Source organism: Kordia sp. (genome assembly GCF_050633145.1).
Lineage (GTDB): Bacteria > Bacteroidota > Bacteroidia > Flavobacteriales > Flavobacteriaceae > Kordia.
The window spans coordinates 1-57,671 of sequence record NZ_JBOEFY010000043.1; the positions used below are offsets into that span (position 1 = coordinate 1).

Here is a 57,671-nt window from a genome sequence, read left to right on the forward strand (position 1 = left end):
AGTACGATAACGACTTCTTTTGTTCTTTGTTTAATATAATTCCTTGTAATACAGAAAGTGCATTAAAAATAAAATGCGGTGTCATTTGTGATCGCAACAACTTTTGTTCTGTCAATATATTTTTATTCTTAGCTTTTACATGTCGTAATCGTAAGAAAAAGATAATTGCAGCCAAAACTAAAGTAACCAATAAAAAAGCAATAACTCCCAACAATAAATTTTGTTTTGAATTTTCTAAATCTTGGCTGGTTGTTTCTACTTCTTTCGTTAAGCGCAATTCTCGTTGGTTTGCAGATGCAATCTCTTGTTTGTATTTATATTCGTATTCTGATTTTATGATTTTCTTATTTACATCTTTACTCAACAAGCTGTCATTTAAAGTCTTAAAATCTTTNNAGATGTGTATAAGAGACAGAGATACCAGCAAGCAGTCCATGCACTTCTTTTTGGAACTTAAGTATCTCTAATTTATCTGCTATTTTTTTTGTTTTTAAAGTATACTCTAGTGATTTCTTGTATTCTTTTTGAAAATAAAATACTTGAGAAATGTTTAAATAACTGATTGCCATTTCTCTTTCATCAGGCATCTTTTCTGCAATCTTTAATGCGTCATCATAAAATTTTAATGCCTTTTTACTTTTAGATTGATTTTTATACACATTCCCAATATGATTTAAACAAGTAGCTATTCCTCGCTGATTATTTTGTTTTTCATATAATTTCAGTGCTTTGTTATAATACTCCAAAGTCTTATCAAATTGCTTCTGATCAGCATGAAGAAGGCCAATATTTAATAAAAGTACAGAAGCTTTTATAGTATCTTCTTCGCTATCATAAATAGAGAGTGCTTCATTAAGGTTTTCTAACGCTTTTGGGTAATCATTTAATTCACCATAAAGAGCGCCTATATTGGTGTAAGTTTTTGCAAGACCAAGTTGATAGTTAATTTTTTGTTTGATCTCTTTTGATTCATTATAATTTTTGATTGCTTCAAAATATTTACCTTGATCTGCATAAATGTTAGCGATATTGTTTAAAATAATTGAAGCGCCTCTCAAATTATTGGCTTCTTTGCACATTTCTGCCGATTTATTATAATATTCTAATGCCTTCGAAAAGTTTCCTTGATTGTAATAAGCAGTCCCCATTCTGTTCAAACAATTAGCAATAAGCATTTTACGATCTATTTTTTCATACAACTCAATTGCCTTTTTATAGGAAACAAGACTGCCTTCGTAATCAGATTTAATGGATTGCACTTCAGCTCTATAATAATTTGCATCGGCTTTTCCTTTTGTATAATTTAGTTCATTGGATAGTTTTTCAACTGCTTGTATTAATGAGTCTGCTTTAGAAGTATCTTTATAATAAATTTTCTGAACATACGTAGATAACATTTTGACTCTAGTCGTATCTTTTTGTGGATGGTTTATTAATAGAGAATCCAAAATTTTTGTAGGATCTTTTTTTTGAGCATACGAATGGATCGTAAAAAAGAAAAAGAAACATAGTAAAAAAAAGTGCTTATAATGCCTATTCATAAAGGATGGTTTTGTGCATATTATTTCTACCATAATCGGATATTTTACCAATACTAAATTACAACTTAGAAAAACAAAATAGTAACAGTCTATAAATGTATTAAAATTATAGAATCTTTCTTTTTCTTTAAAGTGTTTTTAATTAGTAACTGAGTTTTTTTTAGTTCAAAACAGTAGTTCATTTTGTATATCTGTCTTTGCTAAAAAATATGAATTGTACACAAAAGCATCACTCATTTCTAAGTGATGCTCTGCACAATTAAATTCAGGTTTATTTATTAGTCAGAATTATATACCTATCGTAAACATTTTTACTAAAATTCTATCAATACCTTTTTTGGTATATTTCAAAGATATAGGTTAGCATTCAATTTAAAAACAAGCAATTTATTTTTGAGTACTTTGAAGCCATAAGTGCTATATCTAATTAGATATCCGCAAAAGAAAAGATAAAAAAATCTGGCAGTTACTTTGGACACTATTTTATACGTTTATTTATATAAAACAGTGTTTTCAAAATCCTTTTTTTTAGTTAGTAATAATTTTCACAGCATTATTAAAACTAAAAAAACTCCTCGTTACGAGGAGTTTTTAAAAATATAAAAATCAAATTTAAACCAGCGACCTCAGCAACCACAACACAGAGAATTCGCCTTCATACACATTAGGTATCACCAACCTTCATTTGTTAAAAAGTTGAAAAAATTGATTTTTCATTCACTTACTATTTAATAAGTACCTTTTTCTCTACTAATACGTTGTTGTTTGTATCATATACTTTTAAGAAATGTATTCCCGCCTTTTGTATATTGCTTTTAGCTAATTCAATATTAATTTTGTGAGTACCAGATACTAACTTTCCATACTCTTTATTGAATACTTCCTTATTGTTCATATCAAATAAGCGAACCGTAAGATTACTTTCATTTTTTGTTAATTTGAATTGTATTGCAAATTTCCCATTGTTTGGATTTGGAAAAACAGTATTGCTATGAGTAGCTTCTACAGTTCTTAAAGCTCTATTTGGTTGAATAATTGCAGGACCATTTGTATAATTATACATCCAAACCTCATCACCAATAAGGTCGTACTTGTTTTGTCTGTTTCTCACTGCATCAAACCAAAATACAGTGTATACAGAACTTAATAAATTTGTTCCTTGCAGATAGAGTCCTGTAGTTCCATCTAAAGATTGGATTTGTGGTTGAAATGTGCCAGCTGCCTGACCTTGTTCAATGTATTTAACATATTGACTTGGAGTTAAGACTAATTTTCCAGTTTGTCCAGAAGTATTCACTCCCATTTTATAAGTTAAATTTGGCCATACTCCAGTTTGTTGATGTACTGCTTGCGCATGCTGTAGCGCTGCAGTTGTGCCATTTCGATCGCCTTTTAAAGCTGATGAACCTGTATCAAAGCTGAAGGATCCACCATTAGCAATCAATCTATTCCCAACATGAAAAGAACTTAAATTTGTTGCCCATAAATATGGTACTGCCGAATATGCTTGTTGTGGAAAAACTAATTTACTAGCCGTATTTATATTGGCGATTGGAGGAGTGCCATTTGGTCCAAAGGTTACATACGCTTTGTTAGCCGCATCGTCATAGTAAAAACTTACACAAACTTTACCTTGCGCATTTACGCGAACGACGTTATTATTTACTAATTCTTCTAATAGATTAGAAACCCCGTTTTCTGTCAATCTCGAATCAACAGGAACTGCAATTGCTCCATCCCAAAGAAATTCTTGAAATTGTGCTGTATTTGCAAATTGTGTAATCAATTTAGTATTTAATCGAGTTCCGCCACCAAACTGTAAAATATCGCTTCCCAAATTTGCTTTTGCTTGTCCCCATGGACCCCAATTGACTATTCTTTGAGTTGGATCTATAAAATTAAACGTGCTACTATTGTTTTGATTGAATTGGATGTGTCCATAATTCACACATGGATTCGTAGTACATTGCACAGAATTGACCCAAGTAAAGTTACCTCCTGTATCCACTGAAAATTTTAGTTTGGGAGTCATTCCTGGCATGGTTCCAAATGCAATATTACCTGTCCATTCAGCTGAACCATTATTTGTATATGGGTTTTTGTTCATTTCCAATACAACACTTCCGCTTTGTCTAGCAGCAAGCGTATTTGTTTCTCTAGAAGTACTCGTTTTTACAAAATTATTTTTATATGCTGCCACAGATGAATAATTATTTGCAATGTTTACAGCTTTTGCTTTGTATACCATCATCTCTAATTTTCGTCCATTTAGAAATCCTCCAATACCAAAGCAATATCTTTTGTTACGCGACATAAAACTTAGTGAAACAGATTGATAGTTAGAACTCGGACTTTGAGATGTATATCCTGTGACAGCTATGTTATTTCCGGAAGCGTCCGTATATGTTCCTTTTACTTCTCCAAAACTTCCCGATACTTGTGTTATTTTTAATCTGTCTCCTCTATTTGAATCTAACCAAGTTCCTAGTAATGCGTTAGCAACTCTTTTAACATTGGTGTTTTTTATTGGTTTGGTATGTTGTACAACTTCTCTAGCTGCCGTATTTGGAGTAAAAATTAAAGTTTCCGAATAACGTCCTTTGGTATCTATTTGAACAGCTGCCAACGGAGGTGAAGCATTTAACGAATGGAAAACTTGAATGCGTTTTTGTCCCTGAGCATCAGTCATTAAAGCTCCAGACATTGTAGATGTCCATTCTTGATCTGCAGAATTACTAGAAGTACTGTTTTTCCAATTTATGGTGAGAGAAATTGGAATACTTTGTACTGAAGATGTTGTATACGGACTATATCCAGAAACTAAATACGTTCCTGTAGCTCCTGTAGAAGAACTATAGGTTCCTGTAAAGAGTCCGGTTTGAGAAGAGTGATTTGTTATTTTTAATACGGAATTATACCCGTTTATCCATTCTCCTATGATTGGAGTTTGTGCTGAAAGTGTAATCACCAGAAAAAATGCTGTGATTGTAAATAGTAGAGTTGTCTTTTTTTTCATAATTTTATTTTTTAGCATACGTGTGTTTTATTTTGCGTACGAGCTTTGATTCATTCGAACACTATTGTATTTGACGTTATAGCCTACTGCGCGAGTTTCCATATTGACTAATCGCAAGTCATTGTTAGCAACATCTAAAAGCCCTGTAAACCCGATGATATATCTGTCTTGACCGCTTAGTAAGATTGGATTTTTAACGGTAAATGAAAGTGAGTATTTATTATCCGATGTTTGATGTGAAATTATTCCCGTAATAGCAATTGGAGTTTGTATTCCTCTAACTTTTACAGTTCCAGATAAGATGTCAAATCGTGTTCCACCAGAGGAATTTAATACAAGTCTAGTGTATAAACTTTGACTTCCATCGCTTAAGTTCCACGTTCCAGTAATAGGTGAAGGCGCTGCCCTATTTTCAGCTTGAGAATTAAGGTTGTTTTCAAATCTTAGGTTGCTACTTGTTCTTCGATTAAAGGTTAATGATTCAGGATAAATTCCGGGTTCATCAATTTGGACAGCTCCAAATGGTGTTGGTGCAGAAATACAGTTGATTAGTTCGATACTGTTTTGCCCACTATACAAAGTTCCATTCATAGCTGATGTCCAAAATTTAGACGGATCGGCGGTTGAACCATCAAGAGAATTCCAAGAAATCAATAAAGAAATTGCAACATTGTTATTGCTAGGATTTATCGAATACTGTCCTGTTACCTGATACGTTCCTGAAGAACCTGTTGTTGAAGAATAGATTCCAGCTAAGCTTCCGTCTGGATTTTGTTGGGTAATTTTTAATAACGAATTATAGGAGTTTACCCATTCTCCTACTAATTGATTTTGAGCTTGCATCAAATTTGTCCCACTGACAAATACGAGTACAAAAAAACTAATAATAAATACTTTTTTTTTCATGGCAAATAAAATATTAATGGTTAAAAATTAATACTTCAAAAATAAACTCAATACAGTGTTTACTTGCCAGTTCCTAAGCTTTTATAGGTATTTAGGAATTCCAAATTTGGAATTTGGAATTTGGAATTTGTGGATTTTAAAGAAGTTATGAAGGTGTGATTGTAACTTTAAGCGAATGTAAAATGGGGTAATTTTCAGGCGGTTTTTATTTTTGCATCACACACAAATGAGGGAACTGCAAAAGTAACTTGCAGAACCCCTCAATACATGTAACAAACACTCAGATTTTTTTGAACATAAATGATGAAAAGTGGAGGAAAGTTTAAACAGTAATTACTATCGCTTTACTATTTTTATATTCAAAATTCATATTCATAAAAGGCTAAAAATCTGTTTTTAAATCTCCACAAAGCTTAACTTTTAGTTTTACTGCTCCAGGAAGATATGCTAACGGTATCGATTCTTTAATTAATATGTGAATGCTATTTTCAGAAGCTCCATTTTTTAACAAGGCTTCTTTTGCTTTAGAAACAAGTAATTCTATTTCTTCTTTTTCATTTTTTTGTAACGTATTAATGACTAATTCTTCTTCGCGGCTTATTTGTGCTATACAAGCTCCAAAAGCATTGGCTACTTCCAAGTGCTCTGGAAATATAACATTGGAAGCTCCTTCTATTTCCTTAGGTAATAAAAATGCGCCTCCGCCACAAGCGATTACAGGAACTTCTTTATAATCCGTTTTTAATTTGTCTACTAATCTTTCAATAGCTAATTGAATTTGTTCTTTAACCAATTCTAAAGTATCAGGAAAGCTTTTTCCAGAAAGTGTTTGAATTTTATTTTTTAAATCTTCTATTGCCAATGCACCTTCTATTTTCAACTGATTAGTGGCTAATGAGAAATCGGAAAGTGTTAGTGTATCTCCGCCAAAAGCAATGGCTTTTTCTTTTAATCTGTATCCGACAGAATCGGGACCAAGTTTACATGTATTAGTATTAAATCGAACAATAGTTCCGCCACCAATACCTACAGCAACCACATCTGGCATTCTAAAGTTTGTAAGTACTCCACCTATTTGGGCTGCTTGTGTACTTTCTCTTGGAAAAAAATTGACCAAAGCACCACCATCTGAAGTAGTTCCGCCAACATCAATAACAATTCCATTACTCACTTTAGATAAGGCACCAGCACCACGAATACTATTGGTTGGTCCTGAAGAAATGGTTAGTACAGGAAAATCTTGTACTTGATCTAAAGACATTAGTGTTCCGTCATTTTGTCCAATAAATAGTTTAGATAACAACCCTAAGCGCTTTACAGTTTCTTTAAAGGCAGTCACCATTTTTAAGGCGACACCTTGTAATGCGGCATTTAAAATAGCTGCATTTTCTCGTTCTAATAATCCTAAACCTCCAACTTGATGCGAACAACTTATCCTTACATTTTCGCCTAATATTTCTTTTGCCCAAGTAGCTACTTGTAATTCTTGATCTGGTATGGTTTTGGAAAAAATTCCAGTAATAGCCAAAGATTCTATTTCTCCCTTCATTTTTAAAAGGCATACTTTTATTTCTTCTTCATTTAATGGACTTATTAATCTTCCATCAAATTCATAACCGCCATGCACCATATACAAGTGTTTTCCTAGAATTGCTTTTAGGTCTTCTGGAAAATCAGTCATTGTTGGTATGGCGCTACTTGCAGGTAATCCAATTCGAATGGCTCCAATTTTATTAAGTTCTTTTCGTTCTACCAATGCATTTGTACAGTGTGTAGTTCCCAGCATGATGTATTTGATTTCTTTTTTGGGAACATTAGCATCGGAAAGCACTTTTTTAATTGCATTTTCTATTCCGCTACTTACATCTAAAGTGGTCGTTTGTTTTGTTTTTGCAAGTATACTATTGTCATGAGAAACTAATACAGCATCCGTATTAGTACCACCTACATCTACTCCTATTTTGTAATACATTCTATTTTTTTTTATTTAATTCTTCTACTGGAACATATTCATATTCATACCCAAATTTTTGAGGTCCACCTAGTTCAATTCCTGCGGGCGTTCTCCATTGTTCATTCGCTTTCATTGCCAAAACCACTACTCGTGTACCATATTGAATGGTTTCTGCTGTAATTGGTTGTGCATTTTCCGCATCAATAAGTACAATAAGGTCAGGTGTAATAGCAACTGGAATTCCGTCTTTTTTTGCTATTAAGAATTCGTTCTGGAATTCTAATATCATTTCAGAATCTTGATTTTCATCTAAGCCCATAATTTCACAAACTCCTTTATTCCATCTGCCTTCTGTTTTTATAGTTATGTTACTTATTTTACCAGTAAACAGCTTTATGGCGTCTGCTTTTTGTATTAAAGAATCTAAAGGATTTACGTTTTTTTCTTTCGCATCAATAATAGCTTCTCCAAGCACTTGCGCATACGAAACAATGCCGTGTACCGCTGCTTTTTTTACTTGTGCGCCGCTCATAGGATAACATCCAATGGCACAACTACCGCCCATTTGAATAGCAGTTGCTCCTACTAAAGTTTCTCCCCAAGTATTATCTATCGTATGATATACATTTCTGTTCCCTTTTTCATCCGCTTGTGTAATAGGCGAAACGGTAATGCCATGTAAGGTGAACGTGACCATTTCAAGTCTTGGAAATGCTCTTCCCATACCATCTGCATCAACCAATGGAATTTGTTTTTGAGCTGCAACTGAAAAAGGTAGTACTCCATTGAGTCCTCCTGCTTCTGCTGGCATAACCGCGTCAATTTTTCTACCTAAATAGCTTTCCATCATTTCAAAAGCTTTGATAAATTCTTCTCCAGAAAAAAGTTTTTCTACTAAAATCATGGGAGCTCCAAATGCCGCTATTGGTAATATTAGCGCATCATCATTTAATTCTTCTGCTGCTACCAGTTTAACATCTCCATATTTATGTATTGCTTCCTTTGCCAGCAGCTTTCCAATATATGGATCGCCTCCACCGCCTGTTCCCAAAACGGTTGATCCCATAGCAATATATTCTATGTCATTTGTACTTATTATTCGCATTTTATTTGATTGTTTTTTTAAGAATAAAATAGACTAAGGCAGCTACAATTATTCCCAGTATGTTTTTAATTTGGGAAGTCATTACTAACATTACAGTAACTCCAGTAATCCAAGAAATTATTCCTTTCCAGTTAAAGTTCTCGGGGGTTTCTTGATAGGTTTTTGATATATAATAATCTGAAATCATCACACCAGCAATAGGCGTAATAGTGATTGTTAAGATGGTAATGAAATTCATGAATTGAGAGAGCACTCCAATTGCTGCTAATAGAATTCCAATAAGTCCAACAATTAAGGTGGTTGTAGAACGAGATGCATCTCCTAGTTGTAATAGATTGTTAAACGCTAGACCAGAAGAGTAACTATTGATGACATTGGATGTCCATGTTGCTAGGATAAGAATAGACATCGCTAAAAACGGAAATCCTAAGGTGGAGAATATTTCAACAATATCATAGGTTCCTTGTGTTATTGCTAAGATTGCTCCTATTGCTAATAAACAGAGTGCAGAAGGTATAATTCCGATGATTGAACCTAATACTGCATCTTTTTTGGTTGCAGCAAATCGGTTGTAATCGGGAGATATTACTCCTCCAACAGCTATAAATCCAATGGTAAAACCGATTGCCTGTAATAATGGCATTCCTTCTTTTGGTTGAAAATCTAGTATTTCTTGAAAACTATGTTCGTTAAATGTTATGACGAGTCCATACGTTAAGAGTACAACAATGGCTGGTACGGCTATATAGTTAAGCCATTTTAAGTATTTGAAACCAAAAACTGCCGTAAGCACCATTACAATTCCCCAAAAAACGGATGATAACCATATCGGAATTTCGATTCCATTTGTTTCTACTAAAATCTTTGAAAAGGAAGCGCCTGCAATATTACATTGAATTCCAAACCATCCTAAAGTTGATAAGCCAATGATAAGACTTACAATGAATTCTGCTCCTTTTTTTCCAAAACTACTAGATGCTAAAGCAACTGTTGGTTTTCTTTTTTCTACAGCAGCAATACTTAATAAAGACATAAATAATACGACAAAACCAAACCCTATTAATCCAGCCAAAAGAGAAAGATGAAAACTGAGTGAAGCTATTAATGTGCTTCCTACCAATAAAGCAGGAACACTTACAACTCCTCCAAACCATATTCCCGCAAGGCTAAACCATTTGGTTGTGTTTTTATTATTTTCCATGAATCTGTTATTTAATTAATACATAAATTATGTTTGTATCTTCTAAAACATTTCCTGCTTGGGCTTCAAAGGCTTTGATGTAAACTACATCTCCTTCTTTTAGGTATTCTTTGGTTGAGCCATCTTCATTTAGCATTTCAATTTTTCCTTTTTGAATGATAGAAATCTCATAACGATCATGCTTTGTAAATCCTTTTTCAGGAATTCGGGTTCCTCCTTTTAGAAACACTGTACCAAACTGAAAATCAACTTGTTTATTTTTAGTTTCAAACAGTAATTTATTGTAGTCTTCATCAGGTGAAGGGTATATTATCTTTTTTATCTCCATCTTCAAATTTTATAAAATTCTTTTGCTTCTTTTTCAGTAATGTATCCGTTTTTAACATCTGATAACACCTTTGTTTTTGGGCGTTTTTCAGGATTTCCATAACCGCCTCCAGTTGCTGTTACGCAACGAACAATGTCTCCTTTTTCCAAGGCGATGTTAGTGCCCAAACTATGACGAATTTTAGTGCCATCTTTCTTGATAATCATAAAGTAATTGTACGATCCATCATGACCTCCGTTCATTCCCCAAGTTTTTGTTTTTTCACCTAAAAAAGCCGCAGTAACATGCGCTTCTTCAGACACAATTTTATAATCTACATATTGCCCATTTCCACCTTGAAATTCGCCATAACCGCCACCTTCATTATGAAAAGCATATTGTTCTACCAAAATACCATAGCGCATTTCTCTTATTTCAATTGGAATGTTATAGGATTCTCCGCTTCCGCAGGAAAGTTGTCCTCTATTTCCATCGTGCGTAGCAGATGCTCCCCAACCTCCCGCTAAAGGTTCAGCTTGTATGTAAAACTGATTTGTATCTGGATGCATTCCCGAAATGAATGTTGCGCAAACTGAGCGCAAATGTCCCGCAGGAAGTTTATCAGGAATTAAAGGCGCGAGAATTTTCCAAATCAAATCTATAGAAGTAATTAATACTTCATAATAAACAGATACGGCAGATGGAGCTTGCGCACTTACAATAGTTCCAGGTTCACATAGTACTTTCATTGGTCTGAAAGCACCTCCATTGGCATCCATTTGTGGAGTTGTAATCGCTTTAAAAAGGCTTCTACAACCCGTTACCAAACCACTAAAAGCTAGATTGGTTGCTCCTTTTACTTGTGGATGTGAACCATTGAAATCTGCAATGAATTCAGTATCCGTAATTGTAATTTTTGCTTTTATAGGAAAAGGTCCTTCTCCAAAACCGTTGTCTTCTATTTCGGTGGTTCCTTCATACGTTCCGTTTGGAATTGATTTTAATGCTTCAATACACATTCGTTCTCCATAATTAAGGAAATCGTTTTTGGCTTTTATAAATGTATGTAATCCGTATTTTTCAATAATTGATATGACTCTTTTTGCGCCAACTTCAGCAGCAGCTATACCCGCAAATAAATCGCCCAAAGTACTGTCTGGCAATCGAACATTGGCTTTGATTATATCGATTACAGCTTGATTGAGTGTTCCTTTTGATTTTATTTTAATGAATGGAAAATGCAATCCTTCTTGATAAATTTCGGTAGCTACCGTAGAAACCGAACCTGGAAAAGTTCCTCCGAGTTCAGTCCAATGCGCTTTGTTTACAGTAAAAGCGACTAATTTCCCATCATAAAAAACAGGATATATTACTGATACATCTGAAAGATGTGTTCCGCCACCAGCATACGGTGTATTTGCGATGATAACATCTCCTTCTTGTAATGTATTATTTCCCGAAAACTTATCTATAGTAGCACTTACTACTGCATCTAATGCCGCCAAAAAAGCAGTTACTCCATTCCCTTGCGCCAATAATTCACCTTTGATATCTGTAATTCCAACAGCATAATCTAAAGATTCATATATAATTGGGCTCATACTCGTTCTTTGCAAGGTTTGAAACATTTCGTCTCCCGCAGCGACCAATGCATCTTGTATAATTTCTAAGGTAAATTTTTCCATGATTAGCCGTTTTGAAGTGTTAGTATTAAATTACCATAGTTATCTACTGTTACTGTATGCAAAGGACTTACCACAGTAGTGGTAGCATTTTCAGCAATGATGGCAGGTCCGTTAAATGTCATCTCAGGTTCTAATAACGAGCGATGATAGAAAGGTGTTTTATGTTTTCCTAAGTCGTCAAAATCAACTTCTTTAGTATCAAAAATAGCAGCCTCCACTTTTTTTCCTTCCTTTATTAATTGTGGGAAATCTGGTTTGTCTACTTCAACTTCTGCTACTAAATGAAAGTTTACCAACTCTACAGCAACCGTTAATTCAAATGAGTAGTGTTTTTTGTGTTCTTCATGAAAATGATTGATAATGTTTTCTAAAGGTGTTTCATTTGAAAAATTGGAAAGTAATACTTTTACATAGTGCTCTTGCCCTGTATACCGTAGATCTGCATAATATGTAAATTTTATCTCTTCTTTTTGATAGCCATCATTTTTAAAGTTAGCAGTGGCTTCCACAACCATTTCGGTAAAAACCGATTGAATGGTTTGCTTTGTATTGTCTTCTAATGTGATAACATTGGTTCGTATATAATCTCTTCGAATGTCTGACATTAACATTCCAAATGCTGAAAACACACCTGCATGTGGAGGAATTATAAGTTCTGGAATTTGCAGTTCTCTTGCCAAATCTGCTCCATGCATTGCGCCGCCGCCGCCAATAACGATCATTGTAAAATCTCTAGGATCATATCCTTTGTTTACTGAGATGAGTTTTAGCGCATTTATCATATTAGCATTAGCAATGCGTAAAATTCCTTTGGCAATATCTTCTTTTGTTCCTTTTAATTGTTGACATAATGATGCTGCCGCTTCTTCAATACTATAGTAATCTGGTTTTAATTCTCCTCCTAAAAAATAATCATCATGAATTCTTCCCAAAATGATGTTAGCGTCCGTAGTCGTTAGATTGTTTCCTCCTCTACCATACGCAGCTGGACCAGGCATTGCTCCTGCGCTTTTTGGGCCTACATGCATTTTCCCTCCTTTATCAATCCAAGCAATGCTTCCACCTCCATTACCAATTTCTACGATATCTATTACTGGAGTTTGAATAGGATATCCTGCTTCCGTTTTGGAATGCTCAATTTTGTAGTTGGTTGTAATTTTTACTTGTCCATTTTCTACCAAAGCACATTTAGCCGTTGTTCCGCCAATATCTAGTACTATTACATCTTTTTTGTTGATCGTTTTGCCCAAAGCAATAGCTCCAAATACACCGCTGGCAGGACCAGATTCGACCATTGTTATAGGGTTTTCTTTGACATCATTGATCGTAGTGATGCCTCCATTAGATTGCATGATGTACGGCTTATTTTTTAGTCCTTGCTTATATAGTTTATCTTCTAAGTTATTGAGGTATTTTTTAGCTATAGGCAAAACATAACCTGATAAAACAGTAGAACTGGTTCGTTCGTATTCGCGCCACTCTCTCGTCACTTGATGCGATGCAATAAGCGCTATTGAAGGATTTATTTTTTTTATTTCTTGTATGAGTTCAATTTCATGCGTTGGATTTTTATATGCATGCAACAAACAAATGGCAATGGTTTCAATTTTTTCTTCTTTGCAAGCTTCTATGATTGCTTTTAGGTTAGCAATACTTAGTTCTTTTAATACTTCTCCTTTATAATTTAATCGTTCTTCTACTTCAAAACGTAAATGTCTAGATACAAATGGTTTTTGCTTTACAAAATTGAAGTTGAATAAATCGGGCCTGTTACAACGTGCTATTTCCAATACATCTCTAAATCCTTTTGTAGTTATTAGTGCAGTTTTTGCTCCTTTTCGTTCAGTTAGTGCGTTGATAACTACAGTGGTTCCATGCGCAAAAAATGCTATGTCATTTAACTGTATATTTCCTTTCTTAATCGTGTCTAATATTCCTTGTTCAAAATTTGAAGGAGTAGTATCTGATTTCGCTACTTTCACGCCTGTAGGCTTGCCTGTTTTTTCGTCAACTTCTAGGCATACGAGGTCTGTGAAGGTCCCACCAATATCTGTTGCGACTCTCATAAATATGTTATTTGTATAATTTGATATTAAAAAAATGCCACTAAAGAAGAGTATCTTAGTGGCACGGTACTAAAACATTAATCCACTTAAAACTAATTCAAATATTGTATTAACCAAACACTTTACTTGAACTAAAACTTATAAGTAAGTGTTGTGCCGAAAGAAACTGGTTGTCCTAACCAAGCCAAATCTGAACCTCCGTTAGAAAAAGTTTGGTCAAAAAACTCGGTAATATATTTGGTATCGGTAATATTGCTTCCCCAAAGTCCAAGGGTAAATTTATCAAAAATGAAATTTACTCTTGCATTTAAAATATTGTATCTCGGTGAAACAGCTGCATTGTCTTCATGCCAATACATTTGCCCAGTACCTTTTAAATTTACATTACCGCTAAAGGCAATTTTATTCGAAATATCAAATCTAGATTCAAAACCTAAACTGTAACTATCCTGTGGTACAAGAGGAGTTGCATTACCAGATACATTAATAGTTTCGTTAGCTCCAGTACTTACCGTTGAAGTACCATTTTCAATTACTGACTTACTAACTCCGTAGCTTCCCAAAATATCTAACCAGTTGGTAGCTCTAATACGCATGTCTGCTTCAAAACCAACAGACCTACTTTCTGGAACATTGAAGTTTCCAATTAAAATTTGACCAGCTCCACCATCGAGTACTAAGGCATATAACTGTTGATCGGTAAAATCAATATAATATCCAGCTAAATTGAGAATAAAACGATTGTCCCAATATGAATTCTTAATACCTATTTCATAATTATCGGTAGTTTCCGCGTTAAATGCAGCATTGTAACGAACTGTTTGACCTTGATTAAATCCTCCTGTTCTATACCCTTTTCCGTAATTTGCATACATCAACATATTGTCAGTTGCTTGAAAAGCTATGGAAATTTTTGGTTGTAACTGAGTATCAACTCTATTTGGGTTTGTACCTTCACTTCTATTATCTTGACTGATTTTATCGTTATCATATCGCAAACCAGCTGATAGTGTTAACTTATCTGAGACTTTGAAGTCTACAAAACCAAATACAGCTAACGTTTTATAGTTATTCGTAAAATCTCCTATAGCTAAGGTACTTTGAATGCCAGAAGGTGCGAATGGTGGCGCAAAGAAACCAAAGTCTGCCGAAGCTCCAGTAGTCAAGAGTTTATCTAGGTTTTGATAAAATACTCCCAAATCCCAATTTATTTTACTGTCTTTATCGCCCGTTGAACTTAATCGAATTTCCTGATTAAAACTTTCTGTATTGCTATCTTGATCTTGTCGTAAAACATCAGCAGGTGTAAAATCTAAATCTCCGGCAGCATTTCTTTCCGCTTTATTATAGGTCGTTAATGATGTTAATTTCATTTTATCTAAATTAAAATCAACTTTTAAGTTACCATAAGTACCTTTTAGCGTACCTACGCCTCTCTGATCTCCTTGAATCGCTAAATTTGCATAGTCATCTGGAGCAATTTTAGCACTACCATTTGTAGGCGCAGCATAATATAAACCTCCAGCCTCTGTATCCATGATTTGCCCAGTTAAAGTCGCAGCTATTTTTGGGGATATTTTTGCTTTTAATTGCGCTCTTAGTGTTAGGTCTTTGATATAATCTGGAGCTTCATTTAATGTTATATTATTCAGTAAACCATCACCGTTTTTGTATGAACCAGAAATCCTGTAAAATAATTTATCTTTTACTAAAGGTCCCGTGGAAGACAGTTGCGCCTGTAATAAATTACCATTACCGTAACCTACCTTAATTTTGTTTAGAAAAGTATTTGTAGGTTCATTAGTCACTATATTAATTGCTCCTGCAATAGCATTCTTACCATACAATGCTCCTTGAGGTCCTTTTACTACCTCTATTAAGGCGACATCAAATAATTCTTGATTCAATAAGTTAGCATCTGGTAAGGTAACTCCATCAATTACAAATGCTATAGGTGCATCTCCATTTCTAATTTGTGAAATTCCACGTACAGTAATAAAATTGTTACCGACATTCTGTGATGTGGTGAAATTGACATTTGGAATTTGATCTGCAAATGTTTGCACATTGCTAATACCCTTAACTTCAATATCTTCAGATGTAAAAGCAATTACTGATTCTGGAAGAGATTGTACAGATTCAACTCTACGTCTGGCACGACTATTCACATTAGAGAAGCCTTTAACGACTACCGCTTCCAATTGAGAAGCGTCTTCTTCTAGAAGTACATTAATTGTTTGTTTACCAGTTATTTTAATTTCTTGGGTTTTATATCCTACAAAAGAAAAAACAAGAACGGCGTCCTTATTTACTTTTATTGAATAATTACCATCATAGTCTGTTGTAGTACCATTTTGAGTTCCTTTTTCAATTACGTTAACGCCCAATAATACATCGTCTGCAGATTTTACATTACCGCTTACAGTTATTTCTTGAGAGAATACTAAACATGGAACAAAAAGCACCAATAACAATAAATTTCGTATCATTTTAATAAATTCTTTGATTAGTTGATAGGATAAAAGTATATATCTTCACTTTCCTAATATTGCGTTCCACTTATTTATTAATATATTTGTAATTCCAGTTACATATTTAGGAAAGCAATGGAAAATATATCTAATAAAGAAAACAATGAGGCTTTAACACTAACCAAACAAGTGTTTAACATTCTATTAGACAGTATTATAACTCATTTTAAAAAAACGCATGATATACAAGAGAATTCTAACAATTCTCAGCTATATGGTTTTGGAAATTATGATTTAGAAAAACCAAGTTTAAAGAAAGATTTAGAGTTTACTTTAAAAGGATATGTGAATGGAAAGTACTTATACAACAAGCATCGCGAAGCTGTATCGGGCAAACCTACTATAAAAATCAACAGAGAATATAAATCACTCTATTTTAATTATTTAGGATTTAAAGGTGTTAAAGATTTTATTGAAAGTAATCTTGTTTCTCATCAGCAAAAAATAAGACAACAAGAGTTGCTAATTAAATCGGGGAAGTTAGAAGACGATTATTATGTGTGTTATTATTTTGGAGAGAATAATCGCATGAATAAAGGACAAGTGATCATTTATAACGAATGGAAATCTGTAGAAATGATCTATGTATATTTAGATGATGACGGAAAAAAAGGAGTTTACACTTTTCATGGAACGATTAATCAAAGTGAAAATTTCGCCCATTTTGATACTAAGTATTATACCGGAAATAAGAAAAATGAAGGCGCCAATTTTATCTTCTTTATTGGAAAATCGTCTCCTAATGAACGTCTTTATTTAGTAGGAACCTATTCTGGTTTTGATAAGTATGACAGAGCTATTGCTGGAAAGATGATTATGAAGAAATACAATTCGAAAGTAGCTATTGAAGAAGAAGTTGGTAATACGTTTTTTGATCCTATTATTTGCCAGGAACTAAATAAAAACAGATTGGTTGTAGAAAGTAATATTAGAAGAAATCCTTTAATGTTTTCTAAAAAAAGTCCTTTCTCACAAGTTTTAATGAAATCTTCAGGCGATTATATTTTTGAATTTAATGTTGAAGAAAACGTGTATCAACTAAAGTTAAAAATAGAAAAATATCATTATAATATTATTAGTTTAAACGATTCGGTAATCATTGAAGACGATAGGGTTTCTGTTATAAATAAAGGTCAAATTTTATGTTTAGATTTTTCTTTGTCTGGTATATTTTATTTGCAAAAAGTTTCTATTTATATAAAAGCGCTTGATTTTATGAATAAAAACACAAAAGGCAATTTTAATGGTGTAGATATTAATAATAATATAGTGTCTGGACATGTTACTATAATTTCTGATGATGATGAATCTGCTTTTTAAAAACAAAAAAGACATTTTAGTTATATACTAAAATGCCTTCTTTTCCCAACAATAAATGATACGTAACTCAACTAACTATTGGTAAGTATTATAATTATTTTACAAACACGTTTCACATGTATGAAATAAGTGTTTTGAAAATGTTCCTCCTTCACAATTCACAATAGTTCGAAATGATCCTCCGGCTCCATTTATACTATTAGATCTTATTATTGAAATTGATTTCTTGTTTAATTTTAAACTTTTTATTTCTCTTTTTTTCATGATTTTATTTATTATTTGGATCTGAAGGTGTACAATTACAAGTATTACAACTAGTTATTGTTTGGCAATCCCAATCTAATGTTTTAGGACAAACACCAATACAAGTATTGGTAAACCCTCCAGTAAGTGAATTAAATTGAAAATTAGAAATTGACTTCTTATTTAGTTGTAAACTTTTTATTTCTCGTTTTTTCATAATTCCTATTTTTAATTATTACAATTAAACAATACGCTATGGTAGCGTATTGTTTTTTTTACTTTTTGACATTTTTTTTAACAATTCGCACAACTTAATGGCAAAGAATAGTTACAAATACATTTTGAAACGCAGTACGTTCGTGCTGAACAATGTACTAGTGTATCAAATGAACCTCCTGCTCCTTTTACATTATCTGATTGTAATGTAGATACTTGATTCTTATTCAGCTTTAAGCCTTTTATTTCTTTTTTTTTCATAATTTCTATTTTTAAATAATTTGATTTTTATACTTTTTTAAGAGACTAAAAGACATATTAGGTAATAGACTAAAATGCCTTTTAGCTCTTATTTTATTATCATTTAGCAATTTTTATTGCATGACAAACAATCTTAATTATTACATGTTACAGGTAATGTACTAATATCGTTTGTTGGATCTGATGGTGGATTAGGATCACAAATACATTTTGAAACACAGTATGTTTTTGCTGAACAAGCTACAAGAGTATCAAAAGATCCTCCACCTCCGTTTACGTTATTAGACTGTAATGTTGATATTAGATTCTTGTTTAGCTTTAAACTTTTTATTTCTATTTTTTTCATAATTTTTATTTTTTAAATAATTTTTAAAAGACTAAAAGGCAAATTGGGTTGTAAACTAAAATGCCTTTTAGCTCTATAATTTTTATTGCTTAGCAATTTTTATCGCATGACAAACAATCAGAATTTGCACATGAAGCAGGAATAGAATAATTTCCTGTTGGATCAGATGGTGGATCTGTAGTTCCACATGATTTACAAACTGAAAATCCTGTATTATTACCTGGAGCTCCTCCTCTAATTTCTGTTAGATTGGATACAGCTGTTTTATTTAATTGCAATCCATTTATTTGTTGTCTTTTCATAATTTATTTTTTAAAAAATTTATGTAAAGACTAAAAGACATATTAGGTAATAGACTAAAATGCCTTTTAGCTCTATAATTTTATTGCTTAGCAATTTTTATTGCATGACAATGGCAAAGAATAATTCCCTGTTGGATCTGATGGTGTACATGTAACACAAAATGAAGGGCTACTTGCGCAACCTGTACCTGTATTTGGCGCTCCAGCGATAATTTCTGTAAGATTTGATACAGCCGTTTTTTGTAACTGTAACGCTTTTAATTGCATTTTTTTCATAATTAAAATTTTTAAAGTTTATAATTAAATTACTCTTGATAAAAAACCATATTATTTATTAGCTAGCATCATAATAAATATGCTCTTATCGTTACTATTGCAATACAATTTTAGTCCCTTAGAAAGCAACCTTTAAAGTTGTTTTCTTTTTAAATCCAAACTATTTTTTATTGATTTTAGATTAAATCAGTGTGCATCAAATAATTATTGTGGTGGTACAACTCCTCCGTGGTAATTAAAAGGAGGTCCCGATAGTATATCAAGAAAAGTGTTTCCTATTTGATATAATCGTGATGCTGGACGCGAACAAACTACATGAATTTGTTTTCCGATTAAGCTTCGCATTTTGGCTGGATCTCCATTATTAAAAGCTACAAACTTGCCAGTATTATCTTTTATCATGTACGACATTAAGTTAGGAGCAGTAACAATAGTTCCATCACTTAGTTTTAAAAGTAAATTTTCATTTAATGCTCCGATTCGCAGAGCTCTTCCATCATTAAGATTGATATCAATAGTTACCTCATCTAGTCCTTGAACTGTTTGCTCTGTAAAATTTGATAGCGTTCCGTCATAAGACGAAATGAAAGTTCCTCTATTTCTAAAGAAATTATCTAAATATGCTGTATTTCCAGTAGAAATAGTACGTTTTGTTGCGCGTCCAAGTGTAAATGCATCAGAAAAAGTGTTCTGTACTATTTGTGAATTTTTTAATTGTGACCCAGTTTGCGCCCATAATGCTAATCCTCCAATATTTCCATACCCAGGTTGAGAAATGATATTTCGTATGAAAGTTTCTGCTTGTACTGCATTTGCTGGATTTGACACACTTATTTGTGATCCTGGATTTGCTGGTGCTGTTAATACCATTGGAGCAATAGTATACGCTTCATGCGCATAGCTAAGGTTGTTTAATTCTGGCACAGATCTACCTGCTCCATCAGCGTTAATTAATGGTACATTTAATCGTTGACTAATCAACATTGCGATCACTGAATTTAATGAGCCTGATTCTACAGATAAAATTCCTCCAAGTTGTCTTCCTTGAATATTAACTAATGTACCTACAGAAGATTCGATTGCGTTTAAAACTCCATCAATGTTTTGTGCTACCGACGCTGGCGAACCAATTCCTCCTGCAACAATGTATATTTTACTATTGTCTACATCTGAAACATTTTGTACATCTAAACCTGCATTAGATATTCTGTTTAATAAATTTAAACCGTCTTGGTAGGAACCTCCACCACCACTTCCCTTGATAGAAAGTCCTTGGTACATCGTTTTTACCTGCCTTTTGGTATAATGCGTAGTAGCTCCTACGTTACGTGCTTTTAAATCTAGTTCGACAGAAGAAGTTTCTGTTTCGTTTTCAAATGCTTCGTCTTTGTCACATGAAACTAGACCTACAAATACTGCGGCTATTAATAATGCAGTCTTAAATAAAAATTTACTCTTTTTCATAAATTAAAAATTTTTTTGGTTAAAATTTGCACTTACTAGTTATGAGAAGTTTTCATGATTTCTTTTTGCTTTTAATTGTCAATACATAGTGCTAGCTATATTTATATTCACAATAAGTAGCATCCATTTTAAGAATCAATAAAGATCTTTTTACATAGCTAATGCTTATAACAAATCTATGTAACACAAAAAGTGAAGAGAAATATTCCTTGTATTATAAACTGATTAAGTAATTCCAAAAAGAATTATTGGAAAAAGTGGAACGTGTAAAAATTGATCTAAAAATAGAGAAACATCTATATACTTAAAAAGCTAAAAGACAGATTAATATATTATTAAAATGCCTTTTAGCAACTACTTTAATGAAGTATATAAATTGGAATAACTCTTTTTTAATATGAGTTATATTTTATCATGGAGCTGGAGGAACTACACCGCCATGATAGTTAAAAGGTGGCACATTTAATATGCCTAAGAACGTATTACTAAAGTCATACAACCTTCTTGCTGCATACGAACAAACGATATGAATTTCTTTCCCAACAAGGCTTTGCATTTTTGCTTTATCTCCATTGTTATAAGGAACAAACTTCCCATTAGTATCTTTAATAACATACGACATAAGATGCGGTGCAGTTATAACAGTACCATCGCTTATTTTTAAAAATAAATCTTCATTTAGTGCCTGCATTTTTAGTGTTCTTCCAGTTCCGTCATTAATATTTACTTCAAGAGTTACAATATCTAATCCGTGAACAGTCGTTTCTGTAAAATTTGACAATGTTCCAGTGTATGATGAAATGAAACTTCCATTATTTATAAAATAATTATCTAAAAAAGAAGTATTCCCAGTTGCAATTGTGGATTTAGTTGCCAGTCCTAATTGATATGCATCCGAAAAAGTATTTCGTATAATCCTTGAGTTTTTAAGTTGCAAGCCCGTTTGTGACCATAAAGCTACTCCTCCAATGTTACCATAACCAGGTTGAGAAATAATGTTTCTAATTTTAGTTTCAGCATCTGTTGCATCAGTAGGATTTGATACATTTATTTGCGATCCTGGATTAGCAGGCGCAGTTACGACCATTGGCGCAACACCAAAAGCTTCATGCGCATAACTAGAGTTGCTTAGTAATGGAACAGCACGTCCAGAACCATCTCCATTAATTAATGGCACATTTAATCGCTGACTTAATAATATAGCAATCATAGAGTTTAAAGAACCTGATTCTCCAGATAGAATTCCGCCAATTGGCTTGTTTTTTATGTTAGCTAATGTAGACACAGAAGCTTCAATTGCATTTAAAACTCCATCAATATTTTGCGCTACAGCTGCAGGAGATCCTACTCCAGCTCCTACAATATATAACTTAGTATTGTCTGCTGTTGATACATCATATAGATCAATTCCAGAATTGGAAACTCTATTTACAAGCGCCAACCCATCTTGGTAGGCTCCTCCACCTCCACTTCCTTTAATAGACAGTCCTAAATACATATCTCGTACTTGACTTTTTGTATAGTGAATTACATTTGCTTGATTAAAAAATCTTCCTTTTTGATCGGCAGAAGTTACTAGCTGATCGGCAGAAGTTGCGGGTTCATTTTGAAATTCTTCGTCTTTATTGCACGCAATAAATCCTACTAATACTACAGCTAAAAGCATCGTAGTTTTTAATAATAGCTTACTCTTTTTCATAGGTAAAATGTTTATAGATTAAAATTATTTTTATGCTAAAAACTTACTTTTATAAAGGTTTATTTCTCTCTTAGTTTTATGAAAAACATTATTTTTCTTTAAAAAAAATTACCATCAAGTATGGATAAACATTACTTGAAAAAAGGAGAAACATTAATAATATGGAGAATATATATTGTTGAACAATAAACCCTATAACACTAAGTTTAAACATAAAACAAAGCTATGTAACATTAAAAGTGAATTAAAATATTCTTGATGCATTATGCTCATAAAATAATTCCTTTTAAAAAAAAAGAAAAAAATGGAACGCTATGAAAATTTACATTTGAGTAAAGATATTTTCTTTACTTTATTGAATGAATTATTAACAAAATTTAAAAGCAAACACAACATAACAGATTATAAAGACACGCAACTTTATGGCTTTGGGAGTTATGACCCAAATAAGCCCAGTTTAAAAGATGATTTAGAAAAACTTTGTAAAGGTTACATCAATGGAAAATACCTTTACAACAAAATGCGAGAAGCTGCTTCTGGAGTTCCTTCTGTACGTATTAGCAAAGATTACCAATACATTTATTTTTTATATTTAAATTATGAGAATGTACATGATTTTCTAGACAAAACTGTTATCCCTGAAGAGCAAAAGAATAAGCAATTAGAGCTATTAAGTTCAAAAAAAATCAATCAAAATTATTATTATACTTGTTATTGTTTGTGTGAAGATTTTATCTTGAATAAAGGAGAACTCATAATTTATAACAATTGGAAAACTTTAGAAATGAAGTTTCATTATAAACAAAATAATGGAGAAAAAGAGATTTATAGTTTTATGGGAAATGTTGTTCATAGCGAAAACTTTGTCCACTTTAACACAAAGTTCTTTATAGAAAATAAAAAGATTGAAGGTGCTAAATTTATCTTTTTTGTAGGGAAATCTAATCCTTCTCAGCACAATTGTTTGATAGGAACTTATGCAGGTTTTGATAAATATAACAAAGCTGTAGCTGGGAAAATAATTTTAAAAAAGGCTGCTTCTAGAGAAGACGTTAATCGAGAAATTCAAAGTGATTATTTTGATCCTATTATTTGTCAAAAACTATATAAGAAGCGAATTATAATTGAAAATAAGGTTGAAAAAACTTCGTTGCTCTTTTCTAAAAAAGATCCGTATGCTCAATTACTTTATGAAGCTATTGGTAGGTATACGTTAGATTTTCATATTGAAGATTCTGTTAAATCATTAAACCTAGAAATATTACCAAATACATACAAAATAGTAAGTCTTGATACTTCTACTTTTGTGAGTAACAGTAATATTACTGCTACAAATAATTGGCAAGTTCTATTTATTGATCTTTTGATTGAAGGTTTCTTTCCTTTGAAAAAAGTCTCCATTTATGTGAAACTTTTTAATAGTTCTTTAATGAAAAATAAAGCCGATAATATGGATGCAAAGTTTAATGGTGTTGATATTAATAGCAATATAGTGTCTGGAAAAGTGGTGTTCAATAATCTTGTAGCAGAAACTGTAGTTTAATTTATTAATAAAACATCGCTAAAAAGGAAAACAATAGCTTTTATAAAAAAATTAGGAGCCCGAAAACGATCCGTTTAAATCAATTTCGGTGCTCCTACAGGTTTATTAAATTATATACTAACTTAGAATTTCGGGAAACAATCTAATACGTTTGAGGATGTGACCTCAAATCTTCAATATTCAAACTCTTTATTAGAGAATTTATATCTATTTATTCCTTTATTAACTTGAATGTTTTTTGCGAATTATCAGCATATACTTTCACAAAATAAATACCACTTCTTAGTTGACTAACATTAAATGTGTTTAGATTATTTTTTTTAGTTACTACTAATTGTCCAGTACTATTATAAATTTCTAATGCACTTACTGAAGCATCTAAACCATTTAGATATACAATATCTTTAGCTGGATTTGGATGCATGGAAATACTCGTTAATTCTTCACTGGGCGTGCTTAATGTATCAAAATCAAAAGTCGTAGTTCCTGACAATCCTGAAGCATTCGGATCTACAACATTTGCAAACGATGCCATTGCATCATCGATCATATCTGCTTGCATAAATGACTTTAAAGGTGTTACTGTATTTGCAAGCGCTGAATCATTTGCTAAGATACTAAGTGTACCGCTAGTTGGCGAACCATTTATTTGGATCGTTACAATTGATGAATTTGTCCCTGCTGAAGGAGCTGTTAATGTCACAGGACTTCCTAAGGTTTCTGTGATTAAGTATCCATCTAGAGTTGGTTGTCCAACATTATTTCCATCAAAGAAAGTTGCGCTTGCTCCACTTCCTAGGGAAGTAGTAATAGAAGCTGTAACGCCATCAGGTAGTATTATTGTAAATCCATAACTCTGTACAGACGAAGCAAAGTTAGAAGCACTTGCATTTGGTACTGCTGCAATAGTGAAGTTATAACTTCCATTATCGACAAGTGTATACGTATATCCATCTTGGGCTTTAACTGAACTAAAGAAGAAGCAAAATGCTAATACTAATAAAGTAGGTAATGTAATTTTTTTCATTTTTTTAGATTTAATTTTCGGGTAATTGTTCTGTGATTTGGTATGTACTAAAGTTTAAAAAGTTTCCTGGATGTGCCAATACATTTTGTAATACAAAAGGCGTATCAGGTGTTGTTCCTGCATATTGTGTGATACCATCCATGTTTACATCATGTATGTTATATCCTGTAATTGCGAATGTTGGAAAATTTAAAAAATTCCCTGGATCATTTAATATTTCTGACAAAATACTTGGTGTATCAGGTGTTGTTCCTGAGTATTGTACAATAGTATCTGCATTTACATTTCCTGTCCACATCGCTACAATATTATTTGGCATTCCAAAAACTGTTTGCGAATTGCTCCCAAAAGTAATTTGGTTGTTACTATCTGTAAAATCTACAATTTGAGTAGTATTGGATAATGCTATTGGGTTAGCAGACATAATTCCTAAGTGATTTCTATGTTTGATAGCAACATAGTAACTTCCTGTAGCTAGATTAAATTGTAAATCTGAAGTACCATCCACATCGACAATGTCTCCATCTCTTTGTAATAGTGCTGATTGACTTCCTACAATCATTGTATTTGTAGTTTTATCACGTAATTCTACAAAAATCCAATCTATAATAGCATCATTTCCCGTTATAGTTAATACGGAATTTTCTACTAATAAACCATCTCCATAAGGAGAGGTTAATGGAATATAATCCCCTACGCGCAAATCGTCACGCATTAACGTTTCTTCTCCAACATTTGGGTCTAATAATGCTCCTTGTAAAAAAGCAATCGGATTTATTTTTATTCCCAATTTGATTCCTCCTTGTTGAAATCCTTGTGTCAGCGTAGTAGTTCCATCTGTAATTGTTGTTACTGTTAGTTCGCCAACTGTAAAATCGAGTGTTACTGTTCCGTTGGAAATTGTATTTCCCCCAGCAGCAACTACCTCTCGTTCAATAGCCTGAGCTTTCACAGATATCATGCAGAGCATACATAGCATGAGTAATTTATATATAGCTTTCATATTTTTTGTTGTTTATTAGTAAGACATTTATTTTAAAAGTGACCCTATTTTTATTTGATAAATAATTTAATTTTCGGGAAGCTGTTCCATAATTTGATACGTACTGAAATTTAGGAAGTTTCCTGGATGCGCTAATACATTTTGTAAAACAAAAGGTGTATCTGGTGTTGTTCCTGAATATTGTGTGTTTCCATCCATATTCATATCATTACTATTGTATCCTGCTACTACAAATGTGGGGAAGTTTAAAAAGTTCCCAGGATCATTCAATACATTTGATAAGATACTAGGCACATCAGGTGTTGTTCCCGAATATTGTATTGCCGTATCGCCATTTGCATTTCCTGTCCACATTCCGACAATATTAGTTGGCATACCAGCAACTGTTTGTGCATTGCTACCAAATGTAATTTGATTGTTACTATTCGTAAAATCCACTATTTCTGTCATTTCTGACAATGCAACGGTAGCTGCTGTCATAATTCCTAAGTGATTTCTATGTTTTAAGACCACATAATACATGTCAGGAGATACTTGAGAAATCGTTACAGGAGAAATTCCATCTACAGCGCTTACTACATCACCATCACGTTGCAATAAGGCGGATGTTCCTTTTATTACGATTGTATTGTCCGTTGCATCGCGCAATTCAACCCAAATCCAATCGACAATAGCATCATTTCCTGTGACATCAAATACGGTACTTACTGTCGTTGCGCTATCGCTGTACGGACTTGTTAATGGAAGTAAACTATTACTTCGTAAATCGTCGCGCATTAATGTTTCTTCACCCATGTTAGGATTTAAAATGGCTCCTTGCAAAAATACTTTTGGAGATAGCAATACAATTGAGCAGAAGTCATTTGTATCTGTGATGGTTACAGTTGCTGTTTGTTCTGTAATATTTCCATTGGTATCTGTAGCTGTAAGCGTTACTGTATTTTCCCCTATATTAGAACAGTCAAAAGTTGTTTGCGAAGCAACAAAAGTGTCTACGCCGCATGAATCTTCAACTTCTCCTGTTACTGGTATAAAAGCAACTACATCATTTGAAGCTGACCATTGAGCTGCATTACGCCCTGGAACAATAATGGCTGCTGTTCCATCTATATTTTCAAGACCTTGAGTTTTGTTAGCTGATAGATCTGGAATATTCGTCGCATGAATTTCAATACGGTTGGTTCCTTCAAAAAGTTTTACTTGTGTAGTAGTTGCGTCTGTATTATCATTAAAATCAATATGTAATACGGCATCAAAATCCATGATTAAAACACGATTTGGAGCCGTACCAATAGTTTCGTAACGAATAGTTCCTCCTGCTTCTGGATCATAATCATCCCAATCGAAAGCAATTAAATTATTTGGATCATTAACATCAGGTAACAATTGCCCCTCATAGAATCCGTTATCATTTATAGCTGTAAAAGTGATAAAACCATTAGATGAAATGTGAAAGTTGTTGTACAGATTACCATAAAATGCAAATTCAAACCCAATTGGCAATGCTGAAGTAATTTCATCATCAAAAAGTGAAACTTCTGTACCTGTTGTTGAGATATCTTCTCTGTTGAATGTTCCTGTTTGATCTACAGTGTAGTCACTTGCTAATAGATCTAGTCCTAAAAAATCTTCCGGTGTTAGTGAAACGGTTCTATCCATAGTAAGATCAAGTGTTATATTTTGTGTCGTGAAAGTAGGTCCTTCTTCATCTACGACAGTGACATCATAACTACAAGTAACGGTACCACCTGTATTGTCTAAGGTATCATATGCAAATGTTGTGGTAGTTCCTACTGCTAGAAATGTTCCGCTTGGAGGTCCTGCAGTAACGTTACTTGCACAAGGATAATTATACGTAACTCCACAGGCATTAGGTTCTGCTTGCAAGGTTAGATTTCCAGGACATGATGGTATTGTTATTGTAACTGTTGTGGTACAGGTAGTCGAATTACCATCTCCATCTGTTGCAGTTACTGTAACTAGATTATCTCCAATATCTGCACAGGTAAATACAGTTTTATCTAAGGAAACACCTGCTGTTTGACAATTATCTGTAAAACTAGTTAATAGACTATTTGGATCTAGTATTACACTTCCTGTTCCATCTAATTCTGCAGTGTAAGAAGGTACACACTGTATTACTGGTGGCACTTGATCGTTAAGAATAAAAAACACATTCGAAGTTGTCACATTTCCATTTACATCTGTTACCGTAATAGTGGCATTATTAAACCCAGCATCACTACAATCAAGAGTTGCTGGACTAATCACTGTACTTGCAATACCACAATCGTCTGTAACCGTTGTATTTAATGTTGCTGCATCTAATGTCAGCGTTCCATCACTGCCTAAACTTATAAATTGAAAAGGTCCTGAAGGTGTATTTATCACTGGTGGACTTTCTAAAACAGTTACTGTTACATCAATTACTGTACTATTATTTTGTTCGTCTGTAGCTGTAAGTTGAATCATAGTATCTCCAACATTTGTACAGGTGAAATCTGTTTGACTTAAGCTTACGTTTATATTAGCTTCTGCGCTACAATTATCTGTAAATGTATATCCAAAATCTGCTGGGTTTACTGTTACATTTCCTGTGTTGTCTAAAGTAACGGTTAAAGCAGGTGTTCCTGCAGGAGAAAGGTCTCCACGAACCCAAACACGGTGAATGGTACTTTGACTGTTTGCAGGACTCGCTACAGTAGGTGTATCATCTACTTCCCAACGATTTCCTAAACCACGAATTCCCCAGTGATTTTGACCACTACTAAAGAATGGAAACTCTGTTAATGCATTGTCACCTTGACTTGCAAAAAAATTTCCTGCTAGTGCAGGAATGTTAGCGGTATGTCCTGTAAGTGTTGTAAAATTAGCAGGATTATTGATTCCTCCAAAATGGCCTAAACCTGTTTTAAGGTAATTTAAACCACTTATATAAGAGGTTTTAAAGTTAATAATACGACTATGTCCTGTGGTTTCTCCATAAAAACGGATTTCTTCAAAATCGATAGCCGCTGCCAACGCATTTCCCATGTGTCCCCAATTGGCAGTTCCTGCTTCATTGTCTCCTACAGTTGAAGAACCTAATAAAGGAAGATCGGTATTTCGTATGGTAAGATCCGTATTATCTCCCGCCAAATGCACATAATTCAATACCATGAGCCAACCGCCACCATCAGTGTCATTGTCTAAAACTCCTTGAAAAGTACTTCCATTAAAGTTAAAGTAATAGGTTCCGCTTGGCACACCACCAACTGTTGATAGTAGTAGGTTTCTGAAGGGGTTTGCCATAGTTCCGTCTCCTGCATTTCCAAATGTAGGTGCCGTTGTGTCTTCTCCAGGTCCACATTGTGCGTGGGCTGTGAAGGTATTAGCAATTAAAATAAGAAAAATAAGTAGTGTTTTTTTCATAAGTAGGTAAAATTAAAATGTATAAGATTGTTGTCTATAACTATGACTTGTTTTTAGAATGATACCCTATTTTTTTATTCTGATTTTTTTTATTCATTTTCTGGCAATTGTTCTATGATTTGGTATGTACTGAAGTTTAAAAAGTTTCCTGGATGCGCTAATACATTTTGTAAAATAAACGGTGTATCAGGAGTTGTTCCTGAATATTGCGTTTTTCCATCCATATTTACATCATGTATGGAATACCCATTTATGAGATACGTTGGAAAATTTAAAAAGTTTCCTGGATCATTTAATACTACTGACAAGATGCTTGGTGAATCTGGAGTGGTTCCTGAGTATTGAATAATGGCATCTCCATTTACATTTCCACTCCACATTCCTTCAATTCCATTAGGCGTACCAGAAGTTGTCTGAGCATTGCTTCCGTTTACGAGTGTTGTGTTATTCGCAAAGTTTACATATCTAGGAGATTTTATCATTTTTAAAGGAGTCATATTCATAATTCCTAAATGATTTCTATGCTTCACTACTACATGATAATCTCCTATAGTCGTTGTTTGCATTATTATAGATGAAACACCATCAACATCAACAATATGTCCATTACGTTGTATTAATGCAGATCTAGAACTAATAACAGCAGTGGTATTGGTAGCGTCTCTTAGCTCTAACCATACCCAATCTACTATAGCTGTAGCACCTGTAGTATTAAAAACACTAGCATCACAAGTTAATGCATCTGCATAAGGACTTGTTGTTGGAATGAGTCCTTCTACTCTTAAATCGTCTCGCATAAGTCGTTCTTCTCCCGTATTTGGGTTCAAAATTGCTCCTTGCAGATATGCGACAGGAATTAAGTTTACTTCACAACCAGATCCGCCATCGGTAATATTCCAGCTATTCGTTGTCATTAATTCTGTTCTTTCTGCATCAGCTAAGCAATATAAACTTGCTCCACCATGAAAATTAATTCCTTGCGGTATTGCTGATTCTCCTTGCTTTATCGTTGCCCATCCAATTAAGGTAGTATCATAGTTTTCTAACGAAATAGTAACTCCATTAAACATATTGGTCATGTTGGTAGCATTACTAATATTCCATTTACCCAATGATTGATTAAATGATAAGGCATCTCTAAACATATTTCGGAAATCGGTTACATTGCTAACATCCCAATCATCTAAATTTCCTGTATTTGAAATTCCACTAGCTCTAAACATATGTCGCACATCTGTAACATTTGACAAATCTGGAATTCCTGCATCATCAGCAATAGTAAGGTTAGTACATCCATAAAAAGCACGTAACATACTTTGCCATTGAATATTACCCCACTTATTTACAGTTGTAATCTTATCTTTATCTCCTGAATTATTAAAATATATTGCAGGAAAAGTTCCTTGAATATTTATTGTATACGTTCCAGCATTCACAAAATCGTGCGTAGCATCTCCTGTAAAAGGTGTTGTTTCATTTCCATCTAGAAAGTCTCCATCACCATTCCAATCCACTTGATAATTATAAGAATGGTTACCCGTATCTGTTGGGATTGTTATTGTGGTATCTCCTGCTGCTACAGTCCATGTTGTTGTAAAATTAGAACAGTTACCATTAGGGAAATACGTATTGATAATTAAATCTATCTGAGCAACAATTTGCGCATGATAGTTTTGAGAATCCCAATTTGCAAAAGCAGTATTCACTTCTGCAGTGGAACCACCTATAGCTAAGTCAAGCTCATTTTTCCATGACGCAAATTCTGCTTGCGTTTGTGGAACTTGGTTTCGATAATACATCAAACGATTATAAATTTCGCAACCTTCTGGATATGAAGCTAAGTTTGTAACTTGCGCTGGTGTTGCTTGCATGCCCCAAAAGTGAAATAAAGGTGTTAGATTTTTATTATTTCCTGCGGCGGCAGCTCCTATATATTCGTCCATAGTTTTGTAACGAAAGTAATTTGTATCGGCTCCACTTGCCCAAAGATTATAAAATTCTTTATGAATGTTCCCTACACTTTCAAAACCATACATCGCAAACATATCGTACCAATAACCAGCTCCTCGCTTTTGATAATCGTATTGACCTTTATCCATAGGAGCGTTTGTTCTAAACTGATCTGTAATCATCCATTGCATTGCAGCTAAATCTCTATTAAGCTGACCTCCATATTCATTATTAGTCATCGCACGATCAAAATCTTCATCAATTGTATATAAAAACGCAAAAGATGTCAATTGAGTAAACGCTTCCCGGTAGGCAACTGGCGTAGGCAACCATAACGTATGTCCCATTTCATGGAAAGTAACTCTCCAATGGGCTTCAAGATAATTATCATCAAATATTCGAAATGGACTCCATTGTGCCGACGGTGCATCAGTATTATATCCATTTACATGAATAGGTTTTGGATATCCATAACTTCCATTTCCTGAACTACAATCTGTATGAATGTATTCTGCACGAGGTCTTTCCATAGGTCTTCCCGCAACTACACTCGCCAAATCTTGCATCTTATCCCACTTTTTCATGATATCAGTGATATCTGTTTGATCAATGATACTGGTTGGAATGGTAAACATCCATTTGTCTGTCTCTATATCTGCCCAAGGCACATAATTATTATTTACATCGGTAACCCATTCACTTACGTTTTGAGGTTGCCCAGAAACCATTCTGAAATAAGGAGCTTTTACTGCGCCATTAATGGTTACTGTATTCCAGCCTAGATCTACGCTTGCAGGAATTCTAAAATACAATGCGCCTCCAAAAGGATTTGCTATTTCTGTAGTTGTACTTGTGATTTCTACTCGTTTTACAATATTTTTAAAACGTTGTAAACTTGAAACAAGTACCTCATCTTGATGCGAACCTGAGATAATTTCAATACCTTGATTTACCATTGAAGGTGGTACAGTAATCGTTACTAATTCACCTGGAGCTGCATAATATCCTGTAGGTCTGATGACTCCATCTTCTTGATCTATTAAAAACATACCTGGATCTAGTATATAACTTCCATTGATAGCTACCTGACCATTAGAAACTCTTGGTGCGCTTGCACTTACGGGACCAGGAAATGCTTCATGCGCTTCAAACGAAACGCCTGCCATATTGGACATATTTCCTGAAACAAATGAACTGTTAAATATATCTTGCTGTAAATAGTAGGTTACTCTTTCAAAGTTGTTTAGCATGTTTAAATCATACGTAGCAGCTCTATCATTAAACAACGGTGTGTTGTTGTTTTCAAAAGCTAATAAATAGGCATCAATGTCTGTTTTAGCATTTGCATAACTTTGAATATGATTGAATAATATATCTTGCGTGTAGCCATCCATTTGTCCTTGGGTAAGTACTATATTTCCAAGAATATGGTCTGTCATTTGTTGCAATGCCGTTTGAAGTACAGGAATATCACCTGCTCTTGCAGGAACATGTGCTTGGAGATTGTCTATAATTAAAGAACCAGCATTATTAGGGGCACTATAGGCATTATGATAATTCCATCCCCAACCTATAGATTGTGCTGAGTTTTGAATTCCGGTTTTTAATCCTTCTACATTAAAATTATCTGGAAAAGTTCCTGAATTGTATATATCGTTAAAGCGTATATTCCAGGTTTCTAAATCATAATTCATCTTGAATGCAAGCTTAATTTCTTCGTTTATATTCAATTCTCCTGTACTTATGTATTGTGATCTAGCAGCTTCCCAGTTACCATCTGAGTAGTTTAGCCATACATCAAATTTACCAGGTATAGCAGATTTTCTGAGTGTAATCATAAAACCAGGGCTCGCTTCGGTTCCTCCTTGTTTCATTGCAAAAAGAGGTTTTCCTCCTAGCAACGATCCAGTATAGGTATATCGAAAATCAATTTCAATTTCAAAAGAAGCATCACTTGTAAATAATGTTTTTAAACTTGGCTCTGGAACAAAGGCTTCATTAAAGTCTATCTCTAATCCTTGCCCACCAGAAGGTGTTGAAAAATAGGTTGGTGACTCATTAGGCGTATCTGCATCTCCAAATATTCCTGTAGTTCCAGAAATAGGATCATCAAGATTTCCTTCGAAAGAATAATTTACAACTTGAGCTTGCATGCTCAAAGTAAAGATCAAAACTGTAATTATAGTTAGTTTATTAATGTATTGTTTTTTCATGAGTAGGTTGGGTTAAAATCAATATGAATAAAATTGTTGTTTATAGTTCTGATTTTGTTTTTGGAGTAACATCTTATTTCTTGTTTTACATCTCTTTATAGATTTTCAGGCAATTGTGCTACAATTTGATAGGTACTGAAATTCAAGAAGTTTCCAGGATGCGCCAACACATTTTGTAAGATAAAAGGCGTATCAGGCGTAGTTCCTGAATATTGTGTTTTTCCATCCATATTCACATCATGCGCGGCGTAACCATTCATGATATACGTAGGAAAGTTTAAAAAGTTTCCTGGATCATTTAATACTATAGATAGGATACTTGGAGCATCTGGATTGGTCCCAGAGTATTGAACTAGTGCATCTTCATTTACATTTCCTGTCCACATGGCTATTTTTCCTGCTGGCATACCAAATGTTGTTTGCGCATTGCTTCCAAATACATTTTGACTCGCTTGATTTGTAAAATCTATAACAGTAGGTGTTCCTTCCAAAAAGACAACACTTGTATTGGTCATGATTCCTAAATGATTTCTATGTTTGATTGCGATATGATAATTTCCTTCTGGAACCACAAAACTGATTGTTGAAATTCCGTCTGTATTTACAACATCGCCATCGCGTTGAAGCAATGCAGATTGACTAGCAATAATTGTTGTGTTTGTAGTTGCATCTCTCAATTCTATCCAAACCCAATCAACAATAGCATCAGCGCCAGTAACATCAAAAACTTCTGTTCTACAGGTTAATCCATCAGTATATGGACTTTGTACAGGAATTATGTTATTTACGCGAAGATCATCACGCATTAAGTTTTCTTCTCCTGTATTTGGATTGAGTGCAGCTCCTTGTAATAACACTGTTGCCGCTACTTCAATTGGATCTTTTCCTTCAACTACAAAATCATCAAGCACAATTCCTTCTTCAGTAATGACGCCATCTGACACCAATCGCATTCTAAAAACAACATTGTCTTCATTTGTTAAGTCGGTTTCACCAATCAAAGCATTTTCCGTAAAGTTATACGCGTATTCTGTCATTGTTGTATTTGCGCCTGTCCACTGTGCTCCTGGACAACCTGGGCAATCTACTTGATCTAATCGATTACTATTGTACCAGTTTGGTTGACTGTTTACGGTTCCTAAGTTTTCCCATGTTTGTCCTCCGTTTAATGAGTATTGCACATTTGCCCAATCCCAATTTTCTTCTAGCATATACGCCATTTGAAATTTTAAGACTGGATCTATGATTTGTGTAAAGTCATAACAATTAGAAACTAAATACGCATTTACATCCGTAGGATAATCTCCTGATAAGTTTGTCGCGTAGGCTTGTGTTCCAGAAGCTACACTATTTAAAGTTCCTCCACTTGGCACACCTCTTTGCCAAACTCCATTTTCAATAATTAATTCATCTTCTGGATTTTCGAAAGAGTTTATCATATTGAAATCTCCTGAAGCGTTGACACTAAAGTTTTGCGAACGAACATTGTTTGCTGCATTTCCATCATTTGTAATTGTAGCATTTACATCTAGCGTAAATGTTCCTGAACCTACAGAGATTGCTGGCAAACTGATGGTAGTTTCTTCATTCGATTGCAACATTCCTGTCCAAGTATAGTTGTAAGTTGTTCCACCAGTAATTCCATATGTAATGTTTATTTCCGTAATATCATCGATTCCGTTACTACGTACTTGTATTTGTGGCGAAATATCTCCGCAGTTTACAATAGCATTCGTAGGGTTTGTAATAGCACGTACACTTACATCATTTTGTAATAATTGTATTGGAATAGATGAACGCCATAATCCACGACCATACGTTGCAGCTGTAATCGATTGATCGTCTAAATTAATTTCTAAATCTTCTATTTTTGTATTTGGAAGATTCGTCATAAATGGTTCCCAATCTGGACTACTATCATCCAAACGATAGATTCCTAAATCGGTAGAAACATAAATAGGATTTAATGGATGATCTCCTTGGTGTACAATATCTTCTGGATATTCTGTTGCTACTGGAAAGTTTCCAGTGATGTCTGTCCACGTTAATCCACCATCCGTAGTTTTAAAGACTCCTTTGTTTGCGTAATCTCCGTCTGTGGTAATCCACATTTGATTTGGATCGTCTTTGTGAATGGCGATTCCTGCAATGGCGTTTCCAACTACATTGGTATTAAAGTCTAAGGTTTGTCCACCATCCGAGCTTACACGCAAATTTTGATGTCCCGATGATACAATGATGTTTGGATTGGAAGGTGCAATTTCCATAATATCTGTATATCCTTGTAAGTCACCGACCAATTCCCACTCATAGGTTGTTCTGTTCAACTTAAATAAATTACTCCAAGCTGCATACACATCTCCATTACTATCTGCAGACAAAGGCGCCACCCAAACTCCTACACCTGAATTTGAAGGTTTAAAGACTCGTGTAAACCAACCATCGGCACGATTGGAGACATATAAAGTTCCTCCATCTTGCGTAAGTCCATAATAGGTATTATCGTCTGTTGGTGTTATTAATGCATTGACACCATCGCCAGGATGGAATGCTCGCCAATCTCCATTTACATCTAAACCATGTCCGCCATTGTCTTGCAAACCACCTGTAATGTTATTTGCATTTCCTTGTGCCACAGCGACATTGAAGAATTCGCCAATTTGCAATCCTTGATGGTGTGCTGTAAAATTTGTTCCGCTGTCTTCACTGGTGTAGATTCCTCCATCAGAGGCTACATAAACTTTTCCTGCAACCACACGAATGCTATGCATATCGGCATGTGTATAGGCTTCTGTCAATTGGTCCCAGCGATTGAGTTTGTCCCACACTTGTCCACCATTGGTAGATTTCCAAACGTCCATGACTCCAATATACAGTTCGTTTGCATTGGTGTCTGAAACACCTATTGCCATATTGTACCAAACTTGGCTATTTCCGATTAAGGTATAACCACCAGTATCTCTTGTTGTAAAACTTTGTCCGCTATTGGTTGATCTGTAAATACCATGATCACGATTGTCTGTAGCATCTGAACTAAAAAGATATACATATTCTGGATTTGCAGGCGTCACATCAATCACCATTCGGAATGTATTTGTTGGTACACCATTGGTTATTTGTGTAAAGTTCGTGCCTCCATCTGTTGAGCGGTAGAATGCAGTTGTACTTACACAGTATATAGTACTAGCATCTCCTGGTTTTATGCGTAAATCGCGAATGTTTACACCTGCTAAACTTTGCGACCAAGTTACACCAGCATCTGAAGAAGTATAGACTCCTATATCTGTAGCTGCCACCAATGTATTTGAATTGGCAGGATCAATGAACAGTTCGTGCATTTTTTTCATGTTACCAATAGTATTCACATTCAGTCCTGTGGTACTCCAAGTAATTCCTCCATCTAATGATTTTAAGACTCCTAAGGTTGGTGTAATGTCTAAATCGTCATCTCCTGTAGCAATGTAAACTATGTTTGAGTTGTTATGGTCTACAGCAATGGCAGAGACTCCTAATCGAGGTAAGTTGTCTGTCATTGGCGTCCAGTTTGCACCAGCATCCATTGTTTTCCATAAACCTCCGTTTGGCGCACCTACATACCAAATACTGGCATTGTTAGGATCGACTGTAATTGCATTGAGTCGTCCTTGTCCAGAAGGTTGTGCATTTGCCTGTATGTGGTTGTACGGACCTAATGGTTGCCAGTTACTTAGGTCACCATTATTTTGAGCTCGTGCAAATTGGTTTTTTACCTCCCAAGCATCCCATATTTCTCTAGCTGTTGGTAAAGAACCATCTTTTTTTACACGGCGTTTCCAAACTTGCTCCCAACGTTTGAAAGGTTTATATCCGCTTCCTTTTTCATCTTTATCATGCGTTTGCCAATAGGTGTTGAAAGCTTGCTGTACTTCCTGAAAAGTTGGTTTTTTTCCAGTTCGTTTTTGTTTGCTATTCAACTCTTGCATCCAAGGAGCATTTTGATTGTGTTGCGCAACTAAAAACATACTTGATAGTAGGCATATTAGTATTGTAATTTTTTTCATATGATAGGATTTGAGGTTAGTAAGCCGTTTAATTATGATAGATTGTTGTTTTTATTGTTTGACAAAACGTTTCGCTACACTAGTATTTTTACCTACTATTTTGACGATATACATTCCATTAGACAAACTTGACACATCTATTTTTTCTCCCTGATATTCAGCTACATGCAATATTCTCTGTCCGTTTAAATTATAAATAGATATGTTATGTTTTGATTCTGAAATATTTGCTATTTGAAAAGAACTCGTAGTTGGATTTGGGTATAGGATGATATTTGTAGCATCATTATTTGTGCTGAATTCTGGAGTACTTAGCGTATTTCCGAGTAACATCCAGAGTTCTTTTCCATGTGTATTGTCATCAGCTGTAAAGTAGAGAGTATCTTCCCAAATCAACATGTTTTGAATGTTGGAAGATTGATTGTATCCAGGTTTAATGTCATACACCATCGTAAGATCAGTTCCATCATAACGCCACAATTCGTCTCCATGCGTTAAATCGGTAGCTTTCATGTATAAGTTATTGCCTAATACAATATAGGATGATGAGTTTGATGAATTGGAACCTGCGCGAATATCTTTGATCATTGTTGGAGGGTTTACACCATCATATCTCCATGGTTCATTACCATTTACACCATCATTAGCTCTAAAGATTAATTCATTTTGAAAAACTGTCAATCTTCCAGGACCAGAACCTTCTACACCTGGTTGAATATCGTATTCAAGAGTTGGAGGATTCACTCCATCATAACTCCATAATTCAGTATCATAATTAACTCCGCTAGCGGAGAAAAATAGCTTATTATTAAAGAGCGTTAAATTTGATGGATACGATGAATTTGCACCAGTATTTATATCGTGCACTAAACTAAGTGTTGTTCCGTTATATTTCCATAATTCAGTACCATGAGCACCATCTTGAGCAGCAAAATATAAGTTGTTATCATACTCAAGCATTGTATAAATGTAGTTGGATAAAGTGCCTGGATTTAGGTCTGAAATCATTGTTGGCAGATTTACACCATCGTATCTCCATAGTTCTGCTCCATGAATTCCATCATTTGCTATAAATACCAATTCATTATTAAAAACAACCATATTTAAAGGTGATGAACCGTAACTTGTATTGATATCTGCTACTAAAGAAGCAGTTGTGCCATCGTATTCCCATAGTTCTGGGCCATGAATTCCATCGTTTGCAATAATCATGAGTTTGTTGTTGAATGCTATCATTCCATCAATGTTGGAACCATTCCCTGGAATCGTATTAATATTTTGCGCTAGAGTAGGTTGTAACATTGCATCGAGTTTCCATAATTCAGCACCTTCATTTTCTGTTCTTGCTGAGAAATATAATTCACCGTTATATTCAGTAAAATATCTTGGACTACTGTTATTACTACCTACATAGATATCCATTAACATTGAGGCATTTGTTCCATCAAACGACCACAGTTCTTCACCATGAATACCATCATCTGCTTTAAAAATTAGATGATCATTAAATACAGCCAAATTAGCTACAGAAGAACCGTTTGTATTTGCATTGATATCGGCAATTTGAGAAGTTTGAGTTCCATTGTATACATACAATTCTTCTCCTTGAACTCCATTATTTGCAGCAAAATATAAATGTCCATTCCACGTATATAAATTTCGAGGGCTTCCATAGCCATTTATGCGAATGTCTTCAATCATAGAAAAACTAGTCCCGTCATGAACCCATAATTCAGAAGCGTGTATTCCGTCGTTTGCAGCAAAATATAAGGCGTCATTATGCACATAGAAATCTGAAGGATATGCAGGATTTGCATCTGATCGAATGTCTTGTAAAGTTACGTTTACACCATCGTACATATATAATTCATCAGACCATATAAAAAATAGATTCGAACCTAATGCGACCAAATTATTTACATAAGAACCTGCATTCCCAGGATTGACATCTATAGTTGTAAATGAAGTTCCGTTATACTGAATGATTTCATAACCATTTACACCATCATCAGCAGTAAAATATAAATGTGTATTTGTTGCAACTAATCCACTTGGAAATGAACCTGTTGTTCCTGTAAGAATATCTTGAACTAAGGTTGTTGAAGTGCCATCATATTTCCATAATTCAAAATCGTTAGCATTTCCAGCTGCTCTAAAGTATAGTTCGTTTTGAAATACCGTAAATTGACTTGGTCCACTATTACTCCCAACATTAATATCGCTTACTAGTGAAACTGTTGTTCCATCAAATTTTAATAGCTCGTTTCCAAACGAAGGATGATTTCCGCTAAAAAGAATTTCATTATTGTATACTGTTACTTCTTGGGGAAATGTTGAATATGAACCTGTATAAAAATCGTGTATTACAGGTGGATTGATTCCATCATATGCCCAAATTTCAGTTCCATGTACCCCATCATCAGCCGCAAAACATAATACACCATTTAAGTCTACTAAATCTCTAATATTAGGATCATCGTATGACGTATTGATGTCTGCAACCATCGTCGTAGACGTACCGTCGTGTTTCCAGAGTTCATTTCCGTGAACACCATCGTTTGCTATAAAGTATAAAATACCATTTACGACAATTAAATCTTTAGGATTAGATCCATTCGTTCCGTTCCTAATATCCATAACCATTTGTGGCGGATTGGTTTCATCATATTTCCAAAGTTCACTTCCATAAATTCCATCAGAAGCACTAAAGTATAACTCGCCATTGTATTCAATAAATTCCTTTGGACTAGCTCCGTTTGTAATTGTATTGATGTCTTGCACCATCATTGGTTCTTGTGCATAACTAAGAGAAGTTAATGCTAGCATCCATAAAACACATATTATTATTTTGTGAGTGTAGGTCATTTTTATCGTTTAAAATCTGCTTATTAAATATCCGTTAAAACCACTTTCATCATTTATATTCCAAGATGTATCAGAACTAGAGTAAATGACTACTGAAACCGTATCATTCGCATTCAATTTCATGACTCCACCAACATTTAGTGTTTGGTAATTAATAGCTTCTGCGGCTTCTTCTACTTCAGCAATTGCATGCAATCCACTTTGAAGACTAATTGCACCATTAACTCCTAATAATAATCGTACGTAACCAGAATCAATAGCATCATATCTTACTTGAGCTGTGAAATAGTAAAAGCCATTTACAGGTGCTGTAAAAACTCCTGTTGTTTCGTTGAAATGGTTTCCGTTATCAAATAAATTTCTAGGTAAAGCAGCATCTGCAGTTCTCCATCCAGAGAGTTGTACATAGCCTCCTGCTCCAGAAAGCACTTTGGTTCCATTTAAATCTGCTGCAAATGCTGGCAAATTGTTTACGGTCAGTGCATTTGTAGTTACGCTCGTAGCTTGCACATCTGATGTCCAAGAAGGCGTTGTTCCATTTGTTGATAATATTTTGCCTGCTTGTCCAGATTGTACTGGCAATTCTATTTCATTCGTTGGATCACTATCTGCATCGTTTACAGCATCAGTTACCCAAGCATAATTTCCTGAACCATCTGTTTTTAATAGTTGTCCGTCAGTTCCACCACTAGGAAGCATAACTCCAGCTGCAACAGCTGCCCAAGACACATTTCCGGAACCATCTGTAGTTAAGACTTGATTTGCAGTTCCATCTTGCGCAGGCAACGTGTAAGATGCTCCTACTCCTGTATTATCTCCATCAATAGTTAATTGACCATTTAAAGTTGTATGACCATTTTTAGTCATTACTAAGGCGTTACTTCTAGTAATATCAGAACTACCGTTACCTATGACAAATAAAGGATCTGTTGCTACATACGTGTTATGACTAGTAGACGCAAAACCTTCGCTAAACATTCCTATAGTTTGCTGTGCAAAACTTGTTGCTTGCGAACCAACTCCCAATCCTACAGCATACGTTCCAGATACACTATTATTTGTACCTAATGCTATAGATGAAGGTCTTGATGCTAGGTTGTTATGTCCTGCCGCAAAAGCATTTTCTCCATTTGCGACATTGTAACTACCTACTGCCATCGCTCCTGTATTACTAGCAATAGAACCTCGACCGAAAGCTACAGAGTAATCTCCTACTGTATTTGTATCCCATCCGCCTCCATAACCATCACTTTGTGTAGCAGTTCCGGCTCTAAAAGCACCTTTACTTTTATCAAAAAATAATCTTGATTCATCGCCAGAATTATCTATTCCATCATCATTTAATCGTATACTTCCAAATACAAAGTCGTCTGTAGTTACAGTTCCGTTTGCATTACTGGTTACATTTGCTGTAGTAGAAAAAGTATTCACTGGTACAGTTGGAGCATTTACCCAAGAAGTAGTACCCGATCCATCTGTTGCTAGTATTTGATTTGCAACTCCATCTTGCGCTGGTAATGTATAGGATGTTCCTGTTCCTTGATTGTCTCCATCAATAGTTAGTTGACCATTTAGGGTTGTATTTCCATTTTTTAGCATCACTAACGCATCACTTCTGGTCATTTCATCAAATCCATTTCCTATAACAAATAAACGATCTGTCGGAACTTTTATTAATGCATTTCCTGCTTCTGCAGTATTTAAATATCCAATTGTAACTTGGCTTCTAGCTTCTGCAGTTAAAAATTCTCCTGTAGAGAAAGTAGCAATTCCTGTAATGTTATTATTAGCTCCAAAAGTTGCAGAGGTTGGTCCAGAAACCGTGTTTTGGGTTCCCATAGCAAAAGATTGAAAGCCACTTACTGTATTTTTAGTTCCAAAAGCAATGGATCTAAGTCCAACGTTGGAGTCGTCCCATTCAGTACCTTCTGCAAACCCAGCTCTAAGCGCTCCTTTACTTTTATCAAAGAACATTCTTGTATTATCATCTGTCGTATTTATGTCATCAGCTAATTGTGTACTACCAAATACAAAATCGTCTGTAGCAATTGTCCCAGGCCTATTGCTAGTAACATTAGCTGTTGTTGAGAGTGCTTTATCTGCACTTGTTGTTGCATGATTTGCATACGGTACACTCATTAATTGTGAGCTTCCAATGACAACATAGGTTGATCCGCCAGTAATATCAACAGCAGTTTCTAACCAATAGTTTTGTGCACTCCAGTTTATAGAGTTAAAAGAATCTGTAGTTGTTCCTGATCCAATAGTAAGACTAATGATACCATGTGCATTACTCGTAGTTGTATGTGTTTCTGTATAGATGATACTTCCCGTAGCACTTCCTTGCAGTAATTTAATTTGAATTCCAATAGATTGATTGCTTACCAAAGCTCCTGCATTGTCTCTAATTGCCGCTTGATAATTAAAATTTTGAGCATGTGAAATACTAAAAACACCTACCATAAAACATAGTAGTAACGTAATTTTTTTCATTTGATTTGAGGGTCGTTTTATATAATTTTTGCTGTTTTATTTCTATAAAACTCCCTGCCTGAGGACTATCAAATACAGGGAGTTTGTCATTATTTGTGAATTAATTAAAGTTTATTTACTAAATATCCGTTAAAGCCAGATTCTACTTGAAGTGTAAAGCTTGTATCTCCTGTAGATTCTACAAATACAGATACATAATCTCCTGCACTCAATTTTAAAATTCCGCTTACATGTTGTGTATCCCAACTAGCAGTTCCTGCATCCGCATTTCTTATTGAGTGTAAACCGTTTCTAAATCCTTGCTTGTTACCATTTTTTACAATCATTAATCGAGAATATACGGAACCAGAAGCACCATTAATTGCATCGATTCGTACTTGTGCAGAAAAGAAATACAATCCATCTACTGGAGCTGTAAAGCGTCCATTTGTAAGATTTAAATGACTTCCATCATTAAAGAGATCTGTATTTACGGAACTATTCCAATTGCCTACTTCTTTTTCTCCTGCACTAGTATAAGCTGTAGCATTAGACGTTACATTGAACGCTGGTAAACTTGGTATTTTTATGCTAGTAGCTTCTACGGTATTTGTCCAACTAGGATTTGTGCCATCAGTAGTTAAGAATTTCCCTGATTCTCCAGATTGCGTAGGCAATTCGATTTCATTTGTCGGATCATTATCTGCATCGTCTACAGCATCAGTTACCCAAGCATAATTTCCTGAACCATCTGTTTTTAATAATTGTCCGTCAGTTCCTCCGCTAGGAAGCATAGCTCCCGTAGCAACCGCTGCCCAAGCAACATTTCCTGAACCATCGGTAGTTAATACTTGATTTACAGTACCATCTTGTCCTGGTAATGTGTATCCAGTTCCAGCACCTTGATTGTCTGCATCTATTGTTAGTTGACCATTTAAAGTCGTGTTCCCATTCTTCAACATTACTAAAGCGTCGCTTCTGCCAGAAGGACTAGTACCATTACCAATAACAAATAAACGATCGGTTAGGACATCAGAATCTGGTTGGCCACCAGAAGCTATATTATAATAACCAAAAACTTGTTCTGATAAGCCATCTACTATTAAGTTTCTTCCTGAAGCAAAAGCATTTTGACCAGATACTATATTTCCTGACCCTAATGCACTACCAGAATTAGTAACAGTATTCCCAAAACCTGCAACAAATGAATAATTTCCACTGGCAACATTATCTTCTCCAAAAGCAACAGAACCTCTTCCTACATTAGCGGTATCAAAATCATCCAGAAAAGCTTTTCCTGCTCTAAATGCCCATTTACTTTTGTCAAAAAACATTCTTGAATCATCATCTGTACTACCAGTAACATCATCTAATTGCGTACTACCAAATACAAAATCATCTGCTGTTGTATCACCATTTGAATTACTTGTTACATTTGCTGTTGTAGAAAACGCACTTGTTCCTGTAGCATCATTTACCCAAGTATATACGCCGTTTCCATCTGTACTTAATATTTGTCCGTTAGTTCCTCCTGCAGGCAATGTTGCTCCTCCTGAAGCATCTGCCCAAGCAACATTTCCTGAACCATCTGTGGTCATTACTTGGTTAGCGTTACCATCTTGTGCAGGTAATGTATATCCAGGTTCCATTTCCTGATTATCACCATCAATAGTTAATGTACCATTTATAGTTGTGTTTCCATTTTTTAATATCACTAATGCGTCAGAGCTATTTATTCCTTCAAAATCAGAAGTTCCATTACCTACCACTAATAAACGATCGGTTGGTACATGCGCATTTGCATTACCAGCCACAGCTGTATTGAATTGTCCAAGTGTGGTTTGACCTCTAGATTCCGCAGTAATGGCATATCCTAAAGCAATTGATTCTGTTCCTGAAGCGTTCGTGTTTCTACCTAATGCTACAGAATAATTACCTGAAGCTATATTGTTATCTCCCATCGTCATACTATAAAATCCTGATGAAACATTTCGTTGTCCTCCTAGCGTAGAAGCGTACCAACCAGAAGCTACATTTCGTTGTCCAAATCCAACCGTAAAAGGTCCTACATTAGCATCATCAAAACCGCCAAAACCGTCTACTTCGTTTCCTGCTCTGAATGCGCCTTTGCTTTTATCAAAGAACATTCTAGAGTTATCATCAGCTCCTGTAAGATTGTCTAATTGCGAACTACCAAAAACGAAATCATCCGTAGCGATAGTTCCATTTGTATTACTCGTTACATTACTTGTTGTTGTGAAAGATGCTGCTGCTGTTTGGTTTACCCAAGCATATACTCCTGATCCGTCTGTGCTTAAGATTTGTCCTGTAGTTCCACCAGTAGGCAATTCATTTGGAACATCTTGCCAAGCGACAGCAGTTCCGTCTGTTGTTAAGAATTTACCAGATTCATTTGTTTGAACAGGTAATTCAATTTCGTTTGTTGGATCGGCATCTAAATCATCATTCGTTACCCATGATAATGCTCCTGAACCATCAGTAGAAAGTACATATCCATTAGTTCCTCCATTTGGAATGGCAGAAGCTGCTGGCGTTACCCAGGCAACATTTCCAGATCCATCTGTTTGCATGATTTGATTGGCTGTTCCGTCTTGTGCTGGAAGTGTAAAAGAAGTTCCTGATCCTGCATTATCTCCATCAATAGTTAATGTACCATTTAAGGTTGTATTACCATTTTTAAGCATGACTAAGGCATCGCTATTTAATGCTAAGTTGATGTCTTCTTGCCCATTACCAATTACAAATAAGCGATCGGTTGGCACCCATGTGTCGATTGAACCAGAAACAAAGTTACTATATTGACCTAGTTGAATTTCTGCCATCGAGTTTGCGTTTAATTGTCGCCCAATTGCTGTAGAATTTATACCATATGCACGTGCATTTAATCCAAAACCTCTTGCATAATCTGCAAAACCTCCTGCATTTAATCCGAAGGCAAAAGCCTCATTCCCAGTTGCATTGGCATTACGTCCCATAGAAAAAGAGTTTCGTCCGCTAGCAACTCCTCCTTCGCCAAAGCCTACAGAATAATCTCCTACATTCGCTTCATCCCATTGAGTTGTTTGTGTGTATCCTGCTCTAAAAGCAGCTTTACTTTTATCGTAGAACATTCTATTTCCAAAGGCTGCATTAAAGGAGCCGTTATTGTCTAATTGATTAGATCCAAATACAAAATCGTCTGTTAGGTTGTTTCCATTTCCGTTGCTTACAACTCCACTATTTACTGCAAATACACCTGCATTTCCAGCTTGACCACTATTTAACGCATACATTGCGTATGGTACAAATTGTAGTTTGGAAGTTCCTATTTGTGTATAGTTACTGCCGCCTGCTAGATCTACTTGAATGTCAATCCAGTGGTTTTGTGTACTCCAATCAATTGCTTGAAAGTTAGCACCTGATGTTCCGTCTCCAACGGGGAATGTAATAACTCCTTGTGCATTGGAAGTTACGGTGTGTACTTCGTTATACAGCACACTTCCAGAAGGTCCGCCAGCAATAATTCTTACTAATACAGTCATTGACTGATTTGTTGCTGGACTTCCAGTTGCATCGCGTACAACCGCTTGATAATTGAAATTTTGCGCATAGCTAATTATACTGAATACTATTGCTAGAGCCGTAAGGATATTTTTTTTCATTACAGTAGGTTTATGTTTTTTATTTGTTTTACGTGTATACTTTAATGACAGTAAAAAAAATAAGCACCCTATATTTTTTATATTTTTTTAGAAAGAAATAAGTTGTGTAAAAAAGTCCGAACTTATATATTTCGGACTTTTTAATATTCTTTTTAATTAATCAATACTGAATGTTAAACCATCTAAAGAAACCCAATTTTGAACCACATTAAAGCCTGTAGCAATAATTACCGTTCCATTCGGGTTTACATCTACACGAGTAGCACCATTTTCTGTTTCTACTGAAAAGATTCTAGTTTTTGTTGGTCTAAAACCAACAGGTAGTGTCATGATAACATCTGCATTATTAATAGCAGAACTTTTATTACATAAGCCTTCTAAGGTTACCACATTGTTTACTTTTCTATAGCGTGGATCTTGAAAATTTGTTACTGAAAATGATGTGTTATAATATGCCCAACCACTTGCCATTGTAGCAGCAGTATAAGCACCTGGCGCTACTGTATTGTCTGTCCAAGTATAGCCACCAGAACCGTCTGTTTGCAATACTTGTCCATTACTTCCACCAACTGGTAATTCGATTTCATTTAATGGATCGCTATCTGCATCGTTTACTGCATCCGTTATCCAAATAGGTGAAGTTCCATTCGTTGACAATATTTTTCCTGCTTCTCCAGATTGTGTAGGTAATTCAATTTCATTCGTTGGATCACTATCGGCATCGTTTACAGCATCCGTTACCCAAGCATAGTTTCCTGCGCCATCGGTTTTTAATAATTGTCCATCGGTTCCGCCGCTAGGAAGCATTGCTCCAGCAGCAACAGTTATCCAAGCATAGTTTCCTGAACCATCAGTTTTTAATACTTGTCCGTCAGTTCCACCAGTTGGCAATTCTATTTCATTCATTGGATCGCTATCGGCATCGTTTACAGCATCCGTTATCCAAACTGCAGAAGTACCATTTGTAGATAATATTTTTCCTGATTCTCCAGACTGTGTAGGTAATTCAATTTCATTTGTTGGATCGCTATCGGCATCATCTACAGCATCCGTTACCCAAGCATAGTTTCCTACGCCATCGGTTTTTAATAGTTGTCCATCAGTTCCGCCACTAGGAAGCATCGCTCCACTAGCAACCGCTGCCCAAGCAACATTTCCTGAACCATCGGTAGTTAGTACTTGATTTGCAGTACCATCTTGTCCTGGTAAAGTATACGAAGTTCCTGAACCTGTATTATCTCCATCAATCGTTAATTGACCATTTAGCGTTGTGTTCCCATTTTTTAACATGACTAAAGCATCACTAAATCCTACAGCTCTAAAAGCTTCATCTGGATTTGTACCGTTACCAATAACAAATAAACGATCTGTTTCAACAAATTGAGTTGCATCTCCTGTTACCCTTGTATTGTGCGTTCCAATAGATGTTTGTCCAAATGATTCTGCTGTTAAATTTGTACCAGCTGTTATTGCAGCCGCTCCACTAGCAATATTACCTTCTCCTATAGAGACAGAACTCGTGTTATTTGCAATAGAGTTATTTCCAAGCACTATAGAATTGCCACCTACATTAGCATCATCCCATTGTGAATTACTTGCTCCACCAGCTCTAAAAGCTTGTTTGCTTTTATCGAAAAACATACGACTGTCATCATTCGTAGCTGTTGTAACGTCTCCTAATTGTGAACTTCCAAACACAAAGTCGTCTGTAGCTGTATCTCCATTAGCATTGCTCGTTATGTTTGCGGTTGTTGAGAATGCTCCTGAACCTCCTGCAGCAGCATCTGTCCATGATACATTTCCAGCGCCGTCTGTAGTCATTACTTGATTCGCATTACCATCTTGTGCAGGAAATGTATACCCACGTTCTATTTCTTGATTATCACCATCAATTGTTAATGTACCATTTATGGTTGTGTTTCCATTTTTTAATATTACAAAAGCATCTGAACGTGTTACACCATCAAAATCAGAAGTACCATTACCAATTACAAATAAACGATCGGTTGCAACATGAGCATTTGCATTACCTGCCACAGCTGTATTAAATTGCCCAAGTGTAGTTTGCCCTCTAGTTTCTGCTGTAAGATTATATCCTAAAGCTACTGACTCTAGTCCTGAAGAATGATTGCTTCTACCTAACGCTACAGAATAATTAGCTGAAGCAGTATTATTGTCTCCCATGGTCATACTATACCATCCTGATGACGTATTACTTTGTCCACCTAAAGTAGAGGCGTACCATCCTGATGCTACATTTCGTTGTCCAAATCCAACAGAAAAAGGTCCAATACTAGATTCATTAAATCCTGTAAAACCATCTACTTCATTTCCAGCTCTAAAAGCTCCTAAACTTTTATCAAAGAACATTCTAGAGTTATCATCTGCTCCTGATACATTATCTAATTGTGTACTTCCAAAAACAAAATCATCGGTTGCAATAGTACCATTAGCATTACTGGTTACATTACTTGTAGTTGTAAAAGCTGCTGTTGCTGTTTGATCACCCCAAGAATATACTCCTGAACCATCTGTTACTAATACTTGGCCATTAGTTCCTCCAGTTGGCAATTCATTGGGTACATCTTGCCAAGCTACGGCAGTTCCGTCTGTTGTTAAGAATTTGCCAGCTTCACCTGTTTGAGCAGGTAATTCAATTTCGTTTGTAGGATCGTTATCTGCATCGTCATTAGTTACCCACGATAACACTCCTGAACCGTCAGTTGATAGCACATATCCATTTGTCCCTCCATTTGGTATCGCATCTGCTGCAGGAGTTACCCAAGAAACATTTCCTGCTCCATCGGTTTGCATGATTTGGTTTAGTGTTCCATCTTGTGCTGGAAGTGTAAAAGCTGTACCAGCTCCTTGGTTATCACCATCTATAGTAAGAGTTCCATTTAGCGTAGTATTACCGTTTTTAAGCATTACTAACGCATCGCTATTTAAAGCTAGATTTATATCTTCTTGTCCATTACCAATCACAAAAAGTCTATCAGTAGCAACCCAAGTATCTGTAGAACCAGATACAAAGTTACTATACTGACCCAATTGAATTTCTGCCATTGAGTTTGCATTTAACTGTCTTCCTATTGCTGTTGAATTGATTCCATTAGCTCTAGCATTAGGACCAAATCCTCTAGCGTAATCTGCAAAACCTCCTGCATTTATTCCAAAAGCAAAAGCCTCATTTCCTGTTGCATTTGCATTTCTCCCCATAGCAAAAGTATTAGTTCCGCTGGCTAATGCATTTTCACCAAAAGCTGCAGAGTATAGTCCTACATTGGCTTCATCCCATTTATCTCCATCAGTTTTTCCCGCTCTAAATGCAGCTTTACTTTTATCAAAAAACATGCGTCTATTAAAATCGCTTCCTATTCCGCCATTGGCATCTAATTGTGTCGATCCAAATACAAAATCATCTGTAATGACATTACCATTGGCATTGCTTACTACACCACTAGCATAATTGAATGGCCCTGCATTTGTTGAGTTTGTACTATTTAGCGCGTACATAGCATACGGTACAAATCGTAATTCTGAAGTTCCTATTTGTGTGTAGTTGGTTCCGCCTGCTAGATCTACTTGAATGTCTATCCAGTGGTTTTGTGTACTCCAATCTATTGCTAGGAAATTGGCTCCTGAAGTACCTCCTCCAACTGGTAAGGTAATTACTCCTTGTGCATTGGAAGTTACTGTATGTGCTTCATTGTAGAGAATACTACCATTTGGCGCGCCAGCAATAATTCTTACTAACACACTCATAGATTGGTTAGTAACTGGTTCTCCAGCTGCATCTCTTACAACCGCTTGGTAATTAAAATTTTGTGAAAATGAAATTGCACAGTAAAATAGTGCAATAGCGAAGAGGATATTTTTTTTCATTTGTAGGTTATTTTGTTTTGTTATATATACTTATGACAGCGGAAAAAGGGCGCACCCTATTTTTGAGACATCTTATTTTTCTTGATTGAATACTTGTTTTTTTGAGCTACACAAATTTGAGTAAATACCTAGATTAAAACACTTTTTGAGGCTATACAAAAAAGTATACAAATAGATTTTTTAAGAATTCAACTATCTGTTTTACAGAATTTTAACAGATTAAAGGAAATTATTTCTATTTATCTAGAAGCTTGTTGTTTGGTAGATGGTTTTTTGTTTGTTTTTAGCCCTGATAGAAGCGGCATCCTTTTTTATGTAGGTACGGAATAAAAAAGATATAGCGGATAGCAGGAATAGCTTCAAAATGATCATACTTTTTCAAAAAAAACTCCCAAGTTTGCACTTGAGAGCTTTAAAAAAATACTTATCTCCTCTTCGAAATAAGCATATACTGCAACTATCTTTTCATTGTGAATTTTATATACAATTAGTATTGTTAAGGATTTTTTATTATTAAAACACCATAAATTAAACAACAACAATCCTTAGTACCTATTGAAACATTTTAATTCATTTTGAAATTATATTAGTTAGAGTTTTTTATACCTTATAGTTGAAACAAATATGAAAAATGTAATTATTTTAAAGGCTTTTTTTAGGTATACAAAAACGTATACAAATTGATACATACTGATTTTAAGACAGTTCGAGGTAATCTGCAATGCTAACTTCTTTTGGAATGTTTAGTTTTTTGCGTAATCGATAACGCGTTACTACCACACTTTTTCCTGCAATTCCTAATATGGAAGAAATATCAGCATTGTTTAGGTTTAGTTTTTCTAGCGCTAATAAACGTTCTTCCGATTCTGTGAGCTTATATTCTTTTATTTTGGTGAAAAATAAAGGATGAACTGAACTGAATTTTTCTTTAAATACTACCCAATCTTCTTTTGTTAGAATTTTAGTATTCGCTAATTCTTGAAGATTGTGTAAGGTGTTTTTTTCTCCTAATTTTTCGTTTAATACTTGAATTTCTTTATTTAAAGTATCTTGTTCTAAACTTTTAGTAAGTAAAGCCTTTGTGTATTTGGTTAACTCAAGTTGATTTAGCCTTAATTTATTTGCTAAGTGCTTCGATTTGTTTTTATAGTTTCTTCTAATGAGTGAACTTATAATAAACCCCGCAATTAGAACAATACACATTAAAAGGAAGTATAGTTGTTTTTTTGAACGTTCATTTTTAGTTATAATTTTGAGTTCATTTTTTTCTTTTATGAATTGCAAACTATCCGCTAATTTTTCCTGCTTAAACAAATGTTTTAGCTCTAATTCTTGTATTTTTTTAGTAGTTTCGGAGTTAAATACTTTATCAAATTGTTTTTTATAAAGTCTATAATTTTCAAAAGCATCTTTATAGTTTTCTGCTCGTTTTTGAATAAAACTACGACGCAAATATGCTTTCGATAACTTTTCATCAAAGCCTTCTTTCTTTGCTATTTTTATAGATTCAAGATTATGATATAAAGCTTTATCATTTTGACTTAAATAGGTGTAACATCTAGATAAATTATGATGTGTACTAAATAAAGAGATTCTATTTTTTTGTGTTTTGTAGTACTTTAAGTTTTCAAGATATATTGGTAAAGCCATATCAAAATTCTGCTTTCCTTGGTATAAAGTTGCAAGGTTAGAATTAACGTGGTATATATTTGAAGTGTCATTTATACTCCTAAATAATTGCTTTGCTTTTTCATAACACCATAAGGCTGAATCATTTTTTTTGAAATGTCGATACGATACGCCCATCATATTGTAAGCAATAGCTTGCCCTTTAATTTCTTTTAATTTTGACTTTAAATCAATCGCTTTTTTAAAATAACGAATTGCCTTTTTATCAGCATTTAAATCGCGATATACCATTGCGATGTTATGGTAGATATTTGCAATATTGGATGTATCTTTTATGGTTTCATACGCATCTTTAGACTTTAAGTAATACGCTACAGCCACTGAATAATCACCTTCTCGTTTATTTATAACACCTAGTTGCCCATAAATATTTGCCAACTCATTCGTATACTTATGTTCAGGATCGCTTTGGATATCATTTAATGCTGTTGTAAAAAATGGCTCCGCTTTTTTATAATTATTATTCAAATGATAATTCCCAATTGCCAATAATGCTTTTACTTTTGACGGTGTTGTTTCTGCTAGTTTTACAGCCTTTTGCAACTTAACTAATGTTGTATCTTTTTGATTCAGTTTTTGATTTTGAGAAAAACTGAAAAAGCTAGCTAATAAGACGAATATTGGTAGTATATATTTCATTATTATATAAATTCAAAACAATCTATGATTAGAATTTAAGTATGATAATTTTAGGAATGAATTTACATTGTGGTTTTATTAATTGTAAAATTAATACAATTTAAGAGCTTATGATCCATTAAATAGGATACAAAAAAATATACAAAAAACCATAAATCACTTATAGTCATGATTTTAAAAATATATTAATCCAGCATACATTTAAATTTAGTACATATTATGCATATCCTATACAGACTAGTAAAGTCATTAATAGTATAAAGCATATAATTGTAAGTGCTCTGTTAAATGAATATTCTTTTTTCATGATTGTTGATGCTCTAAAAAAGGTTAAAATTAAAACTTGTAGGTTGTAATTTTAACCTTGGTAATTATCGAAAAAACTAAAAACTATTTATATATTTTAATCCAAAATAAACTTAAAACCAGCAGATATTATACCAGCTGTTAATCCGTCACTTCTATCATAAAAACTATATTTTAAATCGAATGATTTTAACCCGAAACCTAAAATTTTAAACTTTGTAAAAACGTCTGTATATCGCAATCCTAAACCGTATTGATGACTATTAAATTTTGATAGATCGTAATCAGAAGTGTAAAATGCAGAAGTTGAGACGTGTGTTTCAAATGGTGCAAAGTAATCTGCCGCTGTTTGATTATAGAAACGATACGTAGGGTTTAAAGTAAATTTACTTTCTCCTAGTTTGATAGGCAATTCAATACTTGCTGTATGAGAATTGACTCCCCAATCATCAAAATAATAACGATAATACGTTCGTAATGCTATTGATTCGTTGATGAAATAGTTAAAACGTGCACCAATAGGAATTTTAAAACGTGTATCAGGCAAGCGTTCTATATCATCTGCCAATTGAAATACATCTGTATTTTGCGGTGTTGTATAGTTTGGAATACTCGCAGCATTTCCAACATAATAATTATCTCTATCCGCAAAATATACACGCTGCATAGGATTGGCGAGCCATCCTTGTTGTTGTACAACATCGAGAAATAACGAGAATTGTGCATTTCTAGTAAGCACTTGCGACCAGCTGAGTGATAAAGAATAGGTGTTTCTAGCTTTATCTTGAATGAGTGTTGTATTGAATGGTGACCAAACTTGTGTTCCGTTTTTATCAATAACTTGACCAGCTTGATTTAGAATATTAATATTTGCGAAGAAACCATTGTTTAAGTTTTCATTTGCTTCGTTGTATGAATCTATTTCAGTAGGATATTTTGGACTCCAAGTATCTAAATACACTTGTCCTTTTATGCTTAATTCTGTGTTTTGATTGTTAAATAATTTAGTATATCCACCTCCAAAACCGACAGAAGTGTAATCATATTCAGCAGCAAAACCTGCATTTACACTCCAAATAGAATTTCTGTCATCAGAACTGTGGCTGTAATTTAAATTGATACTTCCCCAAACATCACTAGCAGAAGCTCCTGAAGAAGCAATCCAAGGGCTTCCTGTAACTGAACTTGTTGTGCCACCACCATCGTCGTCATCGTCGTCGTATCCTCCTCCAGAAGCTCCACTAGCATCAAAAGGGTCTAAATTACTCGAAGATGCTGATGTATACGCAGAAATTCCTGCATCGACAGTTAATACTTCATCTGTATTTAACGGAATTGCAACCACAAAAGTCGGTGTAATATCAGTAAGTTTTTCATCGCCAATTCCACCAGTAACAGAAGCATGATTTCCTTTTTGGGAATAATAACTCATTAAAAAATCGACTTCAGTAGTTTCTAAAACTCGTTTTTTATAAGTAGTTGTCGAATCTTTTTGTGTTTGTGCCATCGCAAAACCAACACTAAATAACAATAGTAATATTATGTTTTTTTTCATTTAAGATTTTTATTAATGAGATCCCGTTTTTCAACGGGATAAGTTCAACTAACAACTTTGAATGCGCTTGCAGCTTTTCAAATTTGAGTTTCACTTAATTACATCCGCAACCGCCGCCAGTTTTTCCTCCATTAGCGCCCGAAGCAGCTTCTCGATAGACTTGAAAATTTGTTTCAAACCGATCAATGCTATTCGCGCTTAATTTCATATTGGGATCATTCAAATTCATTTTTTGATACGGCTTTACGGCCATACAAGAAGTTAAACCAGTGGCTATTGCCATTAGTAAGATTATCTTTTTCATTGTTTAGTGTTTTTTAAATTTATGTTCGCTGAATACTGTATTTTGCCCAAATCATCAACGATGATGCATTCAACTCCTTTTAATTGATTTATGAAGTCTAAACCAACTTCTTTGCCCATTACAAAAATGGAAGTAGCCAAAGCATCTGCAAGTTCAGCACTTGAGGCAAAGACACTTACACTTACAATGCCCTGGCTTGGATATCCTGTTCTTGGATCTATAATATGCGTATAGCGTTTATCGTTAAACATCACATACTTTTCGTAATTACCAGAAGTAACTACCGCAGATTCATAGATAGGAAGTAATGCAAACACCTTATTTTTATTTAGAGGGTTTTTGATGGCTACTTTCCAATGTTCTCCATTTTGTTGTGTTCCCCAAGTATTTAAATCGCCAGAAGCATTTACAATACCCGAAACGACTCCTTTTTGCTTTAATAATGCTTTTGCTTTATCGGCAGCATAGCCTTTTCCAATAGCGCCAAAACCTATTTTCATACCTTTTAGTTTGAGGAAAACAGTTTGGTTTTCTGCGTTTATAATGATGTTTTGATAGCCAACTTTTGAAACAGATTTTTTTATAATTTCCGCAGGTGGCATTGTTGTCATGCTACCATCAAACTTCCAAATACGATCCATGGAAGCGTAACTAATGTCAAAAGCACCATTGGTCAATTTTGAAATTTGTATCGCTCTTTGTATCAAATCAAATAACTCTTGATCTACTTTTACCGCTTTGATTCCAGCGTTTTTGTTGATTAGTGAGGTTTGCGAATTTTTATCCCAAGACGAAATCAACTTTTCAATCCGAGACATTTCGGCAACAGCCAAATCAATATAATTATTGGCTTCTTTTTTAGTATTTGCAGTGACAGTAATATCAAAACGACTTCCCATTAATTTGAGTGTTCGTTTATGAGGTTCCTGTGCAGTGGTCACAAAAAAGCTTATACATATTAGATATGTAAAAATTGATCGGATCATCTTAGAAAGCATTTAATAATTTGATATATGCTTCAGGCGTGGTTTTTTTATAGCCCAATGCTCCTAATTGCTTTCCAGTTTTATCCAAAACCACTACTAAAGGAAAATATCCGTTTGGATTGTATGTTTCTGCCAATTGCTCATTTTGAGTTTGCAATGCTTTGGATAGTTTATTTTTTTTACGTTTTGGAAAATCTGCTTTTAGCAGCGTATAGTTTTCTTTTGCATACGATTTAAACGCTTCTGTATCCCAGATTTCACGTTCTAATTTCATGCAAGGCGCACACCAATCGGAACCCGAAAACACCAAGATAATGTGTTGATTTTTAGTAATTGCTTCTGCTTTTGCAGTTTCAAAATTGGTATTCCATTCTTGCCCGAAACTTATCGAAGTAAAAAGTAATAGTGCGTACACAAGTGTATTCATATAGATCAAAATTTATAGTTGACTCTTATTGTTATGACAGCAAAAAAATAATACACCCTATTTTATTTGTATATTTTTTGAGAGATTGCCTATTTTTGATCTCCATATTTAAATTAAATGTCAAAAAACGAACCTTCTATTTGCGAGGAAAAAAATTATAACGAGTTGTTTCGTAAATTTTACGAACCCGCTACGAAGTACATTTATTATAAGTGTGGCAACTTACAACGCGCCGAAGATATTGTTCAGAATGTGTTTATTAAACTGTGGAAGCTTTGCGCAACGATTACCTTCTCAAAAGCTAAATCTTATATTTATACTGCTAGTAATAATTCATTTTTGAATGAAGTTGCACATGAAAAAGTAGTATTGAAACATCAAAAAGCGACTACCGAGAATACAAACCATGAAAGTCCTGATTTTTTAATTGAAGTAGAAGAGTTTAGAGTCAAACTGAAAGCAGCTATCAACACATTAAACGTTAAAGAACGCGAAGTTTTTTTAATGAGTAGAGTTGACAATAAAACATATAGAGAAATAGCTGAAATTACTGGGTTAACAGTAAAAGCTATTGAGCGAAGAATGAGCAAAGCATTAAAGGAATTACGTGCTATTTTAGGGAAAGAAATAAAAATTTAATAGGGTACACACTTTTTTAAATGTCTAATTAGTAAGAAACAAAGTGTATGATGAAAAATTACGAGACAGACGATTCGTTTTTAGGACGATGGATTGCAGGCGAGCTTTCTGAGGAAGAACGTATTGCTTTTGAGAAAACTGATGTGTACAAGCAATTTGACATTATTAATAAAGAAGCACAGCTTTTAGACGGACCAGAAATTGATGTTGAAAGTGCGTTGCAGACTGTAAAAGATAAAATTGCTACACAACCAAAGAAAGGGAAACTCATCCGATTGTGGCGAAACATTTCGGTGGCAGCTATTGTGATTTTATCTACAGGAATTTTTCTAACATCTTCTAAAACATACACGACAGGAATTGGCGAATCGCAAACAATTACTTTGGCAGATGGTTCAACAGTTAATTTAAATGCAAATTCGAGTTTATCTCACAAACGCTTCTTTTGGTCGTCTAACAAAAGTGTTGAATTGAAAGGAGAAGCCTATTTTACCATTACAAAAGGAGACGATTTTAAGGTAGAAACTTCTAAAGGAATTGTTGCTGTTTTGGGAACAGAATTTAATATAAAAGACCGTTCAAGTTTTGAATTGAAATGTTATGAAGGAAAAGTACA

General features: G+C 34.5%; 35 protein-coding genes and 1 pseudogene (1 of these 36 running past the window's edge). 4 read left to right on the forward strand and 32 right to left on the reverse strand.

Features of this window, described 5'->3' with window-relative positions; all coding sequences use genetic code 11:
• From ACRBBL_RS19760 to ACRBBL_RS19810, 11 genes and pseudogenes are all read right to left on the reverse strand, one after another.
• Nucleotides 1-394, reverse strand: a 394-nt coding sequence (locus tag ACRBBL_RS19760; RefSeq protein WP_431370811.1) for a histidine kinase, incomplete at both ends; no start/stop codon positions are given.
• Nucleotides 395-396: 2 nt separating this feature from the next.
• Nucleotides 397-1,574: pseudogene (locus ACRBBL_RS19765) on the reverse strand (tetratricopeptide repeat protein); the annotation flags it as partial.
• A gap of 691 nt (nucleotides 1,575-2,265) precedes the next feature.
• Nucleotides 2,266-4,557, reverse strand: coding sequence for a T9SS type A sorting domain-containing protein (locus ACRBBL_RS19770; protein WP_431370812.1), 2,292 nt, complete (start codon nucleotides 4,555-4,557; stop codon nucleotides 2,266-2,268).
• Between the two features lie 27 nt (nucleotides 4,558-4,584).
• Nucleotides 4,585-5,463: an avidin/streptavidin family protein gene (locus tag ACRBBL_RS19775; protein WP_431370813.1), complete on the reverse strand. Its 879-nt coding sequence runs from the start codon at nucleotides 5,461-5,463 to the stop codon at nucleotides 4,585-4,587.
• Between the two features lie 382 nt (nucleotides 5,464-5,845).
• Nucleotides 5,846-7,435: a hydantoinase/oxoprolinase N-terminal domain-containing protein gene (locus ACRBBL_RS19780; protein ID WP_431370814.1), complete on the reverse strand. Its 1,590-nt coding sequence runs from the start codon at nucleotides 7,433-7,435 to the stop codon at nucleotides 5,846-5,848.
• A 1-nt stretch (nucleotide 7,436) separates the two neighbouring features.
• A complete protein-coding gene (locus ACRBBL_RS19785; protein ID WP_431370815.1) occupies nucleotides 7,437-8,522 on the reverse strand; it encodes a DUF917 domain-containing protein in 1,086 nt (361 codons plus the stop codon).
• A 1-nt stretch (nucleotide 8,523) separates the two neighbouring features.
• Nucleotides 8,524-9,723, reverse strand: a complete 1,200-nt coding sequence (locus ACRBBL_RS19790; protein WP_431370816.1) for a cytosine permease — start codon at nucleotides 9,721-9,723, stop codon at nucleotides 8,524-8,526.
• A gap of 7 nt (nucleotides 9,724-9,730) precedes the next feature.
• Nucleotides 9,731-10,051 carry a hypothetical protein gene (locus ACRBBL_RS19795; protein WP_431370817.1) on the reverse strand — a complete coding sequence of 107 codons (321 nt, stop codon included), beginning with the start codon at nucleotides 10,049-10,051 and terminating at the stop codon, nucleotides 9,731-9,733.
• Between the two features lie 2 nt (nucleotides 10,052-10,053).
• On the reverse strand, nucleotides 10,054-11,715 hold the full coding sequence (locus ACRBBL_RS19800; RefSeq protein WP_431370818.1) for a hydantoinase B/oxoprolinase family protein: 1,662 nt from the start codon (nucleotides 11,713-11,715) through the stop codon (nucleotides 10,054-10,056).
• A 2-nt stretch (nucleotides 11,716-11,717) separates the two neighbouring features.
• Complete coding sequence (locus tag ACRBBL_RS19805; RefSeq protein ID WP_431370819.1) at nucleotides 11,718-13,781, reverse strand: hydantoinase/oxoprolinase family protein; 2,064 nt, start codon at nucleotides 13,779-13,781, stop codon at nucleotides 11,718-11,720.
• Between the two features lie 131 nt (nucleotides 13,782-13,912).
• Nucleotides 13,913-16,270, reverse strand: a complete 2,358-nt coding sequence (locus ACRBBL_RS19810) for a TonB-dependent receptor (protein ID WP_431370820.1) — start codon at nucleotides 16,268-16,270, stop codon at nucleotides 13,913-13,915.
• A 117-nt stretch (nucleotides 16,271-16,387) separates the two neighbouring features.
• Here ACRBBL_RS19810 and ACRBBL_RS19815 point away from each other — a divergent pair, with 117 nt between their 5' ends.
• Nucleotides 16,388-17,632: a hypothetical protein gene (locus tag ACRBBL_RS19815; RefSeq protein ID WP_431370821.1), complete on the forward strand. Its 1,245-nt coding sequence runs from the start codon at nucleotides 16,388-16,390 to the stop codon at nucleotides 17,630-17,632.
• 268 nt (nucleotides 17,633-17,900) lie between these two features.
• On the opposite strand, the gene ACRBBL_RS19820 is transcribed toward ACRBBL_RS19815, so the two are convergent.
• From ACRBBL_RS19820 to ACRBBL_RS19850, 7 genes are all read right to left on the reverse strand, one after another.
• Nucleotides 17,901-18,092 carry a hypothetical protein gene (locus tag ACRBBL_RS19820; protein ID WP_431370822.1) on the reverse strand — a complete coding sequence of 64 codons (192 nt, stop codon included), beginning with the start codon at nucleotides 18,090-18,092 and terminating at the stop codon, nucleotides 17,901-17,903.
• Nucleotides 18,093-18,169: 77 nt separating this feature from the next.
• Nucleotides 18,170-18,352, reverse strand: coding sequence for a hypothetical protein (locus ACRBBL_RS19825; RefSeq protein ID WP_431370823.1), 183 nt, complete (start codon nucleotides 18,350-18,352; stop codon nucleotides 18,170-18,172).
• A 133-nt stretch (nucleotides 18,353-18,485) separates the two neighbouring features.
• Nucleotides 18,486-18,698 (reverse strand): hypothetical protein, encoded by a 213-nt coding sequence (locus ACRBBL_RS19830; RefSeq protein ID WP_431370824.1) that lies wholly within the window; start codon nucleotides 18,696-18,698, stop codon nucleotides 18,486-18,488.
• 89 nt (nucleotides 18,699-18,787) lie between these two features.
• On the reverse strand, nucleotides 18,788-19,000 hold the full coding sequence (locus ACRBBL_RS19835; RefSeq protein WP_431370825.1) for a hypothetical protein: 213 nt from the start codon (nucleotides 18,998-19,000) through the stop codon (nucleotides 18,788-18,790).
• Nucleotides 19,001-19,087: 87 nt separating this feature from the next.
• Nucleotides 19,088-19,276: a hypothetical protein gene (locus ACRBBL_RS19840; RefSeq protein WP_431370826.1), complete on the reverse strand. Its 189-nt coding sequence runs from the start codon at nucleotides 19,274-19,276 to the stop codon at nucleotides 19,088-19,090.
• A gap of 204 nt (nucleotides 19,277-19,480) precedes the next feature.
• Nucleotides 19,481-20,740: a DUF917 family protein gene (locus ACRBBL_RS19845; RefSeq protein ID WP_431370827.1), complete on the reverse strand. Its 1,260-nt coding sequence runs from the start codon at nucleotides 20,738-20,740 to the stop codon at nucleotides 19,481-19,483.
• A gap of 412 nt (nucleotides 20,741-21,152) precedes the next feature.
• Nucleotides 21,153-22,439 (reverse strand): DUF917 family protein, encoded by a 1,287-nt coding sequence (locus ACRBBL_RS19850; protein WP_431370828.1) that lies wholly within the window; start codon nucleotides 22,437-22,439, stop codon nucleotides 21,153-21,155.
• Between the two features lie 304 nt (nucleotides 22,440-22,743).
• Here ACRBBL_RS19850 and ACRBBL_RS19855 point away from each other — a divergent pair, with 304 nt between their 5' ends.
• Nucleotides 22,744-23,982 (forward strand): hypothetical protein, encoded by a 1,239-nt coding sequence (locus ACRBBL_RS19855; protein ID WP_431370829.1) that lies wholly within the window; start codon nucleotides 22,744-22,746, stop codon nucleotides 23,980-23,982.
• A 211-nt stretch (nucleotides 23,983-24,193) separates the two neighbouring features.
• Here the strand turns inward: ACRBBL_RS19855 and ACRBBL_RS19860 are convergent, their stop codons facing one another.
• From ACRBBL_RS19860 to ACRBBL_RS19925, 14 genes are all read right to left on the reverse strand, one after another.
• On the reverse strand, nucleotides 24,194-25,009 hold the full coding sequence (locus tag ACRBBL_RS19860) for a T9SS type A sorting domain-containing protein (RefSeq protein ID WP_431370830.1): 816 nt from the start codon (nucleotides 25,007-25,009) through the stop codon (nucleotides 24,194-24,196).
• 10 nt (nucleotides 25,010-25,019) lie between these two features.
• Entirely contained in the window at nucleotides 25,020-26,012 is a 993-nt protein-coding gene (locus ACRBBL_RS19865; protein WP_431370831.1) for a hemagglutinin protein, read from the reverse strand.
• Nucleotides 26,013-26,078: 66 nt separating this feature from the next.
• Nucleotides 26,079-29,423 (reverse strand): hypothetical protein, encoded by a 3,345-nt coding sequence (locus ACRBBL_RS19870; protein WP_431370861.1) that lies wholly within the window; start codon nucleotides 29,421-29,423, stop codon nucleotides 26,079-26,081.
• Between the two features lie 89 nt (nucleotides 29,424-29,512).
• Nucleotides 29,513-33,586: a BspA family leucine-rich repeat surface protein gene (locus ACRBBL_RS19875; RefSeq protein ID WP_431370832.1), complete on the reverse strand. Its 4,074-nt coding sequence runs from the start codon at nucleotides 33,584-33,586 to the stop codon at nucleotides 29,513-29,515.
• A 95-nt stretch (nucleotides 33,587-33,681) separates the two neighbouring features.
• Nucleotides 33,682-37,626: a hypothetical protein gene (locus ACRBBL_RS19880; RefSeq protein ID WP_431370833.1), complete on the reverse strand. Its 3,945-nt coding sequence runs from the start codon at nucleotides 37,624-37,626 to the stop codon at nucleotides 33,682-33,684.
• 51 nt (nucleotides 37,627-37,677) lie between these two features.
• The gene (locus tag ACRBBL_RS19885) at nucleotides 37,678-40,491 is read right to left on the reverse strand and encodes a T9SS type A sorting domain-containing protein (protein ID WP_431370834.1); all 2,814 of its coding nucleotides are present in this window, start codon (nucleotides 40,489-40,491) and stop codon (nucleotides 37,678-37,680) included.
• A 9-nt stretch (nucleotides 40,492-40,500) separates the two neighbouring features.
• Nucleotides 40,501-42,984 carry a C1q-like domain-containing protein gene (locus ACRBBL_RS19890; protein WP_431370835.1) on the reverse strand — a complete coding sequence of 828 codons (2,484 nt, stop codon included), beginning with the start codon at nucleotides 42,982-42,984 and terminating at the stop codon, nucleotides 40,501-40,503.
• Nucleotides 42,985-43,088: 104 nt separating this feature from the next.
• Nucleotides 43,089-46,625 carry a C1q-like domain-containing protein gene (locus ACRBBL_RS19895; RefSeq protein ID WP_431370836.1) on the reverse strand — a complete coding sequence of 1,179 codons (3,537 nt, stop codon included), beginning with the start codon at nucleotides 46,623-46,625 and terminating at the stop codon, nucleotides 43,089-43,091.
• 156 nt (nucleotides 46,626-46,781) lie between these two features.
• On the reverse strand, nucleotides 46,782-50,510 hold the full coding sequence (locus tag ACRBBL_RS19900; RefSeq protein ID WP_431370837.1) for a beta strand repeat-containing protein: 3,729 nt from the start codon (nucleotides 50,508-50,510) through the stop codon (nucleotides 46,782-46,784).
• Between the two features lie 696 nt (nucleotides 50,511-51,206).
• The gene (locus ACRBBL_RS19905; RefSeq protein WP_431370838.1) at nucleotides 51,207-52,838 is read right to left on the reverse strand and encodes a tetratricopeptide repeat protein; all 1,632 of its coding nucleotides are present in this window, start codon (nucleotides 52,836-52,838) and stop codon (nucleotides 51,207-51,209) included.
• 403 nt (nucleotides 52,839-53,241) lie between these two features.
• Nucleotides 53,242-54,699, reverse strand: coding sequence for a DUF3570 domain-containing protein (locus tag ACRBBL_RS19910; RefSeq protein WP_431370839.1), 1,458 nt, complete (start codon nucleotides 54,697-54,699; stop codon nucleotides 53,242-53,244).
• 94 nt (nucleotides 54,700-54,793) lie between these two features.
• Complete coding sequence (locus ACRBBL_RS19915) at nucleotides 54,794-55,003, reverse strand: DUF4266 domain-containing protein (RefSeq protein ID WP_431370840.1); 210 nt, start codon at nucleotides 55,001-55,003, stop codon at nucleotides 54,794-54,796.
• Nucleotides 55,000-55,989 carry an FAD:protein FMN transferase gene (locus tag ACRBBL_RS19920; RefSeq protein WP_431370841.1) on the reverse strand — a complete coding sequence of 330 codons (990 nt, stop codon included), beginning with the start codon at nucleotides 55,987-55,989 and terminating at the stop codon, nucleotides 55,000-55,002. Before ACRBBL_RS19920 ends, ACRBBL_RS19915 begins: the two co-directional genes overlap by 4 nt.
• A 1-nt stretch (nucleotide 55,990) precedes the next feature.
• Nucleotides 55,991-56,416: a thioredoxin family protein gene (locus ACRBBL_RS19925; protein WP_431370842.1), complete on the reverse strand. Its 426-nt coding sequence runs from the start codon at nucleotides 56,414-56,416 to the stop codon at nucleotides 55,991-55,993.
• A gap of 117 nt (nucleotides 56,417-56,533) precedes the next feature.
• On the opposite strand from ACRBBL_RS19925, the gene ACRBBL_RS19930 reads away from it, so the two are divergent.
• Both ACRBBL_RS19930 and ACRBBL_RS19935 read left to right on the forward strand, forming a co-directional pair.
• Nucleotides 56,534-57,055 carry an RNA polymerase sigma factor gene (locus ACRBBL_RS19930; protein ID WP_431370843.1) on the forward strand — a complete coding sequence of 174 codons (522 nt, stop codon included), beginning with the start codon at nucleotides 56,534-56,536 and terminating at the stop codon, nucleotides 57,053-57,055.
• Between the two features lie 47 nt (nucleotides 57,056-57,102).
• Nucleotides 57,103-57,671 carry the 5' portion of a FecR family protein gene (locus ACRBBL_RS19935; RefSeq protein WP_431370844.1) on the forward strand. It continues 337 nt past the right edge of the window, so the window shows 569 of its 906 coding nt (coding positions 1-569); the start codon lies at nucleotides 57,103-57,105; the stop codon falls past the right edge of the window.

Excerpts from the sequence above, each read along its gene's own strand:
- ACRBBL_RS19875 (WP_431370832.1), bottom strand. The coding sequence starts at position 33,586 with ATGAAAAAACAATACATTAATAAACTAACTATAATTACAGTTTTGATC.
- ACRBBL_RS19925 (WP_431370842.1), bottom strand. The coding sequence starts at position 56,416 with ATGAATACACTTGTGTACGCACTATTACTTTTTACTTCGATAAGTTTC.
- ACRBBL_RS19870 (WP_431370861.1), bottom strand. The coding sequence starts at position 29,423 with ATGAAAAAAACACTACTTATTTTTCTTATTTTAATTGCTAATACCTTC.
- ACRBBL_RS19780 (WP_431370814.1), bottom strand. The coding sequence starts at position 7,435 with ATGTATTACAAAATAGGAGTAGATGTAGGTGGTACTAATACGGATGCT.
- ACRBBL_RS19795 (WP_431370817.1), bottom strand. The coding sequence starts at position 10,051 with ATGGAGATAAAAAAGATAATATACCCTTCACCTGATGAAGACTACAAT.
- ACRBBL_RS19805 (WP_431370819.1), bottom strand. The coding sequence starts at position 13,781 with ATGAGAGTCGCAACAGATATTGGTGGGACCTTCACAGACCTCGTATGC.
- ACRBBL_RS19915 (WP_431370840.1), bottom strand. The coding sequence starts at position 55,003 with ATGAAAAAGATAATCTTACTAATGGCAATAGCCACTGGTTTAACTTCT.
- ACRBBL_RS19895 (WP_431370836.1), bottom strand. The coding sequence starts at position 46,625 with ATGAAAAAAAATATCCTTACGGCTCTAGCAATAGTATTCAGTATAATT.
- ACRBBL_RS19890 (WP_431370835.1), bottom strand. The coding sequence starts at position 42,984 with ATGAAAAAAATTACGTTACTACTATGTTTTATGGTAGGTGTTTTTAGT.
- ACRBBL_RS19860 (WP_431370830.1), bottom strand. The coding sequence starts at position 25,009 with ATGAAAAAAATTACATTACCTACTTTATTAGTATTAGCATTTTGCTTC.
- ACRBBL_RS19775 (WP_431370813.1), bottom strand. The coding sequence starts at position 5,463 with ATGAAAAAAAAAGTATTTATTATTAGTTTTTTTGTACTCGTATTTGTC.
- ACRBBL_RS19800 (WP_431370818.1), bottom strand. The coding sequence starts at position 11,715 with ATGGAAAAATTTACCTTAGAAATTATACAAGATGCATTGGTCGCTGCG.
- ACRBBL_RS19850 (WP_431370828.1), bottom strand. The coding sequence starts at position 22,439 with ATGAAAAAGAGTAAGCTATTATTAAAAACTACGATGCTTTTAGCTGTA.
- ACRBBL_RS19790 (WP_431370816.1), bottom strand. The coding sequence starts at position 9,723 with ATGGAAAATAATAAAAACACAACCAAATGGTTTAGCCTTGCGGGAATA.
- ACRBBL_RS19845 (WP_431370827.1), bottom strand. The coding sequence starts at position 20,740 with ATGAAAAAGAGTAAATTTTTATTTAAGACTGCATTATTAATAGCCGCA.
- ACRBBL_RS19825 (WP_431370823.1), bottom strand. The coding sequence starts at position 18,352 with ATGAAAAAAAAAGAAATAAAAGGCTTAAAGCTGAATAAGAATCAAGTA.
- ACRBBL_RS19920 (WP_431370841.1), bottom strand. The coding sequence starts at position 55,989 with ATGATCCGATCAATTTTTACATATCTAATATGTATAAGCTTTTTTGTG.
- ACRBBL_RS19900 (WP_431370837.1), bottom strand. The coding sequence starts at position 50,510 with ATGAAAAAAAATATCCTCTTCGCTATTGCACTATTTTACTGTGCAATT.
- ACRBBL_RS19815 (WP_431370821.1), top strand. The coding sequence starts at position 16,388 with ATGGAAAATATATCTAATAAAGAAAACAATGAGGCTTTAACACTAACC.
- ACRBBL_RS19770 (WP_431370812.1), bottom strand. The coding sequence starts at position 4,557 with ATGAAAAAAAAGACAACTCTACTATTTACAATCACAGCATTTTTTCTG.
- ACRBBL_RS19840 (WP_431370826.1), bottom strand. The coding sequence starts at position 19,276 with ATGAAAAAAATGCAATTAAAAGCGTTACAGTTACAAAAAACGGCTGTA.
- ACRBBL_RS19905 (WP_431370838.1), bottom strand. The coding sequence starts at position 52,838 with ATGAAATATATACTACCAATATTCGTCTTATTAGCTAGCTTTTTCAGT.
- ACRBBL_RS19810 (WP_431370820.1), bottom strand. The coding sequence starts at position 16,270 with ATGATACGAAATTTATTGTTATTGGTGCTTTTTGTTCCATGTTTAGTA.
- ACRBBL_RS19910 (WP_431370839.1), bottom strand. The coding sequence starts at position 54,699 with ATGAAAAAAAACATAATATTACTATTGTTATTTAGTGTTGGTTTTGCG.
- ACRBBL_RS19865 (WP_431370831.1), bottom strand. The coding sequence starts at position 26,012 with ATGAAAGCTATATATAAATTACTCATGCTATGTATGCTCTGCATGATA.
- ACRBBL_RS19785 (WP_431370815.1), bottom strand. The coding sequence starts at position 8,522 with ATGCGAATAATAAGTACAAATGACATAGAATATATTGCTATGGGATCA.
- ACRBBL_RS19835 (WP_431370825.1), bottom strand. The coding sequence starts at position 19,000 with ATGAAAAGACAACAAATAAATGGATTGCAATTAAATAAAACAGCTGTA.
- ACRBBL_RS19885 (WP_431370834.1), bottom strand. The coding sequence starts at position 40,491 with ATGACCTACACTCACAAAATAATAATATGTGTTTTATGGATGCTAGCA.
- ACRBBL_RS19830 (WP_431370824.1), bottom strand. The coding sequence starts at position 18,698 with ATGAAAAAAATAGAAATAAAAAGTTTAAAGCTAAACAAGAATCTAATA.
- ACRBBL_RS19930 (WP_431370843.1), top strand. The coding sequence starts at position 56,534 with ATGTCAAAAAACGAACCTTCTATTTGCGAGGAAAAAAATTATAACGAG.
- ACRBBL_RS19855 (WP_431370829.1), top strand. The coding sequence starts at position 22,744 with ATGGAACGCTATGAAAATTTACATTTGAGTAAAGATATTTTCTTTACT.
- ACRBBL_RS19820 (WP_431370822.1), bottom strand. The coding sequence starts at position 18,092 with ATGAAAAAACGAGAAATAAAAAGTTTACAACTAAATAAGAAGTCAATT.
- ACRBBL_RS19880 (WP_431370833.1), bottom strand. The coding sequence starts at position 37,626 with ATGAAAAAAATTACAATACTAATATGCCTACTATCAAGTATGTTTTTA.